Source organism: Agromyces sp. NPDC029043, from assembly GCF_055564615.1.
The window spans coordinates 1-54,278 of sequence record NZ_JBVHVX010000025.1; the positions used below are offsets into that span (position 1 = coordinate 1).

55 protein-coding genes, 1 tRNA gene and 1 riboswitch (1 of these 57 running past the window's edge) are annotated in these 54,278 nt (G+C 72.5%); of the genes, 18 read left to right on the forward strand and 38 right to left on the reverse strand.

The annotated features are described in order from the left end of the window. Positions 1-161 precede the first annotated feature (161 nt). The 8 genes from ACZ4TW_RS21455 to ACZ4TW_RS21490 form a co-directional block, all read right to left on the reverse strand. Positions 162-1,577, reverse strand: coding sequence for an NAD(P)/FAD-dependent oxidoreductase (locus tag ACZ4TW_RS21455; protein ID WP_465546200.1), 1,416 nt, complete (start codon positions 1,575-1,577; stop codon positions 162-164). Positions 1,578-1,612: 35 nt separating this feature from the next. After that, a complete protein-coding gene (locus ACZ4TW_RS21460; protein WP_465546202.1) occupies positions 1,613-2,908 on the reverse strand; it encodes a S8 family serine peptidase in 1,296 nt (431 codons plus the stop codon). Beyond that, a complete protein-coding gene (locus tag ACZ4TW_RS21465; RefSeq protein WP_465546203.1) occupies positions 2,905-3,444 on the reverse strand; it encodes a DUF501 domain-containing protein in 540 nt (179 codons plus the stop codon). The genes ACZ4TW_RS21460 and ACZ4TW_RS21465 overlap by 4 nt, the downstream gene beginning before the upstream one ends. Then, positions 3,441-4,004, reverse strand: a complete 564-nt coding sequence (locus ACZ4TW_RS21470; RefSeq protein ID WP_465546205.1) for an FtsB family cell division protein — start codon at positions 4,002-4,004, stop codon at positions 3,441-3,443. Before ACZ4TW_RS21470 ends, ACZ4TW_RS21465 begins: the two co-directional genes overlap by 4 nt. A gap of 77 nt (positions 4,005-4,081) precedes the next feature. Beyond that, complete coding sequence (gene eno, locus ACZ4TW_RS21475) at positions 4,082-5,362, reverse strand: phosphopyruvate hydratase (RefSeq protein WP_465546207.1); 1,281 nt, start codon at positions 5,360-5,362, stop codon at positions 4,082-4,084. A 111-nt stretch (positions 5,363-5,473) separates the two neighbouring features. Continuing rightward, positions 5,474-6,736, reverse strand: coding sequence for a histidine--tRNA ligase (gene hisS, locus ACZ4TW_RS21480; RefSeq protein ID WP_465546209.1), 1,263 nt, complete (start codon positions 6,734-6,736; stop codon positions 5,474-5,476). 83 nt (positions 6,737-6,819) lie between these two features. After that, positions 6,820-7,260 carry a hypothetical protein gene (locus ACZ4TW_RS21485; protein ID WP_465546211.1) on the reverse strand — a complete coding sequence of 147 codons (441 nt, stop codon included), beginning with the start codon at positions 7,258-7,260 and terminating at the stop codon, positions 6,820-6,822. 64 nt (positions 7,261-7,324) lie between these two features. After that, a complete protein-coding gene (locus tag ACZ4TW_RS21490; protein WP_465546213.1) occupies positions 7,325-8,044 on the reverse strand; it encodes a nucleoside triphosphate pyrophosphohydrolase in 720 nt (239 codons plus the stop codon). A gap of 168 nt (positions 8,045-8,212) precedes the next feature. On the opposite strand from ACZ4TW_RS21490, the gene nhaA reads away from it, so the two are divergent. Continuing rightward, positions 8,213-9,415, forward strand: a complete 1,203-nt coding sequence (nhaA, locus tag ACZ4TW_RS21495; protein WP_465546215.1) for a Na+/H+ antiporter NhaA — start codon at positions 8,213-8,215, stop codon at positions 9,413-9,415. Positions 9,416-9,475: 60 nt separating this feature from the next. Here nhaA and mfd read toward each other — a convergent pair whose 3' ends face one another. After that, positions 9,476-13,156, reverse strand: a complete 3,681-nt coding sequence (mfd, locus tag ACZ4TW_RS21500; protein WP_465546217.1) for a transcription-repair coupling factor — start codon at positions 13,154-13,156, stop codon at positions 9,476-9,478. A 139-nt stretch (positions 13,157-13,295) separates the two neighbouring features. Between mfd and ACZ4TW_RS21505 the strand changes: the two genes are divergently transcribed. Beyond that, entirely contained in the window at positions 13,296-14,015 is a 720-nt protein-coding gene (locus ACZ4TW_RS21505) for an RNase H family protein (RefSeq protein ID WP_465546219.1), read from the forward strand. Here the strand turns inward: ACZ4TW_RS21505 and ACZ4TW_RS21510 are convergent. From ACZ4TW_RS21510 to ACZ4TW_RS21525, 4 genes are all read right to left on the reverse strand, one after another. Further along, a complete protein-coding gene (locus tag ACZ4TW_RS21510; RefSeq protein ID WP_465546221.1) occupies positions 13,983-14,387 on the reverse strand; it encodes a MerR family transcriptional regulator in 405 nt (134 codons plus the stop codon). The two genes, ACZ4TW_RS21505 and ACZ4TW_RS21510, sit on opposite strands and share 33 nt — an antisense overlap. Then, on the reverse strand, positions 14,387-14,932 hold the full coding sequence (locus ACZ4TW_RS21515; protein WP_465546223.1) for a hypothetical protein: 546 nt from the start codon (positions 14,930-14,932) through the stop codon (positions 14,387-14,389). The genes ACZ4TW_RS21510 and ACZ4TW_RS21515 overlap by 1 nt, the downstream gene beginning before the upstream one ends. A 60-nt stretch (positions 14,933-14,992) precedes the next feature. After that, complete coding sequence (pth, locus tag ACZ4TW_RS21520; protein WP_465546224.1) at positions 14,993-15,622, reverse strand: aminoacyl-tRNA hydrolase; 630 nt, start codon at positions 15,620-15,622, stop codon at positions 14,993-14,995. Positions 15,623-15,735: 113 nt separating this feature from the next. After that, entirely contained in the window at positions 15,736-16,380 is a 645-nt protein-coding gene (locus ACZ4TW_RS21525) for a 50S ribosomal protein L25/general stress protein Ctc (protein WP_465546226.1), read from the reverse strand. A 244-nt stretch (positions 16,381-16,624) separates the two neighbouring features. On the opposite strand from ACZ4TW_RS21525, the gene ACZ4TW_RS21530 reads away from it, so the two are divergent. The 5 genes from ACZ4TW_RS21530 (at position 16,625) to ACZ4TW_RS21550 (ending at position 20,033) form a co-directional block, all read left to right on the forward strand. Next, entirely contained in the window at positions 16,625-17,344 is a 720-nt protein-coding gene (locus ACZ4TW_RS21530; RefSeq protein ID WP_465546228.1) for a FadR/GntR family transcriptional regulator, read from the forward strand. Between the two features lie 130 nt (positions 17,345-17,474). Continuing rightward, positions 17,475-18,944, forward strand: a complete 1,470-nt coding sequence (gene gndA / locus ACZ4TW_RS21535) for an NADP-dependent phosphogluconate dehydrogenase (RefSeq protein ID WP_465546230.1) — start codon at positions 17,475-17,477, stop codon at positions 18,942-18,944. A gap of 38 nt (positions 18,945-18,982) precedes the next feature. Next, positions 18,983-19,336, forward strand: coding sequence for a YidH family protein (locus ACZ4TW_RS21540; RefSeq protein WP_465546232.1), 354 nt, complete (start codon positions 18,983-18,985; stop codon positions 19,334-19,336). 8 nt (positions 19,337-19,344) lie between these two features. Continuing rightward, positions 19,345-19,686 carry a DUF202 domain-containing protein gene (locus ACZ4TW_RS21545; protein WP_465546234.1) on the forward strand — a complete coding sequence of 114 codons (342 nt, stop codon included), beginning with the start codon at positions 19,345-19,347 and terminating at the stop codon, positions 19,684-19,686. Further along, positions 19,683-20,033 (forward strand): hypothetical protein, encoded by a 351-nt coding sequence (locus ACZ4TW_RS21550; protein ID WP_465546236.1) that lies wholly within the window; start codon positions 19,683-19,685, stop codon positions 20,031-20,033. Before ACZ4TW_RS21545 ends, ACZ4TW_RS21550 begins: the two co-directional genes overlap by 4 nt. Positions 20,034-20,048: 15 nt before the next feature. Here the strand turns inward: ACZ4TW_RS21550 and ACZ4TW_RS21555 are convergent, their stop codons facing one another. The 4 genes from ACZ4TW_RS21555 to ACZ4TW_RS21570 all read right to left on the reverse strand — a co-directional run bounded on the left by ACZ4TW_RS21555 (position 20,049) and on the right by ACZ4TW_RS21570 (position 24,304). Next, positions 20,049-21,749, reverse strand: a complete 1,701-nt coding sequence (locus tag ACZ4TW_RS21555; RefSeq protein WP_465546238.1) for a long-chain-fatty-acid--CoA ligase — start codon at positions 21,747-21,749, stop codon at positions 20,049-20,051. After that, entirely contained in the window at positions 21,749-22,726 is a 978-nt protein-coding gene (locus ACZ4TW_RS21560) for a ribose-phosphate diphosphokinase (RefSeq protein ID WP_465546240.1), read from the reverse strand. Before ACZ4TW_RS21560 ends, ACZ4TW_RS21555 begins: the two co-directional genes overlap by 1 nt. A 29-nt stretch (positions 22,727-22,755) precedes the next feature. Next, a complete protein-coding gene (glmU, locus tag ACZ4TW_RS21565; protein ID WP_465546242.1) occupies positions 22,756-24,231 on the reverse strand; it encodes a bifunctional UDP-N-acetylglucosamine diphosphorylase/glucosamine-1-phosphate N-acetyltransferase GlmU in 1,476 nt (491 codons plus the stop codon). Position 24,232: 1 nt separating this feature from the next. After that, positions 24,233-24,304, reverse strand: a tRNA-Gln gene (locus ACZ4TW_RS21570). Positions 24,305-24,401: 97 nt separating this feature from the next. Here ACZ4TW_RS21570 and ACZ4TW_RS21575 point away from each other — a divergent pair. After that, positions 24,402-24,896: a MarR family winged helix-turn-helix transcriptional regulator gene (locus ACZ4TW_RS21575; RefSeq protein ID WP_465546244.1), complete on the forward strand. Its 495-nt coding sequence runs from the start codon at positions 24,402-24,404 to the stop codon at positions 24,894-24,896. 70 nt (positions 24,897-24,966) lie between these two features. Here ACZ4TW_RS21575 and ACZ4TW_RS21580 read toward each other — a convergent pair whose 3' ends face one another. From ACZ4TW_RS21580 to rsmI, 12 genes are all read right to left on the reverse strand, one after another. Next, positions 24,967-25,626: a methionine ABC transporter permease gene (locus ACZ4TW_RS21580; protein WP_465546246.1), complete on the reverse strand. Its 660-nt coding sequence runs from the start codon at positions 25,624-25,626 to the stop codon at positions 24,967-24,969. Continuing rightward, positions 25,626-26,654, reverse strand: a complete 1,029-nt coding sequence (locus ACZ4TW_RS21585) for a methionine ABC transporter ATP-binding protein (RefSeq protein WP_465546248.1) — start codon at positions 26,652-26,654, stop codon at positions 25,626-25,628. Before ACZ4TW_RS21585 ends, ACZ4TW_RS21580 begins: the two co-directional genes overlap by 1 nt. 101 nt (positions 26,655-26,755) lie before the next feature. Next, positions 26,756-27,643 (reverse strand): MetQ/NlpA family ABC transporter substrate-binding protein, encoded by an 888-nt coding sequence (locus tag ACZ4TW_RS21590; RefSeq protein ID WP_465546250.1) that lies wholly within the window; start codon positions 27,641-27,643, stop codon positions 26,756-26,758. A 187-nt stretch (positions 27,644-27,830) separates the two neighbouring features. Next, the gene (locus ACZ4TW_RS21595) at positions 27,831-29,654 is read right to left on the reverse strand and encodes an ABC-F family ATP-binding cassette domain-containing protein (protein WP_465546252.1); all 1,824 of its coding nucleotides are present in this window, start codon (positions 29,652-29,654) and stop codon (positions 27,831-27,833) included. Between the two features lie 148 nt (positions 29,655-29,802). Beyond that, positions 29,803-30,762, reverse strand: a complete 960-nt coding sequence (locus ACZ4TW_RS21600; protein WP_465546254.1) for a 4-(cytidine 5'-diphospho)-2-C-methyl-D-erythritol kinase — start codon at positions 30,760-30,762, stop codon at positions 29,803-29,805. A 36-nt stretch (positions 30,763-30,798) separates the two neighbouring features. Further along, positions 30,799-31,347 (reverse strand): DUF4287 domain-containing protein, encoded by a 549-nt coding sequence (locus ACZ4TW_RS21605; protein WP_465546256.1) that lies wholly within the window; start codon positions 31,345-31,347, stop codon positions 30,799-30,801. Positions 31,348-31,434: 87 nt separating this feature from the next. Beyond that, on the reverse strand, positions 31,435-32,337 hold the full coding sequence (gene rsmA, locus ACZ4TW_RS21610) for a 16S rRNA (adenine(1518)-N(6)/adenine(1519)-N(6))-dimethyltransferase RsmA (RefSeq protein ID WP_465546258.1): 903 nt from the start codon (positions 32,335-32,337) through the stop codon (positions 31,435-31,437). 67 nt (positions 32,338-32,404) lie between these two features. Then, positions 32,405-33,328, reverse strand: a complete 924-nt coding sequence (locus ACZ4TW_RS21615; RefSeq protein ID WP_465546260.1) for a TatD family hydrolase — start codon at positions 33,326-33,328, stop codon at positions 32,405-32,407. Then, positions 33,325-34,884 (reverse strand): methionine--tRNA ligase, encoded by a 1,560-nt coding sequence (metG, locus tag ACZ4TW_RS21620; RefSeq protein WP_465546261.1) that lies wholly within the window; start codon positions 34,882-34,884, stop codon positions 33,325-33,327. Before metG ends, ACZ4TW_RS21615 begins: the two co-directional genes overlap by 4 nt. Positions 34,885-34,971: 87 nt before the next feature. Beyond that, positions 34,972-36,072, reverse strand: a complete 1,101-nt coding sequence (locus ACZ4TW_RS21625; RefSeq protein ID WP_465546263.1) for an NADP-dependent oxidoreductase — start codon at positions 36,070-36,072, stop codon at positions 34,972-34,974. A 122-nt stretch (positions 36,073-36,194) separates the two neighbouring features. After that, positions 36,195-37,310 carry an NADP-dependent oxidoreductase gene (locus tag ACZ4TW_RS21630; RefSeq protein WP_465546265.1) on the reverse strand — a complete coding sequence of 372 codons (1,116 nt, stop codon included), beginning with the start codon at positions 37,308-37,310 and terminating at the stop codon, positions 36,195-36,197. Positions 37,311-37,386: 76 nt separating this feature from the next. After that, complete coding sequence (gene rsmI / locus ACZ4TW_RS21635; protein ID WP_465546267.1) at positions 37,387-38,211, reverse strand: 16S rRNA (cytidine(1402)-2'-O)-methyltransferase; 825 nt, start codon at positions 38,209-38,211, stop codon at positions 37,387-37,389. Positions 38,212-38,286: 75 nt separating this feature from the next. Between rsmI and ACZ4TW_RS21640 the strand changes: the two genes are divergently transcribed. Both ACZ4TW_RS21640 and ACZ4TW_RS21645 read left to right on the forward strand, forming a co-directional pair. Next, a complete protein-coding gene (locus ACZ4TW_RS21640; RefSeq protein WP_465546269.1) occupies positions 38,287-39,990 on the forward strand; it encodes a dolichyl-phosphate-mannose--protein mannosyltransferase in 1,704 nt (567 codons plus the stop codon). A 59-nt stretch (positions 39,991-40,049) separates the two neighbouring features. Continuing rightward, a complete protein-coding gene (locus tag ACZ4TW_RS21645) occupies positions 40,050-41,018 on the forward strand; it encodes a YeiH family protein (RefSeq protein ID WP_465546320.1) in 969 nt (322 codons plus the stop codon). Here ACZ4TW_RS21645 and ACZ4TW_RS21650 read toward each other — a convergent pair. The 7 genes from ACZ4TW_RS21650 to ACZ4TW_RS21680 form a co-directional block, all read right to left on the reverse strand. Continuing rightward, positions 40,994-42,022, reverse strand: a complete 1,029-nt coding sequence (locus ACZ4TW_RS21650; protein WP_465546270.1) for an NAD(P)-dependent alcohol dehydrogenase — start codon at positions 42,020-42,022, stop codon at positions 40,994-40,996. The two genes, ACZ4TW_RS21645 and ACZ4TW_RS21650, sit on opposite strands and share 25 nt — an antisense overlap. Then, a complete protein-coding gene (locus ACZ4TW_RS21655; protein ID WP_465546272.1) occupies positions 42,019-43,011 on the reverse strand; it encodes an NAD(P)-dependent alcohol dehydrogenase in 993 nt (330 codons plus the stop codon). Before ACZ4TW_RS21655 ends, ACZ4TW_RS21650 begins: the two co-directional genes overlap by 4 nt. Then, positions 43,008-43,235 (reverse strand): helix-turn-helix transcriptional regulator, encoded by a 228-nt coding sequence (locus ACZ4TW_RS21660; RefSeq protein ID WP_465546274.1) that lies wholly within the window; start codon positions 43,233-43,235, stop codon positions 43,008-43,010. Before ACZ4TW_RS21660 ends, ACZ4TW_RS21655 begins: the two co-directional genes overlap by 4 nt. Beyond that, positions 43,229-43,660 carry a hypothetical protein gene (locus tag ACZ4TW_RS21665; RefSeq protein ID WP_465546276.1) on the reverse strand — a complete coding sequence of 144 codons (432 nt, stop codon included), beginning with the start codon at positions 43,658-43,660 and terminating at the stop codon, positions 43,229-43,231. The genes ACZ4TW_RS21660 and ACZ4TW_RS21665 overlap by 7 nt, the downstream gene beginning before the upstream one ends. 223 nt (positions 43,661-43,883) lie before the next feature. Continuing rightward, the gene (locus tag ACZ4TW_RS21670) at positions 43,884-44,213 is read right to left on the reverse strand and encodes a DMT family transporter (RefSeq protein WP_465546278.1); all 330 of its coding nucleotides are present in this window, start codon (positions 44,211-44,213) and stop codon (positions 43,884-43,886) included. Positions 44,214-44,224: 11 nt separating this feature from the next. Next, positions 44,225-44,290: riboswitch (guanidine-III (ykkC-III) riboswitch) on the reverse strand. A 197-nt stretch (positions 44,291-44,487) separates the two neighbouring features. After that, complete coding sequence (locus ACZ4TW_RS21675) at positions 44,488-45,663, reverse strand: FAD-dependent oxidoreductase (protein WP_465546280.1); 1,176 nt, start codon at positions 45,661-45,663, stop codon at positions 44,488-44,490. After that, complete coding sequence (locus ACZ4TW_RS21680) at positions 45,660-45,974, reverse strand: antibiotic biosynthesis monooxygenase family protein (protein ID WP_465546282.1); 315 nt, start codon at positions 45,972-45,974, stop codon at positions 45,660-45,662. Before ACZ4TW_RS21680 ends, ACZ4TW_RS21675 begins: the two co-directional genes overlap by 4 nt. A 190-nt stretch (positions 45,975-46,164) precedes the next feature. Between ACZ4TW_RS21680 and ACZ4TW_RS21685 the strand changes: the two genes are divergently transcribed. The 3 genes from ACZ4TW_RS21685 to ACZ4TW_RS21695 all read left to right on the forward strand — a co-directional run bounded on the left by ACZ4TW_RS21685 (position 46,165) and on the right by ACZ4TW_RS21695 (position 48,758). Next, complete coding sequence (locus tag ACZ4TW_RS21685; protein WP_465546284.1) at positions 46,165-46,725, forward strand: cysteine hydrolase family protein; 561 nt, start codon at positions 46,165-46,167, stop codon at positions 46,723-46,725. Positions 46,726-46,803: 78 nt separating this feature from the next. After that, complete coding sequence (locus ACZ4TW_RS21690; RefSeq protein ID WP_465546286.1) at positions 46,804-48,129, forward strand: O-acetylhomoserine aminocarboxypropyltransferase/cysteine synthase family protein; 1,326 nt, start codon at positions 46,804-46,806, stop codon at positions 48,127-48,129. 137 nt (positions 48,130-48,266) lie between these two features. Beyond that, complete coding sequence (locus ACZ4TW_RS21695; RefSeq protein WP_465546322.1) at positions 48,267-48,758, forward strand: CoA-binding protein; 492 nt, start codon at positions 48,267-48,269, stop codon at positions 48,756-48,758. A 24-nt stretch (positions 48,759-48,782) separates the two neighbouring features. On the opposite strand, the gene ACZ4TW_RS21700 is transcribed toward ACZ4TW_RS21695, so the two are convergent. Next, positions 48,783-49,382 carry a GNAT family N-acetyltransferase gene (locus tag ACZ4TW_RS21700; protein ID WP_465546288.1) on the reverse strand — a complete coding sequence of 200 codons (600 nt, stop codon included), beginning with the start codon at positions 49,380-49,382 and terminating at the stop codon, positions 48,783-48,785. A gap of 136 nt (positions 49,383-49,518) precedes the next feature. On the opposite strand from ACZ4TW_RS21700, the gene ACZ4TW_RS21705 reads away from it, so the two are divergent. From ACZ4TW_RS21705 to ACZ4TW_RS21720, 4 genes are all read left to right on the forward strand, one after another. After that, positions 49,519-50,040, forward strand: coding sequence for a histidine kinase (locus ACZ4TW_RS21705; protein ID WP_465546290.1), 522 nt, complete (start codon positions 49,519-49,521; stop codon positions 50,038-50,040). Positions 50,041-50,066: 26 nt separating this feature from the next. After that, a complete protein-coding gene (locus ACZ4TW_RS21710; protein ID WP_465546292.1) occupies positions 50,067-50,933 on the forward strand; it encodes a DUF4097 family beta strand repeat-containing protein in 867 nt (288 codons plus the stop codon). 141 nt (positions 50,934-51,074) lie between these two features. Further along, entirely contained in the window at positions 51,075-51,899 is an 825-nt protein-coding gene (locus tag ACZ4TW_RS21715) for an ABC transporter ATP-binding protein (protein WP_465546294.1), read from the forward strand. Further along, the gene (locus tag ACZ4TW_RS21720; RefSeq protein ID WP_465546296.1) at positions 51,899-52,696 is read left to right on the forward strand and encodes an ABC transporter permease; all 798 of its coding nucleotides are present in this window, start codon (positions 51,899-51,901) and stop codon (positions 52,694-52,696) included. Before ACZ4TW_RS21715 ends, ACZ4TW_RS21720 begins: the two co-directional genes overlap by 1 nt. Before the next feature lie 70 nt (positions 52,697-52,766). Here the strand turns inward: ACZ4TW_RS21720 and ACZ4TW_RS21725 are convergent, their stop codons facing one another. After that, positions 52,767-53,867 (reverse strand): ThuA domain-containing protein, encoded by a 1,101-nt coding sequence (locus tag ACZ4TW_RS21725; protein ID WP_465546298.1) that lies wholly within the window; start codon positions 53,865-53,867, stop codon positions 52,767-52,769. Positions 53,868-54,145: 278 nt separating this feature from the next. Here ACZ4TW_RS21725 and ACZ4TW_RS21730 point away from each other — a divergent pair, with 278 nt between their 5' ends. Further along, a protein-coding gene (locus tag ACZ4TW_RS21730) for an L-serine ammonia-lyase (RefSeq protein ID WP_465546300.1) crosses the window boundary here: on the forward strand, positions 54,146-54,278 show its start. The gene runs 1,244 nt beyond the window's last position; the window shows 133 of its 1,377 coding nt (coding positions 1-133); it begins with the start codon at positions 54,146-54,148; its stop codon lies off the right edge, out of view.

Genomic DNA, 54,278 nt, shown 5'->3' on the forward strand with positions numbered 1-54,278 from the left:
GCTCGCGGGCCCCGTCGAGGCGGCGGTCGCCCCCCCCCCCCCCTTCCCCCCCCCCCTCCCCCCCCCCCCCCTCACCCCCCCCCCCCCCCCCCCCCCCCCCCTCCCGCCGCCACCCCCCCCCCCCCCCCCCCCCCCCCCCCCCCGTCACAGCATAGGGGCGATCACTTCGCCGCGACGGCCTTCGCGGGCGTCTTCTTCGCCGGAACCGCCTTGGCATCGGCCTTCGCCGGAGCAGCGGGCGCGGCGACCTCGCCGGCCGGCTTCGGCCGGGCGGCGAACTGCTCGAACACCGCGCGCGGCTGCTGCACCGCGGCGAGCGAGACGATGTCGCGACGAAGCCAGAAGTTGTTCCACCAACCCCAGAAGACGCGGAACTTGCGCTCCCACGTCGGCATCGCGAGGCCGTGGTAGCCGCGGTGCGCGAACCAGGCGAGGAGGCCCGTGATCGCGATCTTGCCCGACTGGAACGCGCCGGAGCCGACGCCGAGGCCGGCGACCGCGCCGAGGTTCTTGTGGAAGTAGTTCCGCGGCTCCTCGCCGCGGAGGACCGCGACGATGTTCTTGGCGAGCAGCTTGCCCTGGCGCACGGCGTGCTGCGCGTTGGGCACGCAGTAGCCGCCGACGCCGCCGCCCGTGAGGTCGGGCACGGCCGCGATGTCGCCGGCAGCCCAGGCGTCGGGCACGATGTCGTCCTCGTCGCCCACGCGGAGGTCGGCGCGAGCCTTGATGCGGCCGCGCTCCTCGACCGGCAGGTCGCTCGTGCGGACGATGGCGGGGTTCGCCATGACGCCGGCGGTCCAGACGATGAGGTCGGACTCGAAGGTCTCGCCCGTGGACAGCTCGATGCGGCCGTCGACCGCGCTCGTCAACTGCGTGTCGAGGTGGATCTCGGCGCCGCGCTGTGCGAGGTGCTTGATGACCCAGTGGCTGGTCGGCAGCGACACCTCGGGCATGATGCGGCCCATCGCCTCGATGAGGTGGAAGTGCGTGTCGTCGAAGGTCAGCTGCGGGTAGTACTCGAGCAGCGCGCTGGCGAACGAGCGGAGCTCGGCGAACACCTCGATGCCGGCGAAGCCGCCGCCGACGACGACGAACGTGAGCAGGCGGTCGCGCGCGGGGCCCGCCGGCAGGTTCGCGGCCTTGTCGAAGTTGGTGAGCACGCGGTCGCGGATGGCGACGGCCTCCTCGACCGTCTTCAGCCCGATGGCGTTGTCGGCGATGCCGGGGATCGGGAACGTGCGCGACACCGCGCCGCCCGTCACGACGATGACGTCGTAGTCGAACTGCCACGGCTCGCCGACCTCGGGCGTGATGGTCGCGGTCTTCGACGCGTGGTCGATGCCGGTGACCTTGGCCGTGACCACCGTGGTCTTCTTGAGGTGGCGGCGCAGCGCGACGACCGAGTGGCGCGGCTCGATCGAGCCCGCGGCGACCTCGGGAAGGAACGGCTGGTACGTCATGTACGGCAGCGGGTCGACGACCGTCACCTCGGCCTCGCCGGGTCGCAGCCACTTCTCGAGCTTCCACGCCGTGTAGAAGCCTGCGTAGCCGCCACCGACGATGAGAATCTTGGGCACGGTGAATGGACTCCTTGGATCTGTGATGACTGCGGTCAGCGCGAGCCGGTGCGCGAGGTCCGCCTGATATGCCGAGTGGCGCCGATGCCCAACAGCGCTGCTAGCGTACCAAATCCCGCGACCAGCGAGAGCGGGACCGTGATATAGGCGAGCGTCCACGCGGTCGGGAGGAGCGTCTTCGCGCTGTCGGCGCGGGGCGGCGGCGGGTCGGCGATCGGCACGATCTCCTGGGACTCGTCGATGCCGCCGCCGTCGTCCTCGGGCAGGTCGGCCCGCCGATGCACGCGGATCCAGTCCTCGAGGCTGCCGAGCGGATTGGCCTCGACGGCCTCGACCTCCTCGGTGAGGGCCGCGACGGGGTCGATGATGCCGTATCCGTAGAGCGGGCTCGGGACGGCCTCTCCCTTCGGGTCGGCGGTGCGAATGAGTCGATTGATGACGTTCGCGGCGTCGAGCTCGGGGTACTCCGACCGCACGAGGGCGACGAGGCCCGACACGAGCGGCGCGGCCGCGCTGGTGCCCGACCACTGCACGTAGCTGCCGTCGGGCAGCACGCCGACGAGGTCCTCGCTCGGCGCCGACACGGCGATCGTGATGCCCTGCGAACTCGCGTCGAAGCTCGCGTTCTGCTCCCGGTCGACTCCGGCGACGGCGAGCACCCCGGGGATCGTCGCCGGAGCGCCGACCTCGCTGGTACCCGACCCTCGGTTGCCGGCCGCGGCGACCACGACGACATCGTTCTCGAACGCGTAGCGGAACGCGTCATCCCAGCTCTCTGGCCAGTCGCGCGTGTTGCGCGTGAGCGACATGTTGATGACGTCGGCGCCGTTGTCGACCGACCACCGCACGGCCTCGGCGATCTGCTCGTCGTTCGTCTTGTCGGAGCCGGTGTCCTGCCCGAACGCCACCGACACCGTCAGCAGGTCGGCTTGCGGTGCGACCCCGATGACGCCGTTGCCCTCGCCCGTGCCGCGGCCCGCCAGCAGCGACGCCACCATGGTGCCGTGCTCGCTCTCCTCGCCGACGGGCGTCTGTCCGTCGGGAGCGCCGAGGCCCGAGACATCCGTGCCGCCGACGACGACGCCGGCGAGCTCGGCGACCTCGCCGTTCACTCCGGTGTCGATCACCGCGACCGTGACGCCCTCGCCGCGCGAGGCGGTCCACGCGGTCGTGAAGCCGTAGTCGTTCAGCCAGTACTCGAGGTCGCGCACGGTGTCGGCGTGCGCGGGCGAGGTGCCCGCCACGGCGAACGCGGCCGCGAGCACGACGCCGGCCCCGGCGCGCCACCATCGGCGGTGACGCGGATCGGAGCGGGCGGGCCGGCGGGTCACGCGGACCCCGGGGCGATGAGATCGTCGACGCCGTAGTCGGGGCACCGGCACACCTCGGGCGACCAGCTCGACCGTTCGAGTGCGAGGTCGCCGATCGGGTTCACGCCCGGTCCGGCGGCGAGTGCCTGGCCGGCGAGGGCGTGCAGGCACTTCACGCGCGTGGGCATGCCGCCGGCCGAGATGCCCGCGATCTCGGCGACCACGGCGATCGACTCGCGGTCCTCGAGGTACTGCCGGTGCGCGGCCTCGTAGGCGGCGCGCACCTCGGGGTCGCGCTCGAGCAGCTCGGTGAACTCGACCATGAGCTGCGCCGCCTCGAGGAACGACATCGACGCCGTGGCGACCGGATGCGTGAGGTAGTAGAACGTGGGGAACGGCGTGCCGTCGGACAGGCGCGGGGCGGTCGAGACGACGGTCGGCGCGCCGCACACGCAGCGGGCGGCGATGCCGACGACGTCGCGCGCGGGGCGGCCGAGCTGCGCCGAGACGATGCGGATGTCGCGCTCTGAGACCGGTTCGAACGGCGGACGGGTCATCGGGTCCCCTCGTCGGTGGGCGTGTCGGCGGGTGCCGTCGGGTCGGGGGCGCCGCCGGCGGCCGGTGTCAGCCCCGCCGCCATCATCGACCGCAGCATCGTCTGCATCCAGTCGCCGCGGAGCTCGGTGACCTCGGCGGAGACCGAGCGTTCGAGCGAGGCGGCCGACGGCACCGTGCGGTCGTCGATGACGAGGTAGCTCACCTCGCCGGGGCGCACGTAGTAGAGCCGCTCGCGCGCCTGCGTGACGATGAACGTCTCGTCGTTCCAGCGCTCGCGCTCCTCGGCGAGTTCGGCGACCGCGGCCTCCTGGCGCGCGACCTCGGCCCTGAGCTCGGCGATCTGCTGCCGCTGCTCGGCGTACTCGGCGATGCTGGGTGCGAGCACGACCACGGCGAGCACGAGTACGCCCATCATGATGATCGAGAAGCCCGAGAAGCGGATGCCCGACAGCCAGGCCGACGCGACCTGCGGGACCGACTGGCGCGGCTTGGGCGTCTCCTTCTGCGGCGACTGCGGCGCCTTCGGTGCGGTGCGCGCGGGACGACGTGCGGCGTTCATCGTCCTCCTCAACCTCACCGGGAAACGACCGACGGGGGCGGCCGCTGGCCGCCCCCGTCGAGCGTCTCTCGGACTCGTTACGCCGTGAAGCGCGGGAACGCCGTGCGGCCCGCGTACACCGCGGCCTCGCCGAGCTCTTCTTCGATCCTCAGAAGCTGATTGTACTTGGCGACCCGCTCGGACCGGGCGGGCGCGCCCGTCTTGATCTGGCCGCAGTCGGTGGCCACGGCGAGGTCGGCGATCGTCGTGTCCTCGGTCTCGCCCGAGCGGTGCGAGAGCACCGCGGTGTACCCGGCGCGCTGCGCGAGGCCGACCGCGTCGAGCGTCTCGGTGAGGGTGCCGATCTGGTTGACCTTCACGAGGATCGAGTTGCCGACCTGGCGGCCGATGCCGTCGGCGAGCCGCGTCGGGTTGGTGACGAACAGGTCGTCGCCGACGAGCTGGAGCTTGGTGCCGAGCGTCGAGGTGAGCTCGGCCCAGCCGTCCCAGTCGTCCTCGGCCAGCGGGTCCTCGATCGAGATGAGCGGGTACGCGTCGGCGAGCTCGCTGTAGTACGCGTTCATCTCGGCCGCGCTGCGGTCCTGGCCCTCGAAGCGGTACACGCCGTTCTCGAAGAACTCCGTCGCCGCGACATCCAGGCCGAGTGCGATGTCGGTGCCGAGCGTGAAGCCGGCCTTGCCGATCGCCTCGGCGATCAGGTCGAGCGCGGCGCGGTTGTTCGCGAGGTCGGGCGCGAAGCCGCCCTCGTCGCCGAGCCCGGTCGAGAGGCCCTTCGACTTCAGCAGGCTCTTCAGCGCGTGGTAGGTCTCGACGCCCCAGCGGAGGCCCTCGGAGTAGGTGTCGGCCCCGATGGGCAGCACCATGAACTCCTGGATGTCGACACCGGTGTCGGCGTGCGCGCCGCCGTTGATGATGTTCATCATCGGGACGGGCAGCACGTGCGCGTTGGGGCCGCCGAGGTAGCGGAACAGCGGCAGGTCGGCGGAGTCGGCGGCGGCCTTCGCGACGGCGAGGCTCACGCCGAGGATGGCATTGGCGCCGAGGCGGCCCTTGTTGTCGGTGCCGTCGGCGTCCTTCAGGGCCTGGTCGACGACGCGCTGGTCAGTCGCGTCGAGGTCCTCGATCGCCGGGCCGAGCTCGTCGAGCACGGCGTCGACCGCCTTCTGCACGCCCTTGCCGAGGTAGCGGTCGTTGTCGCCGTCGCGCAGCTCGTACGCCTCGAACGCGCCGGTCGAGGCACCCGAGGGCACCGCGGCCCGCGAGACGGTGCCGTCGTCGAGCAGGACCTCGACCTCGACCGTGGGGTTGCCGCGCGAATCCAGGATCTCCCGTGCGCCGACAGCTTCGATGAATGCCACAGTGAACTCCTCTGTGATGGGGGTGTGCGTGGACGACTCCGTCGTGGCCCGCAGGACAGTCTAGGACCCTGCTTCCGAGCCCGTCTCACGTATGTCGTCAGGCTCGCCCGGTCAGGCGTCTAGGTCGCGGAACGCGAGCGACGTGGCATCCGTCGTCTCGGCGGTCACGGTCGCCCAGGCGTCGAAGCCGTCGCCCGTCACGCGCTCGAGGAGTCCGCGCAGGTTCTTCGCCCGGCGCTCGAAGCGCACGCGCATGCCGGATGCCACGAGCTCGTGCTTCAGCCCGAGGAGCTCTGCGGGCTCGACATCGGGGTCGTACACGAGCACGACCGACCGCGGCCGGCCCTCGTCGCGCACGGCGAGCAGGTCGACGATCCGCTCGAACCCGATGGAGAACCCGCACGCGGGCACCTCCTGCCCGAGGAACCGCCCGATCATGTGGTCGTACCGGCCGCCGCCGCCCAGGGAGTAGCCGTGGTCAGGGTGCGCGATCTCGAAGATGGTGCCCGTGTAGTAGCCCATGCCGCGCACGAGCGTCGGGTCGAAGTCGATGCCGGTGCCCGGGACCGCGTCGCGCAGCGCGATGAGGTCGCGGTACGCCGCGTGGTCGAGCCACGCGGGCGGGGGCACGACGCCGTCGAGCAGGTGCCAGTCGGCCGCGGCGAGCGCCCGCAGCTCGTCGGCGACACCGGGCCGGTCGACGCCCAGCGTCGCGAGCTCGGCCGCGACCCCGTCGGGTCCGATCTTGTCGAGCTTGTCGATCGTGATGAGCGCGCGCTCGCGCAGGTCGTCGGGTACGCCCCACGACGAGAGGATCGCGGCGAGGATGCGCCGGTCGTTGAGCCGGATGCGGCACCCCTCGAGCCCGAGCGCGTCGAGCGCGGCCACGGTCGCCGTGAGCAGCTCGAGCTCGGCGAGCGGGCCGGCCTCGCCGATGATGTCGATGTCGCACTGCACGAACTGCCGGTATCGCCCCTTCTGCGGGCGTTCGGCCCGCCAGACGGGCGCGATCTGGATGGCGCGGAACACGGGCGGCAGCGCCGCCCGGTGGGTCGCGTAGAAGCGGGCGAGCGGCACCGTGAGGTCGTAGCGCAGGCCCAGGTCGGCGAGGGCGAGCGCGTCGCCGGATGCCGCGGCCGCCGCGAGGTCGTCGGGCGTCAGGCCCCGCTTCATGACGGCGAACGCGAGCTTCTCGTTGTCGCCGCCGAGACCCGCGTGCAGGCGCGACGAGTCCTCCATGACGGGCGTCTCGATCTCGTCGAACCCGTGCGTCGCGTACACCCCGCGGATCACCGAGAGCGCGTGCTCGCGGCGGGCCTTCTCGGCGGGCAGGAAGTCGCGCATGCCGCGCGGGGGCGTCACGGGTTGGGCCATGCGGTCCATTCTTCCAGCAGCGGATGGCGCCGCCCGCACCGCCCACTGGCTCGGTGCCGACGCGAGCGCGAGTACCACGCCGCTCAGCTCGGCACGTCGAGGCCCTTGCGGTGCATGAGCTCGGCGAGCCGTTCCGCGTCGTCGATGCCGAGCGCGAACCGCACCGTCAGCTCGCCGCGATCGTCCTCCTGCACGTAGTACTCGTAGTCGCTCCGCGACATCCGCTCGCCCTCGGCGTCGAGGAAGTGCCAGCGGACACGGGCCCGCGTGATCCGCTCGGTGAGCGGCACCTCCTCCAGCACGTCGAACTCGACGCCCGCCAGGCCGAGCCGCTTGTACAGCGGATACGACTGCTCGAGCGCCCCGGCGACCGCGTCCTCCGAGTCGAGCGAGCCGGCGAACGGGTCGGCGAGCATCGCGCGGGGCGGCCCCCACAGGGCGGCGGCGGTCCGCGCGTCGAAGTTCTCGAGCGCGGCGCCATAGCGGGCGAAGAACTCGTGCAGCTCCCGGGATTCGATGGCCATGACCGGAGGCTACGCCGACGCACCGCGAACGTCACGGGCCTTGCGACCCGTCGGCTCGGGCGCGTCAGGCCTCGGCGGCCCGCACGTCCTCCTGCAGCGAGCGGATGGCGCCGCGCAGCGCCCGCTCGGCGTCGAGGCCCTGCGCCCGGGCCGATGCGACGAGCGCGATCAGCGTGTCGCCGAGGGCCTCCTCGCTGCCCGGCGCGTGCGCGGCATCCGTCGCGTCGCGGGTCACTCCCACCTTCTCGGCCTTGCCGAGCAGCTTCTGCGCGAGCGCCAGCGCGGGCATGCCCTGCGGCACGCCGTCGAGCACGCTCGTGCGGTGCGGCTTCTCGCTGGCCTTGAGGTCGTCCCAGAACGCGACGACGTCGGCGGCGGTCTCGGCCTCCCGGTCGCCGAAGACGTGCGGATGACGCGCCACCATCTTCGCGGTCATGTGCCGGGCCACGTCGTCGATGTCGTAGTCCTCGCCCGGGGTGTGCGCAGCGAGGTCGGCGTGGAACAGGACCTGGTAGAGCACGTCGCCGAGCTCCTCGATCATCTCCTCACGGGAGCCGGACTCGATCGCGTCGATGAGCTCCCAGCACTCCTCGACGAGGTACTGCACGAGCGACTCGTGCGTCTGGTCGGCGTCCCACGGGCAGCCGCCCGGCCCGCGGAGCCGGCCGACCATGGCGACGAGCTCGAGCAGGCCGTCGCCGGGCGCGGCCCCGGCCGTCGCGGCATCCGTCGCACTCCGGCGGTGCTCCCGCTCGCCGGTCCCGTGCCCGCTCGAGCGCGTCATCCCGCACCGCCTCTCGTGGGCCGTGCGACCGGCCCTCGCTGCGAGCCTAACCGCGCCACCCGGTAGGGTGGATCGCAGGGGTGCCGGGAAGTCTGGTCGGCCGACGCGTTCGCGTCGTCACCGTTCCGCGCGCGGTTCCGCCCGCCGCCCCGACCCCGCCGAGGTGCCATGAACGTCCTCCGGTCCGAGCGCGTCTCCGCGTCGCTCCTGCTCGCCGCCGCCATCCTCGGGCTGCTGCTCGCGAACCTCGCGAGCGGGCCCGCCCTGCTCGATCTCAAGCACCTGCATCTCGCGGTGCCGTTCACCCCGCTCGACCTCTCGGTCGGCCACTGGATCAGCGACGGGCTGCTCGCGATCTTCTTCTTCATCGTCGCGGTCGAGCTGCGGCGCGAGCTGGTCATCGGCGAGCTCAACGGCTTCGCGAAGGCCGCCCTCCCGGCCGTCGCGGCGATCGGCGGCGTGGTGGTGCCGGCGCTCGTGTTCCTCGCGTTCGCGGGCAGCGGGCCGACCGCCGACGGCTGGCCCGTGCCGACCGCGACCGACATCGCGTTCGCGCTCGGCGTGCTGGCCATGTTCGGCCGGTTCATCCCGACCCGCGTGCGGGTCTTCCTGCTCGCCCTCGCCGTGCTCGACGACCTCATCGCCATCCTGATCATCGCGTTCTTCTTCACGGCCGACGCCGACCTGACCTTCCTCGGCTTCGCCGCGATCACGGTGACCGTGTTCGGCATGACGAGCCGCCTGCTGCGCCCGCGTTCGCCCTACGTGCTCGCGCGGCGCGCGCAATGGCCGATCATCGCGGTCCTGTGCGCGCTGGCCGTGCTCACCTGGAGCTTCGTGTACCTCTCGGGCGTGCACGCGACGATCGCGGGCGTGATGCTCGGCCTCGTCATGTCGCGTCGTCCGGCCGGCCGGGCCGTGCACGCGCTCGAGCCCTGGTCGAACGCGGTGATCCTGCCCCTGTTCGCATTCTCCGCCGCGCTGGTCGCCATCCCGCAGGTGAGCCCGAGCGAGCTCGACCCGGCGTTCTGGGGCATCCTCGTGGGCCTGCCCGTGGGCAAGATCGTGGGCATCACCCTGATCGGCGGCCTGGCGACGCTCGTCGTGCACCGGCGCACGGGGACGAAGCCGCTCACCTGGTCCGACCTGGCGACGGTGGGAGCGCTCGGCGGCATCGGATTCACGGTGTCGCTGCTCATGAACGAGCTCGCGTTCCGCGAGTTCCCCGAGGTGGTCGACCAGGGCACGGTCGCGGTGCTGCTCGGCTCGGGCGTCGCCGTGGTGATCTCGGCCGTCATCGTGAGCCTGAAGTCGCGCGCCTACCGCGCGCGAGGCGCGGCGCGCGGGGTCGGCGGAGCGCTCTCGCGCTGAGCGGCGCCACGACGAGCGCGTCGTCGCCGGCCGGGCCGCCGGGTCGGCCCCGCGCCGCCCTCAGCCCGCGGTCGCGGTGGCGGCTCCCTCGACGGCGACCGGCTCGGCGGGGAAGATCACGCCGATGAGGTTCGAGACCCACTCGATGAGGTCGGCGTCGCCCGGCGCCTCACCGCCAGGGGTGGGGAACGGCACCAGGATCACGTCGTTCTGCGGGAAGAGCTTCGCACCGGGGTACATGCGCTCGAGGCGCACGCGACGCGAGTCGGGCAGCTTCGCCGGGGCGATGCGCAGCTTCGATCCGGTCGCGATCACGTCGGAGAGCCCGGCGAGCTGCGCCTTCCGCCGCAGGCGCGAGATGGCCACGAGGTGCTCGACCGCCTCGGGCGGTTCGCCGTAGCGGTCGACGAGCTCCTCGACGACGAGGTCGATCTGGCCCTCCTTCGCCGCCGGGCCGCTCGCGGCCGACAGCTTCTGGTACGCCTCGAGGCGGAGTCGCTCGGAGTCGACGTACTCCTCGGGGATGTGCGCGTCGACGGGCAGCTCGAGCCGGAGCTCGGTCTGCCCCTCGGCGACCTCGCCGCGGAACGCGTTGACCGCCTCGCCGATCATGCGCAGGTACAGGTCGAAGCCGACGCCCGCGATGTGGCCGGCCTGCTCGGCGCCGAGCAGGTTGCCCGCGCCGCGGATCTCGAGATCCTTCAGCGCGATCTGCATGCCGCCGCCGAGCTCGTTGTTCGCCGAGATCGTCTCGAGCCGGTCGTGCGCGGTCTCGGAGAGCGGCTTCGCGGGGTCGTAGAGGAAGTACGCGTAGGCGCGCTCGCGACCGCGGCCGACACGGCCGCGCAGCTGGTGGAGCTGTGAGAGCCCGTACTTGTCGGCGCGGTCGATGATGATCGTGTTCGCGTTCGAGATGTCGAGGCCGGTCTCGATGATGGTGGTCGAGACGAGCACGTCGAACTTGCGCTCCCAGAAGTCGACCACGATCTGCTCGAGCACGTGCTCGTTCAGCTGGCCGTGAGCCACCGCGATCCGCGCCTCGGGCACGAGCTCGGCGAGCTGCGCGGCGACCCGGTTGATCGACGAGACGCGGTTGTGCACGAAGAACACCTGGCCCTCGCGGAGCAGCTCGCGGCGGATCGCCGCGCCGACCTGCTGGTCGGAGTACGGCCCGACGAACGTGAGGATCGGATGGCGGTCTTCAGGGGGCGTCGCGAGCGTGGACATCTCGCGGATGCCGGTGACGGCCATCTCGAGCGTGCGCGGGATCGGCGTCGCGCTCATCGCGAGGATGTCGACGTTGGTCTTGAGCTTCTTCAGCTGGTCCTTGTGCTCGACGCCGAACCGCTGTTCCTCGTCGATGATGAGCAGCCCCAGATCCTTGAACCGCACCTTCTCGGTCAGGATGCGGTGCGTGCCGATGACCATGTCGACCGTGCCGTCGGCGAGGCCGGCGACGGTCTCGCGCACCTCCCGGTCGGTCTGGAACCGGGAGAGCGCCCGGACGTGCACGGGGAACCCGGCGAAGCGCTCGGAGAAGGTCTCGAGGTGCTGCTTGACGAGCAGGGTCGTCGGGACGAGCATCGCGACCTGCTTGCCATCCTGGATGGCCTTGAAGGCCGCCCGCACGGCGACCTCGGTCTTGCCGAAGCCGACATCGCCGGCGAGCAGGCGGTCCATCGGGATCGGCCGCTGCATATCGGCCTTGACCTCGTCGATGGTCTGCAGCTGGTCGGGGGTCTCGGCGTAGGGGAACGCCTCTTCGAGCTCGTGCTGCCACGGGGTGTCGGGTCCGAATGCGTGGCCCTTGGCGGCCATGCGCGCCGAGTACAGCTTCACGAGCTCGACCGCGATGTCGCGCACCGCCTTGCGGGCACGGCTCTTCGCCTGCGCCCAGTCGCTCCCGCCCATCTTCGACAGGCTGGGCGCCTCGCCGCCGACGTAGCGGGAGAGCAGGTCGAGCTGGTCCATCGGCACGTAGAGCCGGTCGCCGGCCTGCCCGCGCTTGGACGGCGCGTACTCGAGCACCACGTACTCTCGCACGGCGGTCGGCGCCTGCCGGATGCCGGCGGTGCGGCTCGGCCCGGTGGGCCGCGTGCCCGTCGCGACCTCGCGCTGCACGAGCTCGACGAAGCGGCCGATGCCGTGCGTGGAGTGCACGACGTGATCGCCGGGCTTCAGCTGGAGCGGGTCGACGACGTTGCGGCGCCGGCTCGCGAGCTTCTTCACCTGGCGCGTGTCGTACCCGGCGGAGCGGCCGTAGAACTCGGACTCGGCGATCAGGCCGAGCTTGGCCTCGGGCACCTCGAACCCTGCGGTAGCCTGCGCCTGCACGAGGAACGCCACGCCCGGCTCGAGCTCATCGGGGACGGAGTCGACGAGCCGGCCCGCGAGCCCGTGCTCGGCGAGCACGTCGCGGGCGCGCTCGACGAGGCCGTGGCCCGCCGCGGCGACGACGAGGCTCCATCCGTCGCGGAGCCGCTCGGCCACGTGGGCGACCGCACCCTCGACGTTGCCCTGGAAGCTCGGCACGCTCGTCGCGGCCACGCGCACGTACGCGGCGTCGGCCTCGGCGCCCGTCTCGCCGATCGCCTCGGCCGCGTCGCCCTGATCGAAGCTCGAGAAGGTCCACCACGCGCGCTGCGGATCGGGCTCGCCCGGCGCGCTGAAGAGCGCCGACTCGCGGAGCTCGCGGAGCGTCAGGAAGTCGCCGGCGGCGAGGTCGATGGGCGCCGCCGCACCCGCCGTCGCGGCGTTCCACGCGGCCGCGAGGAACTCGCGGTTGGTCTCTGCGAGGCTCACCGCGCGCGAGGCGACGCGCTCGGGCGCGAGCACCGCGACCGCCGCTCCGTCGGGCAGGTACGAGGTCACGGGCACGAGCCGCTCGAGCAACGCCGGTGCGAGCGACTCCATGCCCTCGACCGGGATGCCCTCGGCGATCTTCTCGAGCATGCCCGACAGGCTCGGGAACTCGTGCACCATCTCACGCGCCCGCTGGCGCACCGGCTCGGTGAGCAGCAGCTCGCGGCTCGGTGCGAGCGAGACGCGCTCGACGCGGTCGGGAAGCGAGCGCTGGTCGGCGACCGAGAAGGCCCGGAGTTCCTCGACCTCGTCGCCGAAGAAGTCGACGCGGACCGGATGGTCGGCGGTGGGCGGGAACACGTCGAGGATGCCGCCGCGCATGGCGAACTCGCCGCGTCGCGACACCATGTCGACGCGCGCGTACGCGAGGTCGACGAGACGCGCCGAGATCTCGGGCAGGTTGTACCCCCGACCGCCCGCGACGAGCTCGATCGGCGCGAGGTCGCCGAGGTTGTCGGCCACGGGCTGCAACGCCGCCCGCACCGACGCGACCACGACGAGCGGATGGCGCGGCCGCGCGCCATCCGTCGACCACTCGCGCAGGCGGCGCAGCGCGTGCAGCCGTCGGCCGACCGTCTCGGCCGACGGGCTCAGCCGCTCGTGCGGCAACGTCTCCCATGCGGGGAACTCGAGGATCTCGGCATCGTCGAGGTACGGCTCGAGCGACGCGCGGAGCGCCTCGCCCTCGCGGCTGGTCGCCGTGATCGCGAACAGCGCCGGCGGTCGCCCCGCGGCCGCGCGGCGTGCGAGCAGGCCCGCCAGCAGCGGCGCGTCGAGGCCGGCGGGCGCTGAGAAGTCGGCGTTGCGCTCGGCCTCGGCGAGGGCTCGGTCGATCGTCGAGGCGCGCGAAAGCGCCGTGTTCAAGCCCTGCAGGATCACCGGAGCAGTCTACGCGCGCCCCCTGACATCGCTCCGGTCGCACCTCTCCGTCGCACGGCCCGTCCGCTCGACGTCCGGGGCCGCCGCTAGCATGGTGCGCGCCGCCACGACCGGCCACCGCCCGACCGGAAGGACCCGCATGATCATCGCCGCCGCCGACGGTTCCGCGCTCGGCAATCCCGGCCCCGCCGGCTGGGCCTGGTACGTCGACGACTCGTGCTGGGCGGCCGGCGGCTGGCCACGCGGCACGAACAACCAGGGCGAGCTCACGGCGGTGCTCGAGCTGTTCCGCGCCACGGCGCACCTCGACGAGGAACTGCTCGTTCAGTGCGACAGCCAGTACGTGATCAATGCGCTCACGAAGTGGATGCCGAACTGGAAGCGCAAGGGCTGGCGCAAGGCCGACGGCTCCCCCGTGCTCAACCTCGAGCTCATGCAGGGCCTCGACGAGGCGCTCCGCGGTCGGCGCTACCGCTTCGAGTGGGTGCGCGGCCACGCCGGGCACCCCATGAACGAGGCGGCCGACGAGCGCGCGCGCGCGGTCGCGACCGCATACCAGCGGGGCGGCGACATCCCGGCCGGGCCCGGCTGGAGCGGCGCCTGCGAACCCGCGGTCGACGCGCTGGTCTCGCCGTCTCCCGACGAGGTCGCGCTCGAGGCCGAGATCGAGATCGATGCCGACGGCGCGGCGGCCGACGACCGCGGCCCGGCCGATGCCGCACTGTTCGACTTCGAGGAGGTCGCCGCCGACTGGACCACCCTCGCGCTCGAGCTCACGACCGAGGAGCACACCCGGCTCGTCGAACGCGCCCGTGCGGCCGGCACCTCACCCGAGGAGTTCCTCCGCGGCCTCATCTGACCGGCCGAGCGCGTCGATCACGGGGCACTCCCCCGGCCCGGGCGGCGCATCCGAGAGCGAGACGAGCGCGGCGCGCACGCGGAGCAGGTCGTCGACTCGCCGGTCGAGGTCTGCGAGGCGGTCGCTCACGAAGCCGCCGACGGGCGGCGGGCCGCCGCGATCCGAGAGCTCGAGGAACTCCGAGATCTCCGCCAGCGAGAAGCCGAGCGCCTTCGCGCGCCCGATGAAGCGCACGCGCGCCGCCGTCGCCTCGGGATAGCGCCGGTAGCCGCCGGCACTGCGCTCCGGCTCCGCGATGAGGCCGCGACGTTCGTAGAAGCGGATGGTGCTCACCGGCACGCCGGCCGCGGCCGCGAGGTCGGACGTGTGCATCAGGCCGGGGCCGGAACCGGCTCGGGCGTCGCCGCCTGAGCGTCCCGAGCGCGTCGAGCGCGCACCGTGCGCCGATCCGCCAGGAGGCCCGCTCCCTGCAGCGTCGCCCAGACCACCTCCAGCACGAGGAACACCGCGATCACGGCGCTCCCTCCGGAGGTCAAGGCGACGATCATCCATGCGGAGAACGCTACGCGCCCGATGAGCGTGTCGATCGCGACCAGCGCCGGCACCGGGTGGAGGATCCGCGCGATCGCCCACATCGTCACCACCGTGCCGGCCAGGTTGACGAACATCATCTCGACCGGCCCGAATTCGGGAAGCTGGGTGCCGGGCGCCCCGAGTCCGGTGTGCAGCCACCGCTGCAGGTCGAGCATGATGGCGGCCGTCCAGGGCGTCGCGAACGCGACCGTGACGACGAGGTCGTAGATCGCACCGGCTCGACCGAACCGCACGTCGGCGCGGGACGAGCCGAGGGCCGGCAGGGTCGCACGGCGTGCGCCGCTGGTCGCGGGAGGAGACGTGAGCGTGTTCGAGTGGTCCATGCCCACATCGTCGACCCTGCACCACGGTGCAGGGTCAAGTCGGGCGCCGTCGGCTCGCCCTCAGGCCGGCGAGTGGAACCGCTGCTGCGCCGCCACGAGCCCCTGCTCGACGACCGCCTCGACGGCGTCGGCGGCATCCGACAGCAGGTTCGGGAGCGCGTCGCGCTCGGGCCCGGCGAAGTCGCGCAGCACGTAGTCCGCGGCATCCATGCGCCCGGGAGGGCGCCCGATGCCGACGCGAACGCGCGTGAAGTCGGCGGACCCGGCGGCCTTCTGGATGTCGCGCAGCCCGTTGTGGCCGCCGTGCCCGCCGCCGAGCTTCAGGCGCACGGTGTCGAACGGGATGTCGAGCTCGTCGTGCACGACGATGAGGCGGTCGACGCCGAGCGAGTAGAACTTCAGGAGCGCCGAGACGGGGCCGCCCGACGTGTTCATGTAGCTGTTGGGCTTGGCGAGCACGAGCTTGGGCCGGCCCGGACCGAGGAACCCTTCGGCCACCCGCGAGGGTGTCTTGTGGCTCTTGAAGCCCGCACCGACGCGTGCGGCGAGCTCGTCGGCGACCATCTGGCCGACGTTGTGGCGGTTGCCGGCGTACTGGGCGCCGGGGTTGCCGAGGCCGACCACGAGCCAGGTGTTGTCGGACACGACCTCGTCCTTCCGGCGGTGCAGGAGGCGGTCGAGCAGGTTCACGATGCCTCCGGGCTGGTGGGTGGGAACGGCGAAGGGCCCGCGGCCCCGCGATCCGAGCGTACCCGGATGCGGCGCCGCGAGCCCTCGCGATGGTGGCGACGGAGCGCGGTCGGCTACTCGGCCGACTCCTCCGAAGCGGCCTCCTCGGCCTCCTCGGCGCCCTCGGCTGCGGCGGCCTCTTCGCCCTCGGCGGCCTCGGCCTCCTCGCCCAGGTCGACCTTCTGCGGCACGTGCACGTTGATGACGAGCGTCTCGGGGTCGCTGAGGAGCGCGGCGCCCTGGGGCAGCTCGACGTCGCTCGCGAAGAGCTTGGTGCCGTCCTCGAGGCCCTCGACGCTGACGACGACGTTCTCGGGGATGTGGGTCGCCTCGACCTCGAGCGAGAGGGTGGTCGCGTCGAGGTCGGCGATGGTGCCGGAGGCGGGCTCGCCCTCGACGTGCACCGGGACCTCGACCTGGACCTTCTCGCCGCGCTTGACGACGATGAGGTCGAGGTGCTCGATGATCTGGTGCACCGGGTCCTTCTGCACGTCCTTCACGAGCGCGAGCTCGGACGTGCCGCCGATCTGGAGCTCGAGCACGGCGTTGGCCTTGCGCACGAGCAGCAGGATCTGGTGACCCGGCAGCGTGAGGTGGCGGGGGTCGGTGCCGTGGCCGTAGAGCACGGCCGGGATCTTGCCGGCGGCGCGGATCTTGCGCGCCGCGCCCTTGCCGAACGTCTCGCGCGTCTCGGCGACGACCTTGTTGTCTTCGTCCATGGTGATGGCTCCTTGCGGGCTCGCGGCCCAGGGTGGGGTGTCTGTCTTCAACTCGAACGCATGCGCGTGAGGAACAGCCGTGAAGCTCGCTTCCACCGCGTCGATCACGGATGCCGCACCCGGACGGGTCCGGGCGGTGGCGACATCCCTCGCCGAAGTTCAATCGCCCAGTCTAGCGGATGGCGCGGCCGGCGCCCGAACGGGAAGCCGAAGCCCCGACGACGGGCGCCGATATCCTCGACGCATGAGCTCCCGCCTGCACGACCTGGCCGTCGAGCACCTGGGCACGCGGATCGTCTCGGGGGAACTCGCGGCCGGGACGGTGCTGCGCACCGACGCGCTCGAGGACGACCTGCGGGTGTCGCGCTCGGTCGTGCGCGAGGCGGTGCGCGTGGCGCAGTCGCTCGGGCTCGTCGAGACCGTCAAGCGCGTCGGCATCCGGGTGCTTCCCGTCGGCTCGTGGAACCTCTTCGACCCGTCGATCATCCGCTGGCGGCTCGAGTCCGAGCAGAAGGGCGGGCAGCTGCGCTCGCTGACCGAGTTGCGGACGGCCGTCGAGCCGGTCGCGGCCGAGCTCGCCGCGCGGTTCGCACCGCCCGAGCTGGGGAGCGAGCTCATGCGGATCGCCGCGGCGATGCGGACCGCGGGCCGCGCGGGCGACGCCGCCGCGTTCCTCGAGCTCGACGTGGAGTTCCACCGCACGGTGCTGCGCGCCTCGGGCAACGAGATGTTCGCGGCGCTCGGCGACGCGGTCGGCGAGGTGCTGCGGGGCCGCACGTCGAGCGGGCTTATGCCGGCACGCCCCAACGAGGACGCCATGCAGTGGCACGTCGACGTCGCTGATGCGATCCTCGCGGGGCGGTCCGACGCGGCGCGCGAGGCGATGCTGCGCGTGCTGGGCCGCACGGCCGACGACGTCGAGCGGACGTGGCGGGATCTCCCGCGGGCGCTGCCGGTGTCGTGACGACGTCACCCTGAGCCATCCGACTTATAAATCATACTTATTGAGTGTCATACTGATTGACGTCTGATTCTTGACCGGCATCCGACTGCTAGCGTGGTGCCGGAAACCGCACCGACGCAGGAGCACGAGCATGCCCGAGAGCACCACCCCAGCCAGCGCCAACATCGGAGTCGTCGGACTCGCCGTGATGGGCTCCAACCTGGCCCGCAACCTCGCGAGCCGCGAGGGCAACACCGTGGCGGTCTTCAACCGCTCCCCCGAGCGCACGCGCACGCTGACCACCGAGCACCCCGAGGCCGGCTTCGTCGCGTCCGAGAGCTACGACCAGTTCGTCGCCTCGCTCGCCAAGCCCCGCACCGCGATCATCATGGTCCAGGCAGGCAAGGGCACCGACGCCGTGATCTCCGAGCTCGTGTCGCGCTTCGAGCCGGGCGACATCATCGTCGACGGCGGCAACGCGAACTTCCACGACACGATCCGTCGCGAGGCCGAGATCTCGCCGACCGGCATCCACTTCGTGGGCGCCGGCATCTCCGGCGGCGAAGAGGGCGCGCTCAACGGGCCCTCGATCATGCCCGGCGGCTCGGCCGAGTCGTACGAGACGCTCGGCCCGATCCTCGCCTCGATCGCCGCGGTCGCCGAGGGTGAGCCGTGCGTGACCCACGTCGGCACCGACGGCGCCGGTCACTTCGTCAAGATGGTGCACAACGGCATCGAGTACGCCGACATGCAGCTCATCGCCGAGGCGTACGACCTCATCCGCCAGGGCACCGGCAAGTCCCCCGCCGAGATCGCCGACATCTTCGCCGAGTGGAACACCGGCGAGCTCGAGAGCTACCTGATCGAGATCACCGCCGAGGTGCTGCGCCAGGTGGATGCCGCGACCGGTCAGCCGCTCGTCGACGTCATCCTCGACGAGGCCGGCGCCAAGGGCACGGGCGCGTGGACCGTGCAGAACGCGCTCGACCTCGGCGTCCCCGTCTCGGGCATCGCCGAGGCCGTCTTCGCACGCAGCCTCTCCTCGAAGCGCGCGCAGCGCGAGGCCGCCGCCGACCTGCCCGGCCCGTCGGGCGATTGGACGGTTGCGCCGGACGATGCCGACGCGTTCGTGGAAGATGTGCGCCGCGCGCTGTACGCGTCGAAGATCATCGCCTACTCGCAGGGCTTCGACGAGATCGTCGCGGGCGCCGAGCAGTTCGGCTGGGACGTGCACAAGGGCGACATCGCCAAGATCTGGCGCGCGGGCTGCATCATCCGCGCGCGGTTCCTCAACCGAATCGCCGAGGCCTACGCCGACGACCCGGGCCTCGTCGCCCTCGTGACCGCGCCCTACTTCCGCGATGCGGTGGCCGGCGCACAGGACAGCTGGCGCCGCGTCGTGCAGGTCGCCGCCGGCGCGGGCATCCCGACCCCGGCGTTCTCGTCGTCGCTCGCGTACTACGACGGCCTCCGCGCCGACCGCCTGCCGGCCGCGCTCGTGCAGGGCCAGCGCGACTTCTTCGGCGCGCACACCTACCAGCGCGTCGACAAGCCCGGCGTGTTCCACACGCTGTGGTCGGGCGACCGCTCGGAGATCGAGACCACGCCCTCCTCGCACTGAGGCCGGACGGTCTGAGCAGGGCGGGCGCGGTGCCGACCATGGGGAAGACCAGGTGGCAGGAGGAGGGGCAGGACCCGGACTACCGGTTCACGCTCGCCAACGAGCGCACCTTCCTCGCCTGGATCCGCACCGCGCTCGCGCTGCTCGCGGGCGGCGTGCTCCTGCACCAGTTCGCGACCGGGCTCGAACCGCGCGTGGTGCTCGTCGTGGTCGCGGTCGGGCTCGGCATCGTGTCGACCGCGCTCAGCGTCATCGCCTACACGCGCTGGCGCGCCAACGAGATCGCCATGCGGCACGGGCGGCCCCTCCCGTACGGGTGGGCGCTGCCCGTGCTCGCCGCGACCAGCCTGCTCACGGCCGCGGTGCTCACCGTCGTCCTGATCGCGTCCTGAACCCGGCCGTGCCCGCCCTCCGCGTTCCCGCAACCGGTGATCCCGGCCTGCAACCGGAGCGGACGGCGCTCGCCTGGGGTCGCACGTCGCTCGCCATCGCGGTGAACGCGCTGCTCTCGCTCCGCGCGGGCCTCGTGCTCGGCGAGGCCTCGCTCGTCGCGGTCGGCGCGCTCCTGTTCGCCGCCGCCGGCGCGGCGGTCGCGGTCGGGGCGATCAGGCGCCGCCAGCTCTCAGGGGATATCCTGACGATCACGCCGCCGCGCTGGGCGCTGCCCGGCGTGGCCGGAGCAACGGTGCTGGCGAGCTTCGCCGGGATCGTCTCGGTGCTCGTCGAAGGAGGCAGCGGATGAGCGACTGGCATCCGGAGTTCGAGGAGGACTCCCGTCCGCTGCGCACCGAGCGCCGGCGGCGGATGCTGCGCGTGGTCGTCCTCGTCGCGCTCGGCGCGATGCTCCTCCCCCTCGTGCTCTCCGCCGTCGGCGTCGCGCGCGCTGCGGCTGAGCGGGCCTGCGCGATCTACGCGAACGCGTACGACCTCGGCGCGTCGTCCGCGGTCGCCTTCGACCTGTTCGCGCAGGGCGGCCCCGGGTGGCTCTGCTTCGCGCACCCGTCGGATGCCGGCCACGACACGCTGCTCGGCAACCTCGGGCTCATGCCCGCGGCGCCGCGATTCACCGAGCCGGGTCGCCCGACGTAGCCCCCGCGTCGCCGGTCACTCCGCGAGCAGCCGCTCCTTGACCTGGCGCCGGATGACCTTGCCGATGAGCGAGCGCGGCAGGTCGTCGACCTGCACCACGCGACGCGGCACCTTGTAGGCGGTGAGGCGTTCGCGCGCCAGCGACCGGATCGACTCCGCGTCGAGCGACGCGCCCGGCCGCAGCACGACCGCGACGACGACCTGCTCACCCGACCGCTCGTCGGGCAGGCCGACGACGGCGCAGTCCTCGACGTCGGGGTGGTGGCGGATCGCCTCCTCGACCTCGCTCGGCGCGACGTTGAAGCCGCCCGTGATGATGAGCTCCTTGATGCGATCGACGATGGTCACGAACCCGGCCTCGTCGATCGTGACGATGTCGCCCGTACGGAACCACGGCGCGCCCCCGGCGGGATCGTCGACGAAGACCGCCGCGGTCTCCTCGGGCTTGTGCCAGTACCCCTGGAACACCTGCGGGCCGCGCACCACGAGCTCGCCCCGCTCGCCCGCCGGCACGTCGTGCGCGGGCTGATCGGGGTCGACCACGCGGCACTCGGTGTCGGGCAGCGGCAGGCCGACCGTCCCGGCGCGACGGGTCGGCGCGACGGGATTGGCGATCAGCACGGGCGAGCACTCCGAGAGGCCGTACCCCTCGACGAGGTACCCGCCGGTCTGCGCCTCCCATGGCTCGACGACGTCGGCCGAGAGCGGCATGGCGCCCGAGATGGCGATGCGGATGCCGCGCAGCGACACGCCCTGCTCGACCGCGGCCCTCGTGAGCCGCTCGTAGATCGGCGGCACGGCGGGCAGGAACGTCGGCGGCCGCCTCTTCACGACCTTCAGCACGAGGTCGGGATCGAAGCGCGGGAACAGCACGAGGCGAGCCCCCATGCTCATTGCGAACGTGAGGCACAGCGTGAGCCCGTACGCATGGAACATCGGCAGCACGGCGTACACGACCGACGTGCCGCGCTCGATCTCGGGCACCCAGGCGCGCGCCTGCGCAGCATTCGCGAGCAGGTTCGCGTGGGTGAGCGTCGCGCCCTTCGGGTTGCCGGTCGTCCCGCTCGTGTACTGGATCACTGCCACGTCGCCGACGTCGGGCGCGTGGATATGGGGGGCGATGCGGTCGGATGCCACGAGCTCGCGCCAGGTGATCGTGCCGTGCACGGTCGTGGTGAGCGCCTCGCGCGCCTCGCGCGCCCTCGCGATCGGCAGCCGGAGCGCGGCCCGCGTCGTGAACGGCATCGCGCGCGTGAGGTCGACCGACACGACGTGACGCATCGCCAGGTCGTCGGGGAAGTCCTGGATGGTGCCGACGACCTTGTCCCACGCGATGACGACCCGCGCGCCGTGGTCCTCGAACTGGTGCCGCAGCTCGCGCGGCGTGTACAGCGGGTTGTGCTCGACCACGATCGCGCCGAGGCGCAGCACCGCGTAGAACGCGACGACGTGCTGCGGGCAGTTCGGCAGGACGATGCCCACCGGGTCACCCTGCTGCACGCCCAGCCGGCGCAGGCCCTCGGCCGCACGCTCGACCTGCTCGAGCAGCTCGGCGTAGCTCGTGACGCGGCCGAAGAACTCCAGCGCCGGACGGTCCGGATACTCCGCGGCTGAGGCCTCGATCAGGTCGACGAGCGACCCCGTCGGCGCCGGCAGCTCATGCGGCACGCCCGGCGCGTAGCTGGCGAGCCACGGTCGCGCCGCGGCATCCGCCATCAGGCCGCCCCGTCGAACATGCTCGTGACCGAGCCGTCGTCGAAGACCTCGTGGATGGCGCGCGCGAGCAGCGGCGCGATGGGCAGGACGGTGAGCCGGTCCCAACGCTTCTCGGGCGGGACGGGGAGCGTGTCGGTGACGACGACCCGGTCGATCGCGTCGGACTGCAGGATCTCGACCGCGGGGTTCGAGAACACGGCGTGCGTGGCCGCGACGACGACGCCGATCGCACCGTTCTTCTTCAGCGCCTCGGCGGCCTTCGCGATGGTGCGGCCGGTATCGATGAGGTCGTCGACGAGCAGGCACACGCGGCCCTCGACGGTGCCGACGATCTCGTGCACCGAGACCTGGTTCGGAACGAGCGGGTCGCGGCGCTTGTGGATGATCGCGAGGGGCGCGCCGAGCTTGTCGCTCCAGATGTCGGCGACGCGCACGCGGCCCATGTCGGGCGAGACGACCGTGAGCGTCTGCGGGTCGAGCAGCTCGCGGAAGTGCTCGAGCAGCACGGGCATGGCGAAGAGGTGGTCGACGGGGCCGTCGAAGAAGCCCTGGATCTGGGCGGCGTGCAGGTCGACCGACATGATGCGGTCGGCGCCCGCGGCCTTGTACAGGTCGGCGACGAGGCGCGCCGAGATCGGCTCGCGGCCACGGCCCTTCTTGTCCTGGCGGGCGTAGGGATAGAACGGGGAGACCACCGTGATGCGCTTGGCCGAGGCCCGCTTGAGGGCGTCGACCATGATCAGCTGCTCCATGAGCCACTCGTTGATCGGCGCCGCGTGCGACTGGATCACGAACGCGTCGGTGCCGCGCACGCTCTCGTCGAAGCGGGCGTAGAGCTCACCGTTCGCGAAGGTGCGCGCGTCGGTGGGCATGAGCTCGGTGCCGAGTTCGACCGCGATCTGCTCGGCGAGCTCGGGATGCGCGCGCCCGGACACCAGCACGAGGCGCTTCGATCCGGTGGTCTCGATTCCCGACATGTGTGCTGTCCTTCCCACCGGGGTCGCTCTCAGTCCTGGCCCTGCTCGCCGCTCTCCGCTGTGGCGGAGGTCTCACCGACCTGCGCCGCCTGCGCGGCGCCGGCCGCCTCGGCCGCCGAGGTGCCCGCGCGGTGCGTGAGCACCCAGCCGTCGAGGTTCCGCTGCGGCGCGACGTTGACCGCGAGCGCGCCGGCCGGAACATCCTTGCGGACGACCGTGCCCGCCCCCGTGTAGGCGCCGTCCCCAATCGTAACGGGCGCGACGAACACGCCGTGCGAGCCCGTGCGCACGTGCGAGCCGATCGTGGTGCGGTGCTTGTTCACGCCGTCGTAGTTCGCGGTGATCGAGCCGGCGCCGATGTTCGAGCCGACGCCGATCTCGGTGTCGCCGACATACGACAGGTGCGGCACCTTGCTGCCCTGTCCGATGTGCGCGTTCTTGGTCTCGACGAACGTGCCGATCTTGCCGTCGGCGTCGAGCACGGTGCCGGGGCGCAGGTACGCGAAGGGACCGACGGAGGCGCCCTCGCCGATCACGGCGAGCGTGCCGTCGGTGCGCCGCACCTCGGCGTTCGGGCCCACCTCGCAGTCGAGGAGGGTCGTGTCGGGCCCGACGACCGCGCCGGTCGCGATCGCGGTGGCGCCCTTCAACTGGGTGCCGGGCCGGATGGTGACATCGGGCTCGATGCGGACCGCGAGGTCGATCCAGGTCGTCGCCGGGTCCTCGACCGTGACGCCGTTGAGCTGCCAGCCGCGCACGATGAGCGCGTTCAGCCGCGCGGCCGTCTCGGAGAGCTGGGCGCGGTCATTGACCCCCGCCACGAGCCAGGACTCGGACACCGGACGCGCCTTGACCTCGGACCCGGCGGCGCGCAGGTGCTCGATCACGTCGGTCAGGTACTTCTCGCCCTGCGAGTTCTCGAGCGTGAGGTTGGCGAGCTGGTCGCGCAGCGCGTTCACCCCGAACGCGTACACCCCCGCGTTGACCTCATCGATCGCGAGCTCCTCCTCGGTGGCGTCCTTCTGCTCGACGATGCGGTCGAACGCCCCGTCGGCGCCGCGGACGATCCGGCCGTAGCCGGTGGGGTCGTCGTAGCGCGCAGAGAGCACCGAGGCCGCAAGCCCGTCGGCGCGGTGCCGCTCGAGGAGCTCGGTGAGCGTCGAGGCGTTCAGCAGGGGCACGTCGCCGTTGAGCACGAGCACCTCGCCGGCGAAGTCGGCGGGCAGGGCCTCGACGGCCTGCTCGACGGCGCGCCCGGTGCCCGGGACGTCGTCCTGGTCGACGATCACGGTTCCCGGGAGTTCGGCCTCGATGGCCTCGGCGACGAGGTCGCGCTCGTGGCGCACCACGGCGACCACGTGCGCGGCGTCCAGCGCACGTGCCGTGGCGAGCACGTGCGCGATGATGGGCGCGCCCGCGAGGGGGTGGAGGATCTTCGGGGTGGCCGACTTCATGCGCGTGCCCTGGCCTGCGGCGAGCACGACGATCGCGAGGTTGTTGTCCATGCTCCGCCACCAGGATTCGAACCTGGTCCTCACAGCTCCAAAGGCTGTCGTGCTGCCGTTACACCATGGCGGACCGCGCCGGACGGGGTCCGCCGAGCGCCTACCAAGTCTGCCACGCGGCATCCGTCGGCTCTGAACGGATGCCGCAGCGCCGATGCGATACTTGCGGCATGACGGCGGACGCGGACGAGGTGGACCGGATCGTCGACGACTGGGAGCGCGAGCGCCCCGACCTCGACTTCGCCCCGCTGCAGGTCTTCTCCCGCGTCGGGCGACTCTCGAAGCTGCTGGACCGCGCGCGCAAGCAGGCGTTCGAGCGGTCCGAGCTGGAGTCGTGGGAGTTCGATGTCCTCTCGGCGTTGCGACGCGCGGGCACGCCCTACCGGTTGCCGCCGAAGGCCCTCCTCACCCAGACGCTCGTCTCGAGCGGCACGATGACGAACCGCATCGACCGGCTCGTCGCTCGCGGCCTCGTCACGCGGCAGACCGATCCGCACGACGGCCGCGGCATCCTCGTCGAGATGACCGCTGCCGGCCTGACCCGCGTCGACGCGGCGATCACCCGGCTCGTCGACGCCGAGGCCGAGTTGCTCGCCGGTCTGCCGCCCGCCGAGCAGCGCCGCCTGGCGGCGCTGCTGCGGAAGCTGTCGCTCGGCTTCGCCTGAGCGGCGCCGCGAGGGTCGCGACTCGCCGCGCCGCCGCTGCGGCGGACGGCGTGTCGCGCCCCCTCGGCGCCTACCGGCGCAGCACCCTTCGCGCGAGCCAGTTGCCGAGGTACTGCACCACCTGCACGAACACCACGATGAGCAGCACCGCCGCCCACGTGACGATCGGCTCGAACTGCCGGTAGCCGTACAGCTGCGCGAAGTAGCCCAGGCCGCCGCCGCCGATGAGCCCGGCCATGGCCGACATGTCGATCACCGCGATCACGATGAACGTGTATCCGAGGATCAGCGGGCCGAGCGCCTCGGGCACGACCACGGTGCCGAGCGTCCGCCACGGGCCCGCACCCATCGAGCGCGCCGCCTCGATCACGCCGGGACGCACCGTGATGAGGTTCTGCTCGACGATGCGCCCGATCGCGAACGACGCCGCGAGCGAGAGCGCGAAGATCGCGGCATCCGTGCCGATGCCGGTGCCGATCACGGCGCGCGTCAGCGGCTGCACGGCCGCGATGAAGATGATGAACGGGATGGGGCGGAAGAAGTTGATGACGACGTTGAGGGTGTTGTTCACGACCGCGTTCGGCAGCAGGCCGCCGCGTCGCGTGACGTAGAGGCCCGTGCCGAGCAGGAATCCGCCGGCCCCGCCGAACAGCATCGTGAGGGCGACCATGTAGAACGTCTCGGCGGCGGCCGTCCAGAACTCGGGCGCGAGCTCGATGAGCTTGTCCATCAGCGGGCCTCCGTCACGTCGGCGTGCTGCGAGATCGCCGCGATCGCGCGGTCGATCGCGGCATCCTCGCCCCGGATCGCCAGGGTGAGGTGGCCGAACGCGCGTCCGCGGATGTCGTTGATGCCGCCGTAGACGAGCTCGAACTCGAGCCCGGCAGCGGCGAGGTCGACGAAGACCTGCGCCTGCGACGCGTCGCCGTCGCGGAACGAGCACGTGACGATGCGGCCCACGTGGCGCTCGCGCAGCACCGCGAGCTCGGCCGGCGACGGGATGCCCTTGATGACCGTCCCGACGAACTTCTGCGACGACGGATGCCGCGGGCTCGAGAACACGTCGAAGACGTCGCCGTGCTCGATGACCCGGCCCCGGTCCATCACTGCGACCTTCGTCGCGATCGACTGGATCACGTCCATCTCGTGCGTGATGACGATGATCGTGACGCCCTGCTCCTGGTTGACGCGCTTGAGCAGCGCGAGCACCTCCTGCGTCGTCTCGGGATCGAGCGCGCTCGTCGCCTCGTCGGCGAGCAGGATGCGCGGGCGCGTGGCGAGCGCGCGGGCGATGCCGACGCGCTGCTTCTGGCCGCCCGAGAGCTGGTCGGGGTGGGCGCCGGCCTTGTCCGCGAGCCCGACGAACTCGAGCAGCTCGTCGACGCGGGCCCTGATCTCGGCCTTCCTCCAGCCCGCGACCTTCAGCGGGTACGCGACGTTGCCGCGCACGGTCTTCGCGTCGAACAGGTTGAACTGCTGGAAGATCATGCCGATGCCGAGGCGGATGCGGCGGAGCTCGCGCTCGGCGAGCCCCGTGATCTCGCGGCCGTCGATGCGGATCGAGCCGCTCGTCGCCGGCTCGAGTGCGTTCACGAGACGGACCAGCGTGGACTTGCCGGCACCCGAGTAGCCGATGATGCCGTAGACGTCGCCCGCCTCGATGTCGAGCGAGACGTCGTCGACGGCGGTCACCGCGTCGGCCTTCCGGTCGGCGGCCGGGTAGGACTTGGAGACGTGCTCGAGGGTCACGAGCGCCATGGGATTCCTCCTGCGCGCACGCCCGAGCGGGCGGGGCCGTTCGTGGCGCCCCCGCCCGCTCGCGTGCGGTCGATTCGTGGGTCGGGCTCGGGCCGAGTGCGTCAGCCCTGGGCCCGGGTGTCGTGCTCGACGTCGGCGAGCGACGACTCGAGGTCGGCGACGGGGATCTCGACCGAGACGCCCGTGCCCGCCGAGGCCTCGTCGAGACCGGCCTGCACCTCGGGGTCGGTCTGGAAGATCTCGACGAGCTTGAGGTAGGTCTCGTTCTCGGCGTCGTCGGCGCGCGCGGCGAAGATGTTCACGTAGGGCAGCGCGTTGGGGTCGGACGGGTCGTCCTTCGCGATGGCGTCCTCGAACGAGAGGCCGGCGTCCTCGACGAAGTCGTTGTTGATGACCGCCGCCGCGACATCCGGCAGGCTCGTCGCGGTGAGCGACGCCTCGAGCGGGGTGACCTTCACCTTCGAGTTCGCCTCGTCGATGTCCGCGACGGTCGAGAAGATCGACCCGCCGTCCTCGAGCTCGATGAGGCCAGCCGACTGCAGCACGAGCAGGGCACGAGCGAGGTTCGAGGGGTCGTCGGGAACCGCGACGGTGTCGCCCTCCTGGATGTCGTCGACCGACTCGACCTTCGTCGAGTACAGGCCCAGCGGGTAGATCTGCGTCGAGCCGATGGGCGTGAGGTCGGCGTCGGCGGAGACGTTGTAGTCGGCGAGGTAGACGATGTGCTGGAACTGGTTGAGGTCGAGCTCGCCCTCGGTCAGCGCCGGGTTCGGCTGGGCGTAGTCGGCGAAGTCGACCAACTCGATCTCGATGCCGGCCTCGGCCGCGGCCTCCTCGAAGGCGGGCCACTGCGGGTCGGACTTGCCGACGACGCCGATGCGGACGACGTCGTCCCCCTCGGAGGCCCCGGCCGACGAGCACGCGGCGAGGCCGATGACGAGGGGGGCGGCCGCGAGCGCGGCGATGAGCTTGGTTCGGGTGCTGGGCATGGTGCAGTTCCTTTCGCGTGGGCGCGCGCGATCGGGTGCCGGATGTGGCGTGGTGAGACGGCACGGCGATACACCGGAGTTGGCGGTGGGGGCTTCGATGCCGCGATCGCGGGCGCACTTCCACGTTAGGCGAAGGATCTGCGTGCTATTGACCACCCGGTCATCGGGCGTCACAGATCCTGCGCGCTCAGCCCTCGATCTGTTCGGAAACTTCGAGCCATCGCGTCTCGAGGTCGGCGACGGCGGTCTCGAGCCGCCCCAGTTCATCGCCGAGCGCCCCGAGTCCGACGTAGTCGGACTGGTCGTGGCGGGCGAGCTTCTCGTGCTGCTCGACGATCTGCGCCTGCAGCTTCTCGAGGCGCCGGTCGATCGACGCCAGCTCCTTCTCGGCCGCGCGGCGGTCGGCGCCGGTGAGCGCGGCTGCGACTGCCGCGCCCTCCGAGGGTCGAGCCGCCGCCGGCGCAGCCGGGCGCGTCTCGAGACCCTGCTTCCTCAGCTCGAGGTACTGCTCGACCCCGCGCGGCAGGTCGCGCAGGTGCCCGTCGAGGATCGCGACCTGCCGGTCGGTGACGCGCTCGACGAGGTACCGGTCGTGGCTGACGACGAGCAGCGTGCCCGGCCACGCGTCGAGCAGGTCCTCGATCGCGGCGAGCATGTCGGTGTCGAGGTCGTTGGTCGGCTCGTCGAGGATCAGGACGTTCGGCTCCTGCAGCAGGATCAGCAGGAGCTGGAGTCGCCGCTTCTGCCCACCGGAGAGGTCCTTGACCGGCGTCGCGAGCTGCTGGTTGGTGAACCCGAGCCGCTCGAGCAGCTGTCCGGGCGTGAGCTCGACGGCCTTCGAGCCCGAGCCCACCACGTAGCTCGTCTTCTGCGCGGCGACCACGGCGCTCACGCGTTCGTCGGCCCAGTCGGCGAGCTCGGCGAGCTCCTGGCTCAGTACCGCGATCCTCACGGTCTTGCCGCGCTTGACCCGCCCGGTCGTCGGCGGCACCTCGCCGGTGACGAGCTTCAGCAGCGTCGACTTGCCGGCGCCGTTGACGCCGAGGATGCCCGTGCGCTCGCCCGGCGCGATGCGCCACTCGAGCTCGTGCAGCACCGTCTTCACCGCGCCATCCGGTGCCGGGTACTGCACCGTGACGTCGAGCAGGTCGACGACGTCCTTGCCGAGCCGCGACACCGCGAGGCGGTTCAGCTCGACCGGGTTGCGCACGGGCGGCTCGTTCTCGATGAGCTGGTTCGCCGCATCGATGCGGAACTTCGGCTTCGACGTGCGCGCCGGAGCACCGCGGCGCAGCCACGCGAGCTCCTTGCGCATGAGGTTCTGGCGCTTGGCCTCGGATGCCGCGGCCATCCGGTCGCGTTCGACGCGCTGCAGCACGTACGCGGCGTATCCGCCCTCGAACGGCTCGACGATCCCGTCGTGCACCTCCCACGTGGCCGTGCACACCTCGTCGAGGAACCACCGATCGTGCGTCACGACCACGAGCGCGCCGTCGTTCGCCGCCCAGCGGCCCTGCACGTGCCGGGCGAGCCAGGCGATGCCCTCGACGTCGAGGTGGTTCGTGGGCTCGTCGAGGAACAGCACGTCCCAGTCGCCGATGAGCAGCGCCGCCAGCCCGACGCGCCGGCGCTGGCCGCCCGAGAGGTCGCCCACCCGGCCGTGCCAGGGCACGTCGGCGAGCAGTCCCGCGATCACGTCGCGCACCTTCGCGTCGCCGGCCCACACGTGCTCCTCGATGCCGCCCACGACCGCCTCGGCGACCGTGGTGGACGGGTCGACCATGTCGGCCTGGTCGAGCATGCCGATGCGGATGCCGCGGCGCACCGTCACGCGCCCGCCATCGGGTTCGAGCCGACCGGCGAGCATCTTCATGAGCGTCGACTTGCCGTCGCCGTTGCGACCCACGATGCCGATGCGGTCGCCCTCGTCGACGCCGAGGGTGACCTCGTCGAAGACGACGCGCGTGGGGAACTCGAGGTGCAGGCGCTCGGCGCCGAGGAGGTGTGCCATGTCCTGCCCACCCTACTTCCCGCGCGCCGGCGCCCGCCCTGCTCCTCCAGGGTCTCGAGAGTATGCCACCTTGGCGACGATCGGCATACCACCGCCGCCCGAACGGGGCCGACGCGCGAGGAGGGCAGGAGGAACGGGAGGGCTGCGCTCAGCGGGTGAGGACCCGGGCGCCGTGCACGGGTCCGTGCACGCGCACCGCGGTGAGCCGCGCCGCCGAGAGCGCGACCTGCAGCTCGATCGCCGAGTCGGCGTCGTCGACGAGGAATGCGACGGTCGGGCCCGATCCCGAGATGAGCCCCGCGAGTGCGCCGTTGTCCTCGCCGAGCTTCAGGATGCCCGCGAGGCCCGGCGCGAGCGACAGCGCCGCCGACTGGAGGTCGTTGTGCAGTGCGGCCGCGAGGCGCCGCGCGTCGCCGGCACGCAGCGCCTGCAGCACGGCGGTGTCGACCGCCGGCGTGTCGAGGGCGGATGCCGCGCCGTGGCGGCGGTCGCCCCACTCGGGTTCGAGGCCGGCGTCGCGCCGGCGGTCGAGTTCGCGGTAGACGGCGGGCGTGGACAGCCCGAACTCCGCGACCGCGAGCACCCAGTGGAATGAGCCGGTCGCGAGCGCGGGACTGAGCCGGTCGCCGCGGCCGGTGCCGATCGCCGTGCCGCCCGAGAGCGCGAACGGCACGTCGGCGCCGAGCGACGCGGCCAGCGCGTGGAGCTCCTCCTTGGGCAGGGCGGTTCCCCAGAGCGCGTCGCACGCGACGAGGGTCGCCGCGGCATCGGCCGATCCGCCGCCCATCCCGCCGGCGATGGGCACGTGCTTGTCGATCTCGAGCCGAACCCCGCCGGGCACGCCGGCGTGGCGGGCGAGCAGCTTGGCGGCGCGGATCGCGAGGTTCGAGGCATCCGTCGGCAGCAACGATGCGTCGACCGAACCCGAGAACGCGACCGAGAAGTCGTCGTCTGGCCAGGCCCGCACGTCCTCGTAGAGCGACACGGCCTGGTAGGCGGTGGCGACGTCGTGGTACCCGTCGGCGTCGAGCGCGCCGACCCGCATGAACACGTTGATTTTGCCGGGCGCCCGGACGTGCACCGCCTCGTCGGTCGCCGCGAACGTCATGCGCTCAACGCTAGGGCATGGCGGGTGGGCATGGCGTCAGCCGACGCGTGCGAGCCATTCGCGCAGCGTGGCCTTGATCTCGGCGACCCGCGAGCCGTCGGGCATGCGGCCCCAGGTCAGCGAGATCGACGATCGCCCTTCGCCGCGCGGGCTCGCGCCGGCGAGCACGAACTCGCCGCCGTCGAGGTGGAAGCGGGCGGTCGGGTTGCGCGCCCCGGTGTTGCGCGCGAGCGCCTCGACCCCCGTCTCTGCCGTCACGATGTCGGCGAGCGCCTCGAGCGCGGCCACGGGGTCGAGCGCCACCGTGCGCGACACGCTCGCCTCGAACCGGCCGTCCTGTCGCTGCCCCGGATCCCGGATGCCGCGGGCCTGCTCGTACGCGACGGTCACGTGCTGCGACCACCACGGCTCGACGCCCTGGTCGCCCGCGAGCCACGCGGCGATCTCGGCGTGCCGCCACTCGGCGGCGCCCGCGTCGTCGAGGATCGCGAACCACTCGTCGTGCGTGCGCCCCGTGGCGTCTCGCACCGAGCTCTCGCCGACGCCCTCGCGGGAGGATCCGATGTCACCGCTGCCCTGGGTCATGCCGACACCGTACTCCCGCCCCGGGGCACGGTGGCAGGGGGTTGCCGGGCGTCGGCCGGCAGGCTCGTCGACGCCGGCGGCGCCGGCTCAGGCGACGGCGGCGGATGACGCGGCGCGCGCGATCCGCAGGAAGTCCTCGACCGTGAGCTGCTCGCCGCGGGCCTGCGGGTCGACGCCCGCCCGCGCGAGCACGTCGCTCGCGGCCGCGGCCGAGCCGCCGAGCCGCGCGGAGAGCGACTGCCGCAGCATCTTCCGCCGCTGCTGGAACGCGGCGTCGACGAGGTCGAAGACGGCGACACGCTCGGCGTCGGTACCCGGCGGGTCGCCGGGAGCACCGTCGCGTTCGAAGCCGACGAGCACGGAGTCGACGTTCGGGACCGGCCAGAACACCATCCGCGACACCTGCCCGGCGATGCGCCACCGCCCGTACCAGGCGGCCTTCACGCTCGGCCCGCCGTACACCTTCGAGCCCGGCTCGGCCGCGAGCCGGTGCCCGACCTCGGCCTGCACCATGACGATGCCCGAGCGCAGCGAGGGGAACCGTTCGAGCAGGTGCAACAGGACGGGGACCGACACGTTGTAGGGCAGGTTCGCGACGAGCCGCACGGGTTCGCCGGGCAGCTCCTCGACGCGGAGCGCGTCGTCGTGGACGACCGTGAGCCGCGTGCCGGGCTGCATGACCTTCACGGTGTGCGGCAGCTGGGCGGCGAGCCGCCCGTCGATCTCGACGGCGATGACGTCGGCGCCCGCCTCGAGCAGGCCGAGCGTCAGGGAGCCGAGACCCGGCCCGATCTCGAGCACGGTCTCGCCGCGCTCGACGCCGGCGGTCTGCACGATGCGGCGCACCGTGTTGCCGTCGTGCACGAAGTTCTGGCCGAGCTTCTTGGTGGGCGTGACGCCCAGCAGCTCGGCGAGGTCGCGGATCTCGGCGGGCCCGAGCAGGCGCGGCGTGCGGTCGGCGCCGTCTGCCTCGTGCCGATGCGCGTTCACGCCCTGCTCCCCCGCACGGTCTCGATGGTGCGGCAGGTCTGGCCCGCCGACGTCGCGGCGCGCCGCATCACGGCGAACCCGGGGTGGCGGATGGCGCGAACCCGTCGCTCCATGATCCGTAGGCGCGGACGGTGTTCGCGGCGACCAGCGCGCAGAGCTCGTCGAGGTCGGCGCCGAGCTCGTTCGCCATGAAGCGCATGGTGTGCGGCACGAGGTACGGCGCGTTCGGCCGCCCGCGCAGCGGCGCGGGCGTGAGGTACGGCGCGTCGGTCTCGACGAGGATGCGCTCGCGCGGCACGACCCGCAGCGCCTCGCGGAGGTTCTCGGCGTTCTTGAACGTGACGTTGCCGGCGAACGAGCAGTACCACCCGGCGTCGCCGGCGAGCCGGGCGAGGTCCTCGCCGCCCGAGAAGCAGTGGAAGATCGTGGTCTCGGGCGCGCCGACGCGTCGGAGCGTCGCGACGACCTCGTCGTGCGCGTCGCGGTCGTGGATCTGCAGTGCGGCGCCGTGGCGCTTCGCGATGTCGATGTGCGCCTCGAACGAGCGGTACTGCGCGTCGCGGCCGTCGTCGCCGGTGCGGTAGAAGTCGAGGCCGGTCTCGCCGACGGCGCGCACGCGCGGCTGCGCGGCGAGCTCGTCGATCACCGCGAGGGCCGCGTCGAGCTCGCCGCGGGCGTCGAGCTCGGGCGCCTCGTTCGGGTGGAGCGCGACGGCGGCGAGCAGGCGCGGCTCGCGAGCGGCGAGTTCGGCCGACCAGCGGCTGGTGGCGACATCCGTGCCGACCTGCACCGCCCCGGCGACCCCGACGGATGCCGCGAGCTCGAGGTGCTCGTGCGCCGTCAGCGGCAGCGCGCCGTCGGCGATCTCGAGGTGCGTGTGGTTGTCGTACACGGCGACGGCCAGGGGCTCGGGCGCCGGCGGGTACTCCGCCGCGCGCCCCCCGTCGGAGCGCGTGCGGAGGTGCGCCGCGCCATCCGCGCCAGACGTCACTCAGCCACCTCGACGCGCGGGAACAGCGGCTCGAGCGTCGAGACGCGCGCGCCGACCGGCCACTCGTAGGCCAGGTCGATGCGCTGCTCGTCGACCCCGCCCTCGGCGCCGAGCGCCGACCAGAGCTTCGCGGTCGCCTTGGGCAGCACCGGCGAGAGCAGCACGGCGAGCGTGCCGAGGCCGTGGTACGCCGTGGCGAGCACCGTCTCGAGGCGTTCGCGCCGGTGCGGGTCCTTCGCCAGCGCCCACGGCTCCTCGGCCGTGAGGTACCCGTTGAGCGCGTCGACGAGCGTCCAGACCGAGGCGATGGCGTCGTGGATCTGCAGGCGCTGGACCGCCGCCCACGCGGCATCCGTCGCCTCGCGCTCGAGCCGGGTGATCTCGCGGTCGGCAGCGCTCGGCTCGCCGCCGCTCGGCACCTCGCCGTCGCAGTACCGGCCGATCATCGCGATCACGCGCGACGCCAGGTTGCCGAAGCCGTTCGCGAGCTCGGCCTGGTAGCGGGCCGCGAGGTCCTCCCACGAGAACGAGCCGTCCTGGCCGAAGTGGATCGCCGAGAGGAAGTAGTAGCGGAATGCGTCGGAGCCGAACGTGTCGGTGATCTGCTCGGGCGCGATGCCGGTGAGTTTCGACTTCGACATCTTCTCGCCGCCGACGAGCAGCCAGCCGTGGCCGAACACCCCGCGGGGCACGTCGAGGCCGGCGGCCATGAGCATGGCCGGCCAGATGACGGCGTGGAACCGGAGGATGTCCTTGCCGACGATGTGCTGGGCAGGCCAGCGGCGGGCGAACGCCGCCTCGTCCTGGCCGTAGCCCGTTGCGGTGACGTAGTTGAGCAGCGCGTCGAACCACACGTAGACCACGTGCGTCTCGTCCCACGGCACCTTGACGCCCCAGTCGAAGGTCGACCGCGAGATCGAGAGGTCCTCCAGTCCCCGGCGCACGAAGCTCACGACCTCGTTGCGCGCCGACTCGGGCTGCACGAAGTCGGGGCGCGACTCGTAGAGCTCGAGCAGCCGGTCCTGGAAGGCCGACATGCGGAAGAAGTAGTTCTTCTCGTGCAGCAGCTCGACGGGCTTCGAGTGGATGGCGCAGACGAGCTGCCCCTCGTACTCCCCCGTGCCGTCGACGAGCTCGGACTGCTGCTTGTACTCCTCGCAGCCCACGCAGTAGTAGCCCTCGTACTCGCCCGTGTAGATCCATCCCTCGTCGAACAGGTGCTGGAGGAACTTCTGGACGTTGACCTCGTGCCGCTCGTCGGTCGTGCGGATGAAGTCGTCGTTGGCCACGTCGATGGTGTCGAGCAGCGGCTTCCACGCCTCGTCGACGAGCTTGTCGGCCCACTCCTTCGGGCTCACGCCGTTGGCCGTCGCGGTGCGGAGGATCTTCTGGCCGTGCTCGTCGGTGCCGGTCAGCATCCAGGTGTCGCGCCCCGCCTGCCGGTTCCACCGCGCGATGACGTCGGCCGCCACCTCGGTGTAGGCGTGCCCGATGTGCGGCACGTCGTTGACGTAGAAGATGGGCGTGGTGATGTAGAACGAGGAGGCGTCGGCCATGCGGACAATCCTACGGGCGGCGCTCGGCGCGTAACGCCGGGGCGGATGCCGCGCGCGGGCCCGCCGCGGCGGCCGCCGGCCGCGTGGTCAGCCCGGCTGCGTCGCCTCGGTGCCGACCGTCGGCGTGGGGCCCGTGCGGAGCTGGCGCGCCCGGCCGTCGCCGATCACGGGCGGGAGCACGCCCTCGACCCGCAGCCGTTCGTGCGGCGTCGGGACCCCGATCGTGACGTCCTGCTGCCTGAGGCGGGCCGGCTTGACCTTCTGCCCCTTGTAGTCGACGAGCTGCATGCCGATCACGATCTTGCCCGCCGAGTCGCGCTGGTCGAGCTGCCGGTAGGCGTCGCCGATCTCGGCGAGCGGGAACACGTCGGCGATCGGCAGGCGGACCTGGCGGTCGGCGACGAGCTGGGCGACGCGTCCGAGCGCGAGCGTGTCGCCCGCGTAGAGCTTGACGGCATGGTGGTCCTCGACGGCCGCCCAGTCCGTGGTGGTGAAGACACGCGTCTGCGGCACGCCGAGCCTCGCGGCCTCGTCGGCCTGCCCGCCGAGGAAGTCGAGGAACGCGGACACCGGAGCTGCGGAGACCTCGCGGACCCGCTCGGCCAGCCGCGGGCCGTACCCGATCGGCACGATCCCGAACTGGCGGACGAAGTCGAACCGCTCCTCGGCGGTCGTCCCGATGACGGCCGCCCCGCGGGCCCGGGCGAGCTGGGCGGCCAGGCAGCCGATCCCGCCGGCGGCCGCGGTGATGACCACCACGTCGCCGCGGCCCAGGTTGAGGCCCTCCACCGCGCCGAGGGCGGTGGTGCCAGCCACGTAGAGCGAGCCCGCGATCTCCCACGAGAGGGAGGTGGGCTTGGGCAGCAGCTGCGCCTCGGGCACGACGACGTGCGTCGCCTGGGCTCCTCGCGCGACGTACCCCATGACCTCGGCGCCCCGGCGGAACCGGGTCGCACCCGGTCCGACGGCGGCGACGACGCCGGCGAGCTCGCGCCCCTGGCCGGAGGGGAACTCGACCGGCCACCGACCCGGATCGGTCCCGAGCCGCACGGCGGACTCGACTGGCGAGATGCCCGCGGCGTAGACCTCGACGAGGACCTCGCCCGGTCCCGGCTGCGGGGTCGGGATCTCATGGACCTCGAGCACCTCCGGCCCGCCGAACGCGCTGAACCTCACTGCCTGTGCCATCACGCCACCCCCTGGACTCCGTCGTCGGGGCCATCGTGCGCGCGGGGTGTGTGAGCGGCATGGGAACCACCTGTGATTCTCATGCAAATGAATGGATTACGCCGACCGGCTTCGGCGGAGGTTCAGGATGCCCCGTCGCCGGCGTCGCGCTCCCTGGCGCGATCGCGCTCCTCCCGCTCCTCGCGATGCCTGGCCCGGACGCGGCCATCGCCGATCACAGGCGGCACCGACTCCTCGACGTCGATGTGCCGGTGCGGCGTCGGGACCCCCAGCGTGACGTCCTGCTCCTTCAGCTCGGGCTCGTGCACGCGCTGCTGGTCGTACTGCACCACGCGGAAACCGAGGACGATCTTGCCGGGCGCATCGCGCCGGTCGAGTGCGCGGTAGGCGTCGGAGGCCCGCTCGACGGGGAACACGTCGGCGATGGGGAGCCGTACGCGACGCGCCGCGACGAGGTCGGTCACGCGCCGCAGCGCCACGAGATCCCCCGGCTCGACCGCGCCGATGCCGTGCTCCTCGACCGCCGTCCGGTCGAGCACCGTGATGATGCGCGACGGCGGCACCCCGAGCGCCATCGCCTCGGGGGCCTGCCCGCCGAGGAAGTCGAGGAACGCCGTGACGGGGGCGCTCGTCCGCTCCCGCACGCGATCGGCCAGGCCCGGTCCGTAGGCCAGCGGGATGACGCCGTACTGGGCGAGGAAGTCGAGCCGCGCCTCGGCGCTCGTGCCGATGACGGTCGCGCCGCGCTGCAGTGCGAACTGCGCCGCGAGGCATCCGACGCCGCCGGCGGCCGCCGTGACCACGACGACGTCGCCGGGGCCGAGGCCGAGGCCCTCGACCGCCGACCAGGCCATCGTGCCGGCGGTGTACAGCGAGCCCGCGACCTCCCACGGCACCTCGACGGGCTTGCGCATGAGCTGCCGTTCGGGCACGACCACATGCGAGGCCTGCGCGCCCTCGTCGACGTAACCCATCACGGCGTCGCCGCGCGAGAACGCCACGACGCCCGGACCCGTCGCCGCGACCACCCCGGCGAGGTCACGGCCCTGGCCGCGCGGGAACGCGCCCGGCGCATCGCCCTCCGCCTCGCCGCGCCGGATGAGGCTCTCCATCGGATTCAACCCGGTGGCGAAGACCTCGACGAGCACCTCGCCCTCGCCGGGCTCGGGCGTCGGCACCTCCTCGACGGCGAGCACATCCGGATCCCCGAACCGGTGATACCTGATCGCGTGGACCATGTCGCACCTCCCCGTGCGCCTGGCTCGATTCTCCTCTCCTCGAGGGCGAACCGCGAGGGGTCGCAGGTCGCAGGGGTCAGCCGCGCCGCGCGCCGAGCGCCGCCTCGTAGAGGTCGCGCTTGCCGAGCCCGGTCTCCGCGGCGACGATCCCGGCCGCCTCCTTCAGGCGGGTGCCGGATGCCGCGAGCGCGAGCACCCGCGCGACGGCGTCGTCGGCGTCGACCGGTGCGGGCTCGCCGGCGCCGCCGACCACGATGCAGATCTCGCCGCGCACGCCGCCCGCCGCCCACTCCGCCAGCTCGCCGAGCGGCCCGCGGCGGACCTCCTCGTGCAGCTTCGTGAGCTCCCGGCACACCGCGGCGGGCCGGTCGGCGCCGAACGCCTCGGCGAGCGCTGCGAGGCTCGCGGCCAGGCGGGACGGCGCCTCGAAGAAGACGAGCGTACGGCGGTCGCCCGCGAGCTCGGCGAGCCGACGCATCCGCTCGCCCTGCTTGCGCGGCGGGAAGCCCTCGAACGCGAACCGGTCGGTAGGGAGCCCGGATACTGCGAGCGCCGTGATCACTGCGCTCGGTCCGGGGATCGCGGTGACGTCGACGCCCGCCTCCACCGCCGCCTGCACGAGCGGGAAGCCGGGATCGGACACCGTCGGCATGCCCGCGTCGCTCAGCACGAGCAGGTCGCCGTCTCGCGCGAGGTCGACGAGGTCGGCCGCGCGGGCGCGCTCATTGTGCTCGTGCAGCGCGACGAGCCGCGGCCGGTTGGCGATGCCGAGCGCGGCGAGCAGCCGCTGGGTGACCCGCGTGTCTTCCGAGGCCACGACCTCGGCCTCCTCGAGCGCCTGGCGCAGTCGCGCCGACGCGTCGCCGAGGTTGCCGATGGGCGTCGCCGCGAGGATGATCACCGGTCCAGTCTGGCGCACGGATGACGCGGGGCGCGCGGCGCGGCTGGTGCGGGTCGCGCGGCTACAGTGGGGCGCATGGGTGTGATCGGCGGGGGCTCGGACGCGCCTGCCGCCCGCACGGGCGCGCCGGACGCGGTGGTCGCGGCGAGCGTGCCGGAGGCGCCGGAGGCCACCGCCGACGCGCCCACCGGCCCCGTCCCGGTCACGCCCGCGGAGCCCCGCGGCAGCCGGCTCGACGCCTGGTGGGCGCGGCAGATGTCCACGCCGCGCCGCCGCATGCTGTGGTACTGGGGCGGGCCGATCGCGGTGACGCTCCTGGCCGCCGTCCTGCGCTTCTGGAACCTGGGGCATCCGCACGCGCTGGTGTTCGACGAGCTGTACTACGTCAAGGACGCGTGGACGCTCCAGCACAACGGCTACGAGTCGACCTGGCCCGAGGGCGCCGACGAGGACTTCGCACGGGGCGACACCGACCTCTACTCCGACGACCCCTCCTATGTCGTGCACCCTCCGCTCGGCAAGTGGATGATCGGGCTCGGCATGGCGCTGTTCGGCGCCGACAGCGCCGTGTGGTGGCGCGCCTCGACGGCGCTCGCCGGCACGATCGCGGTGTTCGTGCTGATGATGGCCGGCCGGCTGCTGTTCCGCTCGACGCTCGTCGCGGTGATCGTCGGGCTGCTGTTCGCGATCGACGGCAACGCGATCGTGATGAGCCGGGTCGCGCTGCTCGACAACTGGGTCATGCTGTTCTGCCTGCTCGGGTTCTGGTTCGTGCTGTTCGACCGTTCGCGCACGGCGGCCCGCCTCGCCGCGCGCCTCGACGCGGCGCGCGAGGCGGGCCGCGACCCGTACGCCGGACCGGTGATCTGGGCGCGCCCGTGGATCGTCGCCGCGGGCGTCGCGTTCGGCGCGGCCACCGCCGTGAAGTGGTCCGGCCTCTACTTCATCGCGGTGGTCGGCGTCTACCTCGTGCTCGTCGACGCGCTGTCGCGGCGCCGGCTCGGCGTGCCGTTCTGGATCACGGGCTCCCTGCTCAAGCAGGCGCCCGCGACGTTCCTGCTGCTCGTGCCGGTCGCCGCCGTCGTCTACCTCGCCTCGTGGACGGGCTGGCTGGTGACCGACGGCGGCTACTACCGGCACTGGGCCGACGAGCCCGGCAACGCGGCGACGGGCGTGTGGTCGTGGGTCCCGCACTCGCTGCAGAGCCTCTGGCACTACCACGAGGCGGCGTACGGCTACCACGTCGGGGTCCGCGCGACCCATCCGTGGCAGGCGAACCCGTTCACCTGGCCGCTCATGCTGCGCCCCACCAACATGTACTTCGCGAGTACCGACGACGGTTCGGGCGGGTGCGGCGCGCAGGAGTGCTGGTCGTCGATCATCGGCATCGCGAATCCGCTGATCTGGTGGGCGGCGACGCTCGCTGCGCTGTACGTGGCGTACCGGTTCGCCCGCTACCGCGAGTGGCAGGCCGGGGCCATCCTCGTGGGTGTCGCGGCCGGCTACCTGCCCTGGCTGCTGTACGCCGAGCGCACGGTGTTCCACTTCTACACGATCGCGTACGAGCCGTACGTGCTGCTCGCGCTCGGGGCCGTGACGGCGCTCGTGCTGGGCCGGCCCGACGATCCGCAGTGGCGCCGCGTGCGCGGGCTCGCGACCGTGGGCGTGTTCCTCGCGTTCGCCGTCGGCGTGTCCGTGTTCTTCTGGCCGCTGTGGACCGCCATCCCGGTCACGCCCGAGTTCCGACAGCTGCACTTCTGGCTGCCGGGCTGGGGATGAACAAGCCAGACGACGACGAGCCCGGCGCCGACGGGCCGGGTTCCCGGTGGGGCGGGCGGATGGCGGGACTCGCCGTCGCGGCGTCCGTCGCCGGAGTCGCCTGGCTCGTGCACCTCGCCGTGCCGGCCGTGCCGCTCCTGACCGTCGCGGTCGCGGTGGGCATCGCGCTCGCGCAGCTGCCCCGTGCGCGGGCGGCGCTCGACGGCGTGCTGCGGCCGGGCCTGGCCGTCGCGTCGCGCACGCTGCTCCGCGCCGGCATCGTGCTGCTCGGGCTGAAGCTCAGCCTCGTCGACATCGCCGGGCTCGGCTGGGTCGGCATCGCGACGACCGTCGGGGTGGTCGTGCTCGCGTTCGCGGGCACCTGGGCGCTCGGCCGCGCACTCCGCCTGCCCGGCCGCGAGCCGCTGCTCGTCGCGAGCGGCTTCGCGATCTGCGGGGCGTCCGCGATCGGCGCGATGGCGGCCGCGACCCGCGCCCGCGACGAGGAGCAGGCCCACCCGGTGGCTCTCGTGACGCTGTGCGGCACGCTGGCGATCGCGGTGCTGCCCGCGCTGTGGCATCCGCTCGGCCTGACCGCCACCGGGTTCGGGCACTGGGTGGGTGCCGGCGTGCACGACGTGGGCCAGGTCGTGGCGACCGCGCAGGTCGCGGGCTCGGCCGCGCTCGCCGTGGCCGTCGTCGTGAAGCTCACGCGCGTGCTGATGCTCGCGCCGATGGTCGCGATCGCGGCGGCGATCGAGCGACGGCGGTCGACGGATGCCACGGGCCCGCGCCCCGCGATCGTGCCGCTGTTCATCGCGGGCTTCCTGGCCGCGGTGGTGCTCCGCACGGTCGTCGACCTCCCGGAGCCGGTGCTCGTCGCAGCCGACCTCGTGCAGACCACCCTGCTCGCGATGGCGCTGTTCGCGCTCGGCACCTCGGTTCGCGTGGCCGCACTGCTGCACACCGGATGGCGGGCGGCCACGGTCGGCCTCGCCTCGTGGGTGCTCGTGGCGGCGCTCGCCTACGGCGCGGTGCTCGCTTCCTGACCGGCCTCGCCTGCCGCGGCCGACGGCCCGGCGCGGTCGAACCCGCGGAGCACGAGCTTGCCGCGCACCGCACCGGATTCGAGGAGCGCGAGCGCCTCGGCCGCGCGGTCGATCGGCAGCACGCGGTCGACGACCGGGTGCAGCGTGCCCGCCTCGGCGAGGCGGCGGAGCTCGTCGAGGTCGTCGCCGTCGCGGCGCGCCGCGAGCGGGCGCAGCCGCTGGCGGGTGAACACGTCGAGCACCGATGCGCGGACGATCCGCCCGAGCGGGCCGAGCACGCGCGTGCCGCCGCCGGAGGAGAGCACGAGCGTGCCGCGCGGCGCGAGGATGCGGCGGAGCGCCCGCAGGGGCCGGTCGCCGATGAGGTCGAGGATCACGTCGTACCGCTGGCTCTGCGCGGTGACGTCGACCGTGCGGTAGTCGATCACGTGCGCCGCGCCGGCGTCGCGGACGTGCTCGGCCTTCCCGGCGCTCGCGACGCCCGTGACCTCGGCGCCGAGCCCGGCCGCGAGCTGCACGGCGAACGTGCCCACCCCGCCCGACGCGCCGATCACGAGCACGCGGTCGCCGGGACGGACCCTCGCCAGCCGGAGCCCCTGCAGCGCCGTGGTGCCCGAGACCGGGATCACGGCGACGTGCTCGTCGTCGAGGTTCGCGGGTGCGCGGCGCACGTGGGCCGCGTCGACCACGACCACCTCGGCGAACCCGCCCTGGTCGGATTCCGTGAACACCCGGTCGCCGACGGCGAGGCCGTCGACCTCGGATCCGACCGCGATGACGGTGCCGGCGACATCGCGCCCGACCACGGGCTTGCGCGGCCGCCGCGGCCCGAACGCCGCGCGCAGCACCAGCGGCTCGCCGCGCATCACGCGCACGTCGCCCGCGTGGACGCCCGCGGCGCGCACGCGGATCGCGACGTCGCGCGCGCCGGGCGCCGGCTGCGGCACCTCTGCGACGCGCAGCACCTCGGGTCCGCCGTATCCCTCCTGGACGATCGCCTTCATCGTGCGCCTCCCGCCTCGGCCGTCGGCGTCACGATGACGCTGCCGCGCTTGTGGCCCGTGTCGACGATCGCGTAGGCCTCGGCGATGCGCTCGAGGGGCACGACGCGGTCGATCGCCGGCCGGATGCCTCCGGTCGCGGCGAGCGCGCCGAGCTCGTCGAGGTCGGGCCGCTTGGCCTCGTCGCGCCGGAGGCCGGTGAACATGATCGCGGCGCGCGTGCGGCCGAACCGCGAGGTGAGCTGCTGGATCATGATCGCCCACGACGGCACGGTCGTCAGGTACACGCCGCCGTCGAGGAGGGCGCCGCGCGCGCGTCGATAGGTGCTCTTGCCGGCCGCGTCGAAGACCACGTCGTACCGCTCGCCGGTGCGCAGGGCGTCGACCCGCGTGCGGTCGATCACGCGCTGCGCACCGAGCGCCCGCACGTGCTCGACGTGCTCCCCCGAGCACACGCCGGTGACCTCGGCGCCCAGGTGCCGCGCGAGCTGCACCGCCGCGCCGCCCACGCTCCCGGCGGCCCCGTTCACCAGCAGGCGGGTGCCCGCTCGGACGTGACCGCCGTCGCGCAGGAAGGGCAACGCGGTCATGGCGCCGTCGCAGAGGGCCGCGGCATCCGCCATCGAGACGCCCTCGGGCAGGTGCACGACCGCGCCGTCCTCCTCCACCACGACGAACTCGGCGTGGGCGCCGGCCGAGACGCCGGTCGCGCCGAACACCCGGTCGCCGGGTGCGAACCGGGTGGCGCCCGGCCCGACGGCATCAACGACGCCGGCGAAGTCGGAGCCGAAGATCGGGTGCCGCGGTCGCCGCAGCCCGTAGGCGAGCCGCGCGAACCACGGGCTGCCCGCGCGCCCGGCGCTGTCGGACGAGCCGACCGACGCAGCGAGCACGCGCACGCGCAGCTCGCCGGGCCCGGGCTCGGGCAGCGGGCGCGTGCCGACGACGGCGACCTCGGGCGGCCCGTACCGCTCCGCGAGTGCGACCCTCATGATGCCTCCTCCTCGGGGTACTGGAAGACGTCGTCGAGCGGAACCCCGAAGACCCGCGCGATCTGGAAGGCCATCTCGAGCGACGGCGAGTACCGGCCCTGCTCGATGGCGATGACGGTCTGGCGTGTGACGCCGAGCCGCTGCGCGAGGTCGGCCTGGGTCATCTCGCCGTGGCGGAAGCGCAGCGCGCGGATGTCGTTGGTCACGCGCGTCGGCTTCACCACGTCGGCACCCCCCGGCGGTAGGCGACGAGTCGCGTGATGCTCTCGAGCACGGCCGAGAGCACGAAGCAGAGGTAGACGACGTTCGCGATCCAGAACCAGTCGGCCTCGATCATCGACAGCACGAGCGCCCCGAGCGCGCCGATCACCACGAACGAGCCGCCGACGCGGGTGCCGAGCCGGTCGATCTCGCGATCGCGCACGTCGCCCTTCGTGCTCTCGCTCGGGAACACGATCTCGACGAGGATGCGCAGCACGATCGTGGCGACGATCGCGCCGCCGATGGTCCAGAGCATGACCGGCACGTAGTCGACATCCTCGACGGCGGCGCCGCCGACCACCTGCGGGAGGACCAGCCAGAGGTACACCGTGTAGCCGACGACGGCGATGACGAGGTAGACCCAGGTCCCTTTCTCCTCGTAGGACATGTGGACTCCTCAGGTAAACAATGTTTGACATGGCCAGTGTCAATCATTCCGCACATGGTGTCAAGCATTCTTTACACCGTCGCTGGTGACGTAGCCAGCGAGGGTATGCCGAACGACGCCCGCGAGCGGCGTTCGACGACGTTCGGCATACCCTCACCGGGCGAGGGCCGGCGGGATGGCGCGGCGGCACGGATGGCGCTCGGCGGATGGCGCGGGCGCCGGCCTAGTGGCCGGCGCCGCCGTCGACGAGCTTGAGGCCGACGACGCAGCCCACGAGGCCGGCGATGAGCGCGAGGCGCGCCCACGAGACATCCGTCTCACCGGTGACCATCGCCCAGATCACCGTGAGCGCCGCGCCGATGCCGACCCACACCGCGTAGGCGGTGCCGACCGGGATGTCGCGCATGGCCCATGCGAGCCCGCCCATCGAGACGACGAGGGCGACGCCGAACACGACCGACGGCCAGAGCTTGGTGAACCCCTCGGACTTGCCGAGGGCGGTGGCCCACACGGCCTCGAGCACACCCGAGAGGATGAGGACGATCCACGACATGACGGCACTCCTTCGGCCAGTCTTGTCGCGTTCCGGGTACTGGATTCCCTCGTCCGGGGCCGCCCCCGGCGACCTGCCCTCAGGCTAGCAAGCGGGCCTGATCACCCCCTGTGCAGACGTCCGGCGAGATGCCTCTCATCGGTTCACAGGAAAGTCCTCGGTTCACAGGACGAAGTACGCGGATCGCTCCTGCGGATCGTTGCTTCTCCTGCAGACCGAGGATGGCGGGACCGAGGCGCGACCGGGGATGGCGGGGCCGAGGCCGGCCGGCGCGTCAGCGACCGGCCAGGCCGGTGGGCGAGGACGGGGTCGCCGCGATCGCGCGGTCGGCGCGGAACAGCGCCGGCGCGGAGCCGGTGCCGTCGGCGAGGTCCGCCAGGATGCGCCCGACCACAGGAGTGAACTTGAATCCGTGTCCCGAGAAGCCCGCGCCCACGACGATCGGCCCGATGCGGTCGAGCACGAAGTGCTCGTCGGGCGTGGTCGTGTACGTGCAGCTGATGGGCGTCACCGCGCCGGCGTCGACGCCGGGCAGCCAGTCACGGGCGTAGCGCTGCAGGTCGGCGAGCTGGTCGGGCACCGGCAGGAAGTCGCGCGCGTCGGGGTCGACGACGGGGCCCACGCCGTGCCATCCGGCCTTGACGCCCTCGCCCGGCGTGAGCATGCCGTACACCGGCGAGCGCCAGTAGCCGTAGCCGTCGGCCGCGGGGCCCGGGAAGTGGTTGTAGCTCGGCCACTCGACGGTCTCGTCGCGCACCGCGAAGTGCGCCGGCTGCTCCTGCGTCACCACGAGCCGCGGCAGCGCGAGTCCGCCGACGAGCTTCGCGGTCCACGCACCGAGGGTCACGACGGCGGTGCGGGCCTCGATCACCTCCTCGACGCCGGCGTCGGTGACGGATGCCACGCGCACGCGCTGATCGCCCAGCACCTCGATGCGCGTGGCCCGGGTGCGGTGCCGCACGTCGGCCCCGGCGGCGGCCGCGGTCGCGTGCAGCGCCGCGACCGTGGCATCCGCGTTCACTCGCCCGGCCCGCGCGTTGAACAGCACGCGCGAGTCGAAGCGGATGCCGGGCCAGCGGCGCGCGGCCTCCTCGACCGCGAGGAACTCGGCCGGGATGCCGACGGCCGACAGCGCCGCGTGCACGGCGTCGAACTGCGGCGCCGGACCGTGGTTCGCGACACCCACCAGCTCGAGCAGCGAGGCGCCGGACTCGGCCTCGAGCTCGCGCCACGCCGGCAGCGCCTCGGCGAGCATGCGCACGTAGGTCGGGTCGGAGTACGCGACGTTGAAGTTGCGCGACGCGCCGTGCGAGGCGCCGTTGCGGTGGCCGGGCTCGTATCGCTCGAGCAGGGCGACGTCACGACCCCGGCGCGCGAGCTGCCACGCGGTCGCGGCGCCCATCGCGCCGCCGCCGACGACCAGGGTCTCGACGCGCGCGACCGCGCTCATCGGGTCGCTCCCCCGCCCACCGCGAGTACCTCGCGGAAGTGCTCGACCACCGGGAACGGCTCGTAGAAGCCGTGCAGCAGCTCGCGCCAGCGCTCGTACTCCGGAGAGCCGCGGAATCCGGGGTCGTGTTCCTCGAGCCGCTCCCAGTGCACGAGCAGCAGGTACTCGCGGGGTGTCTCGACCGACCGCGACAGCGTGAGGTCGACGAAGCCCGGCATCGAGGCGATGATCGCCTTCGCCTCGGCGAACGCGGCCTCGAACTCGGCCTCGCGGCCGGCGACGACGGGCAGGACGGCGTGCTCCAGGATCACCCGGCCCACGCTACCGGCCGCCCGCAGCCCCCACGCCCGAGTGCCTCCATTCGTGACGAACTGGCACCGCCCGACGGGCACCTCGCGACGAACGGGACCACTGGAGACCCACGCACCGTTGGCAGGCTCTCGCGGAAGATCGGCAGGCGCCGGGCGGGCCCGGTCGAGCGCGCCGCGCAACGATGGACGCATGGACTTCGACGACACCGCCGCCCTCATCGTGATCGACGTGCAGCAGGGCTTCGACGACCCCTCCTGGGGCGAGCGCGACAACCCCGACGCCGAGGCGAACATCGCCCGGCTCGCGCAGGCCTGGGCGGATGCCTCGCGGCCCGTCGTGCTCGTCCGGCACGACTCGCGCACGCCGGGATCGCCGCTCGCGCCCGGCGCCCCCGGCAACGCGCTGAAGCCCGTCGTCGCCGACGCGCCGCACGACCTCTTCGTCACGAAGCACGTCAACTCGGCGTTCTACGGCGACCCCGACCTGCACGCCGGGCTCGCCGAGCGCGGCGTGCGCCAGCTCGTCGTGTGCGGGATCCAGACCAACCAGTGCGTCGAGACGACGGCTCGCATGGCCGGCAACCTGGGCTACGAGGTGACCCTCCCGATCGACGCGACGCACACGTTCGACATGGCCGGCCCCGGCGGGCTGCGGCTCACGGCGGCCGAGCTCGCGCGCGCCACGGCGGTGAACCTCGACGGCGGCGGGTTCGCGCGGGTCGTCGCGACCGACGACGTGCTCGGCGCGTAGCCGTCGGCGCCGCACTATCCGTTGCCCTGCGTTACGGCGCCGAGCGGATGGCGCGGCGACGCCGGGTAGCGTGAGCCCATGGCAGACCGCGAATACGGCTTCAAGACCCGCGCCATCCACGCGGGCAACATCCCCGACGCCGAGGCGGGCGCCCGCGCGCTCCCGATCTACCAGTCGAGCGCATTCGTCTTCGACGACACGGCCGACGCCGCGGCGCGCTTCGCGCTGCAGAAGTACGGCAACATCTACTCGCGCCTGGCGAACCCGACGGTCGCGGCGTTCGAGGAGCGCGTCGCGAGCCTCGAGGGCGGACTCGGCGCGGTCGCGACCGCGAGCGGCCTGGCGGCGCAGTACATCACCTTCGCGAGCCTCGCCGGCACGGGTGACCACATCGTCGCGTCGGCGAACCTGTACGGCGGTTCGATCACCCAGCTGGATGTCACGCTCCGCCGCTTCGGCGTCGAGACGACGTTCGTCCGCTCCTCCGACCCGGCCGACTACGCGCCCGCGATCACCGACCGCACCAAGGCGATCTTCGTCGAGACCGTCGCGAACCCGTCGGGCGAGATCGCCGACCTCGAGGGCCTCGCCGACGTCGCGCACGCGCACGGCATCCCGCTCATCGTGGACTCGACGATCGCCACCCCGTACCTCAACCGCCCGATCGAGTGGGGCGCCGACCTCGTCACGCACTCGGCGACGAAGTTCCTCGGCGGGCACGGCACCACGCTCGGCGGGGTGGTCGTCGAGTCGGGCCGGTTCGACTGGCACTCCGAGAAGTTCCCGCTGTTCGGCGAGCCGGTACCGAGCTATGGCGGGCTGCAGTGGTCGGGAAACTTCGGCGAGTACGCGTTCCTCACGCGCCTGCGCGCCGAGCAGCTGCGCGACATCGGGCCGGCGCTCGCGCCGCACAGCGCGTTCCTGCTCGCGCAGGGCGTCGAGACGCTGCCCTACCGCATCCAGGCGCACGTCGACAACGCCCGCGTCGTGGCCGAGTGGCTCGCCGACGACCCGCGCGTCGAGCGCGTCTTCTGGGCGGGCCTGCCCGACCACCCGCACTTCGAGCGCGCCGCGAAGTACCTCCCGAAGGGCCCGGGCTCGGTGTTCAGCTTCGAGGTCAAGGGCGGCCGCGAGGTCGGGCAGAAGCTCATCGAATCGGTGAACCTCGCCAGCCACCTCGCCAACATCGGCGACGCCAAGACGCTGATCATCCACCCCGCGTCGACCACGCACGCCCAGCTCACCGACCAGCAGCTCGTCGACGCGGGCGTGCTGCCGGGGGTTGTGCGCCTCTCGGTCGGCATCGAGGATGTGGAGGACATCATCGCCGACCTCGACCAGGCCCTGTCCGCGGCGACCGCGGGCCTCGCCGTCGCCGGCGCGACGATCGGAGGGGACCGATGAGCACCGCGATCGACACCACCACCATCGAGCCGGCCGGCGGGGCCGGGGTGACGGATGCCGGTACCGGCGACGTCGAGACCGTCCGCCTGGTCAACGGCCTCTCATGCGAGCTGCCCGCGAGCTCGCCGCTCGCGAAGCTGCTGAAGTCGCAGCGCACGTGGATCGGCCCCGACGCCAAGCAACGGCACCGCATCCTGAACGCCGCGAAGTCGGTCGCGATCGTCGGGGCGTCTCCCAAGCCGCAGCGTTCGAGCTTCTTCGTCGGCACGTACCTGCAGCAGTCGAGCGACTACCGCGTGTACTTCGTGAACCCGAACGAGACCGAGATCCTCGGCGAGCCGGCGTACGCCAGCCTGGCCGACCTGCCCGAGGTGCCCGACATCGTCGTGGTGTTCCGGCGCGGCAGCGACATCCCGTCGGTCGTCGACGACGTCGTGGCCGCCGGCGCGAAGACGATCTGGGTGCAGCTCGGCATCTGGAACGAGCAGGCCGCGTACTACGGCGAGGAGCAGGGCCTCACGGTCGTCATGGACCGGTGCATCAAGGTCGAGCACGCCCGCTTCCACGGCGGCCTGCACCTGCTGGGGTTCGACACCGGCCAGATCTCGAGTCGCCGCGGCGGGCGCTAGCCCGGGGTTCGGTCCGGGGCCGCGTCAGGCGGCCTCGGATGCCCGCGCGTCGCCGGGCTGCACGTCGCGCCCGTACGCCATGAGCAGGAAGCTCCTCCCGCCGGGCAGCTCGACGACGTACTCGCGCTCCGGGAGGCGGTCGAAGCCGAGCCGCTCGTAGAGTCGCTGCGCCGATCGCATCTCGGGCCCGGTGTTGAGGACGACGCGACGGATGCCGCGACTCGCGGCGAGCGCCAGGACGTGCCGCACGAGCACCTCGCCCACGCCGCGGCCGCGCGCCGCGGCCGCGACGCCGAGGAACCGGAAGTCGAGCTCGTCGTCGCCGCGCGCGACGGCCGACATCCGCCGGCCGGGTCGCGGCGTCGTGACCGTGCCGAGCAGTGCGCCGGTCGTGGGATCGGCCGCCACCCACACCTCGTGCTCTCGGGCGCGATCGGCGACGGCCTCGATCTCGGCGAGGTACTCGGCGCTCAGAACGAAGTCGCCGGCGTACGCCTGTCGCGCGAGCTCGCCGACGACCTCGTGCTCGACCTCGCGCACGAGGCGCACCTCGATGCCGCCGGACGGCGAGGACCGCACCGGGGTGGCGGGGCGGAGGATCGCGGGCGGCTCGGTCGAGGACATCCGACCCAGCCTACGCGGCGGGCGCTCGACGGTCGCTGAGAGCCGCTCGCACCGTGATGCCGTTCGACACCACCGGTGACACCACACTGACGGCGTTGGTGTTGACATGACACCACTATGGTGTCACCATGGTGTCATGGATCTCACCCGATACGTCGACGACCTCCACCGTCAGCTCGCGGTGGCTGCCGAAGCCGGCGGCTCCGAGGCACGCGACCTCGCGCAGCGCCTGACGGCGCCGCTCGACGCCGCAGCCCGCCTCGTGCTGCTCGAGGCACTTTCCGACGCGGCGAGCGAGATCACCTCCGAGCTCGCGCCGGGGTCGGTCGACGTGCGCCTGCGCGGCCGCGACCCCGAGTTCGTCGTCACGGCCCCTCCCACGGCGACGTTCGAACCGGCATCGCGCGGCGCGGCGGCACCCCCCGCCCCCGCTGCGGTCGCCGTCAGCGACGACGCCGCCACGAGCCGCACGACGCTGCGGATTCCCGACCAGCTGAAGGCGCAGGTCGAGCAGGCCGCCGCACGCGACGGCGTCTCGGTCAACACCTGGCTCGTGCGCGCGATCGCCGCCGCCGTCGAGCCCGCCCCGTCGCGGCGTCCGACCGACAGCCGCCCGGCCGAGGGCGACGCGAACCGCGTCACCGGCTGGGTCCGCTGACCACCCGTACCACCCGAGGAGCGAACATGACCACTTTCCAGACCCCGCAGCCCATCGTCGTCGACGTCGACCTCGGCTGGGGCGACCTCCACGTCATCGCCTCCGATCGCGCCGATACCGTGGTCGAGGTCCGGCCGGCCGACGCCGAGAAGTCGAGCGATGCCAGGACCGCCGCCGAGGCGAAGGTCGAGCTCGTCGGCGACGTGCTCACCGTGCGCACGACGAAGGGATGGATCCACTACACCCCGTTCGGCGGTGCCGGCCAGGTCGACGTCACGATCCGGCTGCCCGAGGGCTCCGAGGTGCGCGGCAGCACCGGAGCCGGTCGCCTCCTCGCCGAGGGCGCGCTCGGCGCCGTGTCGTATCGCACCGGCGGCGGCGACGTGCGGGTCGACGAGGCGGCGCGGGTCACGGCACGCACGGCGTCGGGCGCGATCATCGTCGATCGTGCGAGCGGCGCGGTCGAGCTGACCACGTCGGCCGGCAGCGTGCGCATCCGCGAGCTCTCCGGAGAGGCGCTGATCAAGAACCCCAACGGCTCGACGACGATCGGCGAGGTGACCGGCACGCTGGTGGTGCAGGGCGCCCACGGCGACGTGACCGTCGCCGATGCTCGCGGCTCGGTCACCGCGAAGACCAGCTACGGCAACCTCCTCGTCGAGCGCATCGACGGCGGCAGGGTCCAGCTCGAGGCCGGCTACGGCGGCATCGAGGTGGGCGTCACCGAGGGCACCGCGGCCTGGCTCGACGTCTCGAGCCAGCACGGCGAGGTCCGCAACACGCTGACGCCGTCCGACGCGCCCGGCGCCGACGAGAACACCGTCGAGCTGCACGCGCGCACGAGCTGGGGCGACATCCTGATCCGCCGGCCGAGCTCGACGCCGGCCCGCTAGCGGCCGACACCGCACCCGCACGACCCGCCGGACGAACCACGTCCGACGACGGGGTGGTCGAGCGCGCCCGAAAACCCTGCGAACACCATTGAGCGCCACGCAGTCCGTGTCCGGCGCTCCCGATGAGAAACGGAGATCCAGATGACCACCGCTCAGACCCAGGCTCCCGCCATCAGCGTGCAGGGCCTGGAGAAGGCCTACGCGAAGGACGTGCAGGTGCTCCGCGGCGTCGACTTCGACGTCGCCCCGGGCAGCATCTTCGCGCTCCTCGGCTCCAACGGGGCCGGGAAGACCACGGTCGTGAAGATCCTGTCCACGCTGCTGCGCGCCGACGCCGGCTCGGCAACCGTGAACGGCTTCGATGTCGCTGCGAAGGGCGCGGAGGTCCGCGCGGCCATCAGCCTGACGGGGCAGTTCGCCGCCGTCGACGAGGTCCTCACCGGACGCGAGAACCTGGTGCTCGTGGCGCAGCTGCGGCACCTCCCGGGCCCGGGCCGCATCGCCGACGACCTGCTCGCGCGTTTCTCCCTCACCGAGGCGGGCAACCGCAAGGTGTCGGAGTACTCGGGCGGCATGCGCCGTCGCCTCGACATCGCGATGAGCCTGATCGGCGATCCGCCGGTCGTCTTCCTCGACGAGCCGACCACCGGGCTCGACCCCCAGGCGCGTATCGAGGTGTGGCAGTCCGTCGAGGATCTCGCCGCGAACGGCACCACGGTGCTGCTCACGACGCAGTACCTCGACGAGGCCGAGCACCTCGCCGACCGGATCGCGATCCTGCATCAGGGGCGGATCCTCGTGAACGGCACCCTCGCCGAGCTGAAGCAGCTGCTGCCCCCGGCGAAGGTCGAGTACGTCGAGAAGCAGCCCACCCTCGAGGAGATCTTCCTCACCCTCGTCGGGGACGACAGCGCCACCGGCGCCGCCGACCCGGCCACGACCGCCGCGACCCGGAAGGATCGATGATGACCACCGCCACCGCCACCGCCGCCGTGACCACCTCCACGCACTTCTTCGGCGACACCGCCGTGCTCACCGGCCGATCGCTGCGCCACATCACCCGCAGCCTCGACACGATCATCACGACCGCGATCATGCCGATCGCCTTCATGCTGCTGTTCGTGTTCGTGTTCGGCGGTGCCATCGACACCGGGTCGGATGTCGCGTACGTGGACTACCTGCTGCCCGGCATCCTGCTCATCACGGTCGCCTCCGGCGTGTCGTACACGGCGTACCGGCTGTTCCTCGACCTGCAGGGCGGGATCTTCGAGCGGTTCCAGTCCATGCCCATCGCCCGATCCAGCGTGCTGTGGGCGCACGTCCTGACCTCGCTCGTCGCGAACCTCGTCTCGCTGGCCATCGTCGTGGGCGTCGCGTTCCTGATGGGGTTCCGCACCGGCGCCGACCTGCTGGCCTGGCTCGCCGTCGCGGGGATCATGGTCCTCTTCACGCTGGCCCTGACCTGGCTGGCGGTGATCCCGGGCCTCACCGCGAAGTCGGTCGACGGCGCGAGCGCGTTCTCGTACCCGCTCATCTTCCTGCCGTTCATCAGCTCCGCGTTCGTGCCGACCGAGAGCATGCCCGGGCCGGTCCGCGTGTTCGCGGAGTACCAGCCCGTCACCGCCATCGTCGACGCCATCCGCGCGCTGTTCACCGGCCAGCCGGTGGGCTCCGACATCTGGATCGCGCTCGCCTGGCTCGTCGGGATCCTCGTCGTCGCGTACGGCTTCGCGATGCTCGCCTACCGGCGCAGGATCTCCTGAGCCCCGCGGCGAGCACGGAAGAGGGGCGGGGCTGCACGAGCCCCGCCCCCGTCACCGTCGGAGGGTCCGCCTACGAGACGAGCGCCTCCTGCCACTCGATGAGATCGCCGATCTTTGCCACGAGCGCCTCGTCCTGGAGGCCGTGCGCCTTGCCCTGCGCCTGGCGGAGCACGGCGATCGCCGTCGCGTGGTCGCCCGCGTCCGCGGCGAGCTCGGCCGCGTCGAGGTACGCCGTGACGTCGCCGCCGAGCTGGGCGACGCGGTTGGAGCCGTCTTCGAGTCCGGTCACGATGCCGTCGACCTCGTTGAAGGTCACGCAGTCGCCGCCGCCCTCGACGACGCCGGCCGTCCACTCGATGCCGCCGAGGATGTGCTCGAGGAAGAGGGGGTCCGACCACGCGGCATCCACGTGCCCGGCGCCCTCGTACCACGAGCGGCCGCCCTCGAAGTTGTGGCACCACGCGATGGGGTGGTCCTCGCCCATGCGACCGCTGCCCGGGTTGTACGTCGACTCGTCGAGCGTGATGAGCACGTGCACGTCCTCACGCGGGTTCGCGGTGAAGTTGTACCACTCGTCGAAGCGCACCCATTCGGTCGGCAGCATGGTCGTCGACGGATGTCCCGGGCTCTCGACGCGCATGGTCGCGGTCTGCTGCGCGGGGTGGTTGCGGAACCGCGCGCTGCCGCCGGTCAGCTCGCTGTACCAGGGCACCGTGTGCATCGAATCCGTCGCGGCGTGGAGGCCGACGTAGCCGCCCCCGCCTCGGATGTAGCCCTGGAACGCGGCGAGCTCGGTGTCGTTGAGCAGGCGCGGGCGGTTGGGGTCGAGGTTGTTCGTCGCGTCGACCGGCGAGGCGAAGATGATGGTCGCGTACTTCGACAGGTCGGCGGCGCTCGTGAACGGCGAGCTCGGAAGCGTGAGCGCCGGCTGGCCGGGCGAGCTGCCCTGGGGCGGATCCCAGACGTCGACGCTGAAGCCGTGCTCCTCACCGAGCGCGATGATCGCGTTCGTGGTGTCGTCGATGTGCGAGTGCCGGAACCCGAGCGTCTCGCCGACCACGAGCACCTCGTACTCGTCGGCGGCGTGGGCGGGGAACGCGGCGATCCCCAGGCTGAGCGTGACCCCCGCGGCGCAGAGCCCGGTGATCGCGCGTCGGACGTGATGCTTCATAGGTCGTTTCTCCTCTTCGAGCCGAACCGATCGATGCCGCCAGCGGCGAGCCCAGAATTTGTTGCTCGCTGCGACATATCTGCAGGACCGAGGCTATTGCCCGCGTCCGAGGGATGTCAATCCCTCGTTGTCGTTAGTTGCCGTGGATCCGGCGTCTTCCGCCAGCTCTTCGGCGGAAGTCGGGCGCTCGGGCCTCTCCGCGACGACCGGCGTTCCCCACGCACGATTCTTCGACGACCCGGCGAATCCGTGCGCGTGCTGCGACGTACCCTTGGTTCGTGACAGCGTTCGTCTCAGCCCTCGATCTGTTCTCGATCGGGATCGGGCCCTCGAGTTCCCACACGGTGGGACCCATGCGGGCAGCCCGTGCATTCGTCGAGGGCATGGCCGCGAGCGGGCGACTCGGGGCAG

What these genes read in the sequence shown, in the direction of transcription:
- ACZ4TW_RS21630 (WP_465546265.1), bottom strand. Translation starts at nt 37,310, where the DNA reads ATGGTCCACGCGATCAGGTATCACCGGTTCGGGGATCCGGATGTGCTC.
- ACZ4TW_RS21600 (WP_465546254.1), bottom strand. Translation starts at nt 30,762, where the DNA reads ATGACGTTCGCGGCGACCGACGAGGCGGTGCACGTCCGGGCGCCCGGC.
- ACZ4TW_RS21675 (WP_465546280.1), bottom strand. Translation starts at nt 45,663, where the DNA reads ATGAGCGCGGTCGCGCGCGTCGAGACCCTGGTCGTCGGCGGCGGCGCG.
- ACZ4TW_RS21465 (WP_465546203.1), bottom strand. Translation starts at nt 3,444, where the DNA reads ATGACCCGTCCGCCGTTCGAACCGGTCTCAGAGCGCGACATCCGCATC.
- hisS (WP_465546209.1), bottom strand. Translation starts at nt 6,736, where the DNA reads ATGGCCCAACCCGTGACGCCCCCGCGCGGCATGCGCGACTTCCTGCCC.
- ACZ4TW_RS21485 (WP_465546211.1), bottom strand. Translation starts at nt 7,260, where the DNA reads ATGGCCATCGAATCCCGGGAGCTGCACGAGTTCTTCGCCCGCTATGGC.
- ACZ4TW_RS21540 (WP_465546232.1), top strand. Translation starts at nt 18,983, where the DNA reads ATGGGGAAGACCAGGTGGCAGGAGGAGGGGCAGGACCCGGACTACCGG.
- ACZ4TW_RS21670 (WP_465546278.1), bottom strand. Translation starts at nt 44,213, where the DNA reads ATGTCGTGGATCGTCCTCATCCTCTCGGGTGTGCTCGAGGCCGTGTGG.
- ACZ4TW_RS21555 (WP_465546238.1), bottom strand. Translation starts at nt 21,749, where the DNA reads ATGGCGGATGCCGCGGCGCGACCGTGGCTCGCCAGCTACGCGCCGGGC.
- ACZ4TW_RS21530 (WP_465546228.1), top strand. Translation starts at nt 16,625, where the DNA reads ATGAGCTCCCGCCTGCACGACCTGGCCGTCGAGCACCTGGGCACGCGG.
- ACZ4TW_RS21685 (WP_465546284.1), top strand. Translation starts at nt 46,165, where the DNA reads ATGGACTTCGACGACACCGCCGCCCTCATCGTGATCGACGTGCAGCAG.
- ACZ4TW_RS21640 (WP_465546269.1), top strand. Translation starts at nt 38,287, where the DNA reads ATGGGTGTGATCGGCGGGGGCTCGGACGCGCCTGCCGCCCGCACGGGC.
- ACZ4TW_RS21650 (WP_465546270.1), bottom strand. Translation starts at nt 42,022, where the DNA reads ATGAAGGCGATCGTCCAGGAGGGATACGGCGGACCCGAGGTGCTGCGC.
- ACZ4TW_RS21490 (WP_465546213.1), bottom strand. Translation starts at nt 8,044, where the DNA reads ATGACGCGCTCGAGCGGGCACGGGACCGGCGAGCGGGAGCACCGCCGG.
- ACZ4TW_RS21705 (WP_465546290.1), top strand. Translation starts at nt 49,519, where the DNA reads ATGGATCTCACCCGATACGTCGACGACCTCCACCGTCAGCTCGCGGTG.
- glmU (WP_465546242.1), bottom strand. Translation starts at nt 24,231, where the DNA reads ATGGACAACAACCTCGCGATCGTCGTGCTCGCCGCAGGCCAGGGCACG.
- ACZ4TW_RS21690 (WP_465546286.1), top strand. Translation starts at nt 46,804, where the DNA reads ATGGCAGACCGCGAATACGGCTTCAAGACCCGCGCCATCCACGCGGGC.
- ACZ4TW_RS21550 (WP_465546236.1), top strand. Translation starts at nt 19,683, where the DNA reads ATGAGCGACTGGCATCCGGAGTTCGAGGAGGACTCCCGTCCGCTGCGC.
- ACZ4TW_RS21710 (WP_465546292.1), top strand. Translation starts at nt 50,067, where the DNA reads ATGACCACTTTCCAGACCCCGCAGCCCATCGTCGTCGACGTCGACCTC.
- ACZ4TW_RS21655 (WP_465546272.1), bottom strand. Translation starts at nt 43,011, where the DNA reads ATGAGGGTCGCACTCGCGGAGCGGTACGGGCCGCCCGAGGTCGCCGTC.
- ACZ4TW_RS21625 (WP_465546263.1), bottom strand. Translation starts at nt 36,072, where the DNA reads ATGGCACAGGCAGTGAGGTTCAGCGCGTTCGGCGGGCCGGAGGTGCTC.
- ACZ4TW_RS21515 (WP_465546223.1), bottom strand. Translation starts at nt 14,932, where the DNA reads ATGGACCACTCGAACACGCTCACGTCTCCTCCCGCGACCAGCGGCGCA.
- ACZ4TW_RS21525 (WP_465546226.1), bottom strand. Translation starts at nt 16,380, where the DNA reads ATGGACGAAGACAACAAGGTCGTCGCCGAGACGCGCGAGACGTTCGGC.
- ACZ4TW_RS21560 (WP_465546240.1), bottom strand. Translation starts at nt 22,726, where the DNA reads ATGTCGGGAATCGAGACCACCGGATCGAAGCGCCTCGTGCTGGTGTCC.
- ACZ4TW_RS21510 (WP_465546221.1), bottom strand. Translation starts at nt 14,387, where the DNA reads ATGCACACGTCCGACCTCGCGGCCGCGGCCGGCGTGCCGGTGAGCACC.
- ACZ4TW_RS21585 (WP_465546248.1), bottom strand. Translation starts at nt 26,654, where the DNA reads ATGGCGCTCGTGACCCTCGAGCACGTCTCCAAGTCCTACCCGGCCGCC.
- ACZ4TW_RS21580 (WP_465546246.1), bottom strand. Translation starts at nt 25,626, where the DNA reads ATGGACAAGCTCATCGAGCTCGCGCCCGAGTTCTGGACGGCCGCCGCC.
- ACZ4TW_RS21715 (WP_465546294.1), top strand. Translation starts at nt 51,075, where the DNA reads ATGACCACCGCTCAGACCCAGGCTCCCGCCATCAGCGTGCAGGGCCTG.
- ACZ4TW_RS21725 (WP_465546298.1), bottom strand. Translation starts at nt 53,867, where the DNA reads ATGAAGCATCACGTCCGACGCGCGATCACCGGGCTCTGCGCCGCGGGG.
- ACZ4TW_RS21665 (WP_465546276.1), bottom strand. Translation starts at nt 43,660, where the DNA reads ATGTCCTACGAGGAGAAAGGGACCTGGGTCTACCTCGTCATCGCCGTC.
- ACZ4TW_RS21700 (WP_465546288.1), bottom strand. Translation starts at nt 49,382, where the DNA reads ATGTCCTCGACCGAGCCGCCCGCGATCCTCCGCCCCGCCACCCCGGTG.
- ACZ4TW_RS21645 (WP_465546320.1), top strand. Translation starts at nt 40,050, where the DNA reads ATGGCGGGACTCGCCGTCGCGGCGTCCGTCGCCGGAGTCGCCTGGCTC.
- ACZ4TW_RS21605 (WP_465546256.1), bottom strand. Translation starts at nt 31,347, where the DNA reads ATGACCCAGGGCAGCGGTGACATCGGATCCTCCCGCGAGGGCGTCGGC.
- nhaA (WP_465546215.1), top strand. Translation starts at nt 8,213, where the DNA reads ATGAACGTCCTCCGGTCCGAGCGCGTCTCCGCGTCGCTCCTGCTCGCC.
- ACZ4TW_RS21505 (WP_465546219.1), top strand. Translation starts at nt 13,296, where the DNA reads ATGATCATCGCCGCCGCCGACGGTTCCGCGCTCGGCAATCCCGGCCCC.
- ACZ4TW_RS21590 (WP_465546250.1), bottom strand. Translation starts at nt 27,643, where the DNA reads ATGCCCAGCACCCGAACCAAGCTCATCGCCGCGCTCGCGGCCGCCCCC.
- ACZ4TW_RS21470 (WP_465546205.1), bottom strand. Translation starts at nt 4,004, where the DNA reads ATGAACGCCGCACGTCGTCCCGCGCGCACCGCACCGAAGGCGCCGCAG.
- ACZ4TW_RS21720 (WP_465546296.1), top strand. Translation starts at nt 51,899, where the DNA reads ATGACCACCGCCACCGCCACCGCCGCCGTGACCACCTCCACGCACTTC.
- gndA (WP_465546230.1), top strand. Translation starts at nt 17,475, where the DNA reads ATGCCCGAGAGCACCACCCCAGCCAGCGCCAACATCGGAGTCGTCGGA.
- metG (WP_465546261.1), bottom strand. Translation starts at nt 34,884, where the DNA reads ATGGCCGACGCCTCCTCGTTCTACATCACCACGCCCATCTTCTACGTC.
- ACZ4TW_RS21575 (WP_465546244.1), top strand. Translation starts at nt 24,402, where the DNA reads ATGACGGCGGACGCGGACGAGGTGGACCGGATCGTCGACGACTGGGAG.
- ACZ4TW_RS21595 (WP_465546252.1), bottom strand. Translation starts at nt 29,654, where the DNA reads ATGGCACACCTCCTCGGCGCCGAGCGCCTGCACCTCGAGTTCCCCACG.